General features: G+C 49.2%; 58 protein-coding genes, 7 tRNA genes and 1 pseudogene (1 of these 66 cut by a window edge). 27 read left to right on the forward strand and 39 right to left on the reverse strand.

Annotation, left to right across the window (positions count from 1 at the left end; genetic code table 11):
- The 10 genes from ACTHUM_RS02355 to ACTHUM_RS02400 form a co-directional block, all read right to left on the reverse strand.
- A partial coding sequence (locus tag ACTHUM_RS02355) for a thioredoxin family protein (RefSeq protein WP_440402792.1) occupies positions 1-113 on the reverse strand: 113 nt, incomplete at its 3' end.
- 126 nt (positions 114-239) lie between these two features.
- Entirely contained in the window at positions 240-1805 is a 1566-nt protein-coding gene (locus ACTHUM_RS02360; protein ID WP_049335567.1) for an ABC transporter ATP-binding protein, read from the reverse strand.
- Between the two features lie 85 nt (positions 1806-1890).
- Positions 1891-3444, reverse strand: a complete 1554-nt coding sequence (locus ACTHUM_RS02365) for a fatty acid--CoA ligase (protein WP_070588366.1) — start codon at positions 3442-3444, stop codon at positions 1891-1893.
- 154 nt (positions 3445-3598) lie between these two features.
- Positions 3599-3697, reverse strand: a complete 99-nt coding sequence (locus ACTHUM_RS02370; protein ID WP_083300566.1) for a hypothetical protein — start codon at positions 3695-3697, stop codon at positions 3599-3601.
- Positions 3698-3749: 52 nt separating this feature from the next.
- Positions 3750-4535 (reverse strand): TatD family hydrolase, encoded by a 786-nt coding sequence (locus ACTHUM_RS02375; protein ID WP_440361130.1) that lies wholly within the window; start codon positions 4533-4535, stop codon positions 3750-3752.
- Between the two features lie 4 nt (positions 4536-4539).
- Positions 4540-4893: a PilZ domain-containing protein gene (locus ACTHUM_RS02380; RefSeq protein WP_003682949.1), complete on the reverse strand. Its 354-nt coding sequence runs from the start codon at positions 4891-4893 to the stop codon at positions 4540-4542.
- Between the two features lie 10 nt (positions 4894-4903).
- The gene (locus ACTHUM_RS02385; RefSeq protein WP_070588368.1) at positions 4904-5884 is read right to left on the reverse strand and encodes a DNA polymerase III subunit delta'; all 981 of its coding nucleotides are present in this window, start codon (positions 5882-5884) and stop codon (positions 4904-4906) included.
- A 322-nt stretch (positions 5885-6206) separates the two neighbouring features.
- Positions 6207-7523, reverse strand: a complete 1317-nt coding sequence (locus tag ACTHUM_RS02390) for an MFS transporter (RefSeq protein WP_070695371.1) — start codon at positions 7521-7523, stop codon at positions 6207-6209.
- Positions 7520-7708 carry a cbb3-type cytochrome oxidase assembly protein CcoS gene (ccoS, locus tag ACTHUM_RS02395; protein WP_003681462.1) on the reverse strand — a complete coding sequence of 63 codons (189 nt, stop codon included), beginning with the start codon at positions 7706-7708 and terminating at the stop codon, positions 7520-7522. Before ccoS ends, ACTHUM_RS02390 begins: the two co-directional genes overlap by 4 nt.
- Positions 7708-8013, reverse strand: a complete 306-nt coding sequence (locus ACTHUM_RS02400) for an HLGFF motif protein (RefSeq protein ID WP_049344144.1) — start codon at positions 8011-8013, stop codon at positions 7708-7710. The genes ccoS and ACTHUM_RS02400 overlap by 1 nt, the downstream gene beginning before the upstream one ends.
- A 235-nt stretch (positions 8014-8248) precedes the next feature.
- Between ACTHUM_RS02400 and ACTHUM_RS02405 the strand changes: the two genes are divergently transcribed.
- On the forward strand, positions 8249-9445 hold the full coding sequence (locus ACTHUM_RS02405; RefSeq protein ID WP_049344146.1) for an acetate kinase: 1197 nt from the start codon (positions 8249-8251) through the stop codon (positions 9443-9445).
- 152 nt (positions 9446-9597) lie between these two features.
- Here ACTHUM_RS02405 and ACTHUM_RS02410 read toward each other — a convergent pair whose 3' ends face one another.
- Entirely contained in the window at positions 9598-12360 is a 2763-nt protein-coding gene (locus tag ACTHUM_RS02410) for a TonB-dependent receptor domain-containing protein (protein WP_004520833.1), read from the reverse strand.
- A gap of 385 nt (positions 12361-12745) precedes the next feature.
- The gene (locus ACTHUM_RS02415) at positions 12746-13207 is read right to left on the reverse strand and encodes a c-type cytochrome (protein ID WP_004520832.1); all 462 of its coding nucleotides are present in this window, start codon (positions 13205-13207) and stop codon (positions 12746-12748) included.
- Positions 13208-13339: 132 nt separating this feature from the next.
- Here ACTHUM_RS02415 and ACTHUM_RS02420 point away from each other — a divergent pair, with 132 nt between their 5' ends.
- From ACTHUM_RS02420 to ACTHUM_RS02445, 6 genes are all read left to right on the forward strand, one after another.
- Positions 13340-14164 carry an SDR family oxidoreductase gene (locus ACTHUM_RS02420; RefSeq protein ID WP_049335582.1) on the forward strand — a complete coding sequence of 275 codons (825 nt, stop codon included), beginning with the start codon at positions 13340-13342 and terminating at the stop codon, positions 14162-14164.
- Positions 14165-14277: 113 nt separating this feature from the next.
- Positions 14278-14751 (forward strand): Fur family transcriptional regulator, encoded by a 474-nt coding sequence (locus ACTHUM_RS02425; protein ID WP_004520830.1) that lies wholly within the window; start codon positions 14278-14280, stop codon positions 14749-14751.
- On the forward strand, positions 14739-15668 hold the full coding sequence (locus ACTHUM_RS02430) for a CobW family GTP-binding protein (RefSeq protein WP_003682934.1): 930 nt from the start codon (positions 14739-14741) through the stop codon (positions 15666-15668). The genes ACTHUM_RS02425 and ACTHUM_RS02430 overlap by 13 nt, the downstream gene beginning before the upstream one ends.
- A 97-nt stretch (positions 15669-15765) precedes the next feature.
- Entirely contained in the window at positions 15766-16821 is a 1056-nt protein-coding gene (locus tag ACTHUM_RS02435) for an ABC transporter permease subunit (RefSeq protein WP_039862485.1), read from the forward strand.
- Between the two features lie 36 nt (positions 16822-16857).
- Complete coding sequence (locus ACTHUM_RS02440) at positions 16858-17898, forward strand: ABC transporter permease (RefSeq protein WP_004520828.1); 1041 nt, start codon at positions 16858-16860, stop codon at positions 17896-17898.
- A gap of 110 nt (positions 17899-18008) precedes the next feature.
- Positions 18009-18689 carry a sulfite exporter TauE/SafE family protein gene (locus ACTHUM_RS02445; RefSeq protein ID WP_003680951.1) on the forward strand — a complete coding sequence of 227 codons (681 nt, stop codon included), beginning with the start codon at positions 18009-18011 and terminating at the stop codon, positions 18687-18689.
- 86 nt (positions 18690-18775) lie between these two features.
- Here ACTHUM_RS02445 and ACTHUM_RS02450 read toward each other — a convergent pair whose 3' ends face one another.
- The 3 genes from ACTHUM_RS02450 to xseA all read right to left on the reverse strand — a co-directional run bounded on the left by ACTHUM_RS02450 (position 18776) and on the right by xseA (position 21839).
- Positions 18776-19585 carry a sulfite exporter TauE/SafE family protein gene (locus tag ACTHUM_RS02450; RefSeq protein ID WP_070695372.1) on the reverse strand — a complete coding sequence of 270 codons (810 nt, stop codon included), beginning with the start codon at positions 19583-19585 and terminating at the stop codon, positions 18776-18778.
- A 1-nt stretch (position 19586) separates the two neighbouring features.
- Positions 19587-20366, reverse strand: a complete 780-nt coding sequence (gene pssA, locus ACTHUM_RS02455) for a CDP-diacylglycerol--serine O-phosphatidyltransferase (protein ID WP_004520826.1) — start codon at positions 20364-20366, stop codon at positions 19587-19589.
- 123 nt (positions 20367-20489) lie between these two features.
- Entirely contained in the window at positions 20490-21839 is a 1350-nt protein-coding gene (xseA, locus tag ACTHUM_RS02460; RefSeq protein WP_049344148.1) for an exodeoxyribonuclease VII large subunit, read from the reverse strand.
- Between the two features lie 181 nt (positions 21840-22020).
- Here xseA and lpxK point away from each other — a divergent pair, with 181 nt between their 5' ends.
- The 12 genes from lpxK (at position 22021) to rfaD (ending at position 30340) form a co-directional block, all read left to right on the forward strand.
- Positions 22021-23031 (forward strand): tetraacyldisaccharide 4'-kinase, encoded by a 1011-nt coding sequence (lpxK, locus tag ACTHUM_RS02465; RefSeq protein WP_049335618.1) that lies wholly within the window; start codon positions 22021-22023, stop codon positions 23029-23031.
- Positions 23032-23095: 64 nt separating this feature from the next.
- On the forward strand, positions 23096-23761 hold the full coding sequence (locus tag ACTHUM_RS02470; protein WP_049344150.1) for a hypothetical protein: 666 nt from the start codon (positions 23096-23098) through the stop codon (positions 23759-23761).
- A 49-nt stretch (positions 23762-23810) separates the two neighbouring features.
- Positions 23811-24386: a DUF2059 domain-containing protein gene (locus ACTHUM_RS02475; RefSeq protein WP_049335588.1), complete on the forward strand. Its 576-nt coding sequence runs from the start codon at positions 23811-23813 to the stop codon at positions 24384-24386.
- A 94-nt stretch (positions 24387-24480) separates the two neighbouring features.
- Positions 24481-24663, forward strand: coding sequence for a Trm112 family protein (locus tag ACTHUM_RS02480; RefSeq protein ID WP_003679524.1), 183 nt, complete (start codon positions 24481-24483; stop codon positions 24661-24663).
- Positions 24660-25421 carry a 3-deoxy-manno-octulosonate cytidylyltransferase gene (gene kdsB, locus ACTHUM_RS02485; RefSeq protein WP_004520817.1) on the forward strand — a complete coding sequence of 254 codons (762 nt, stop codon included), beginning with the start codon at positions 24660-24662 and terminating at the stop codon, positions 25419-25421. The genes ACTHUM_RS02480 and kdsB overlap by 4 nt, the downstream gene beginning before the upstream one ends.
- An 11-nt stretch (positions 25422-25432) precedes the next feature.
- Positions 25433-25951, forward strand: coding sequence for a hypothetical protein (locus tag ACTHUM_RS02490; RefSeq protein ID WP_004520816.1), 519 nt, complete (start codon positions 25433-25435; stop codon positions 25949-25951).
- Between the two features lie 72 nt (positions 25952-26023).
- Positions 26024-26671: an adenylate kinase gene (adk, locus tag ACTHUM_RS02495; protein WP_003746105.1), complete on the forward strand. Its 648-nt coding sequence runs from the start codon at positions 26024-26026 to the stop codon at positions 26669-26671.
- Between the two features lie 108 nt (positions 26672-26779).
- Entirely contained in the window at positions 26780-27511 is a 732-nt protein-coding gene (pyrF, locus tag ACTHUM_RS02500) for an orotidine-5'-phosphate decarboxylase (protein WP_049335590.1), read from the forward strand.
- A gap of 13 nt (positions 27512-27524) precedes the next feature.
- Positions 27525-27743: an NADH dehydrogenase gene (locus tag ACTHUM_RS02505; protein WP_004520812.1), complete on the forward strand. Its 219-nt coding sequence runs from the start codon at positions 27525-27527 to the stop codon at positions 27741-27743.
- On the forward strand, positions 27728-28192 hold the full coding sequence (locus tag ACTHUM_RS02510) for a hypothetical protein (protein WP_004520811.1): 465 nt from the start codon (positions 27728-27730) through the stop codon (positions 28190-28192). The genes ACTHUM_RS02505 and ACTHUM_RS02510 overlap by 16 nt, the downstream gene beginning before the upstream one ends.
- Before the next feature lie 41 nt (positions 28193-28233).
- On the forward strand, positions 28234-29196 hold the full coding sequence (rfaE1, locus tag ACTHUM_RS02515; RefSeq protein ID WP_004520810.1) for a D-glycero-beta-D-manno-heptose-7-phosphate kinase: 963 nt from the start codon (positions 28234-28236) through the stop codon (positions 29194-29196).
- Between the two features lie 139 nt (positions 29197-29335).
- Positions 29336-30340, forward strand: a complete 1005-nt coding sequence (rfaD, locus tag ACTHUM_RS02520) for an ADP-glyceromanno-heptose 6-epimerase (RefSeq protein ID WP_039862484.1) — start codon at positions 29336-29338, stop codon at positions 30338-30340.
- A gap of 226 nt (positions 30341-30566) precedes the next feature.
- On the opposite strand, the pseudogene ACTHUM_RS02525 reads toward rfaD, so the two are convergent.
- From ACTHUM_RS02525 to ccoG, 11 genes and pseudogenes are all read right to left on the reverse strand, one after another.
- Positions 30567-30862: pseudogene (locus ACTHUM_RS02525) on the reverse strand (transposase); the annotation flags it as partial.
- 146 nt (positions 30863-31008) lie between these two features.
- Positions 31009-31098: transfer RNA gene (locus ACTHUM_RS02530), tRNA-Leu, on the reverse strand.
- Between the two features lie 21 nt (positions 31099-31119).
- Positions 31120-31197, reverse strand: a tRNA-Cys gene (locus ACTHUM_RS02535).
- A 10-nt stretch (positions 31198-31207) separates the two neighbouring features.
- Positions 31208-31281: transfer RNA gene (locus ACTHUM_RS02540), tRNA-Cys, on the reverse strand.
- Between the two features lie 31 nt (positions 31282-31312).
- Positions 31313-31388, reverse strand: a tRNA-Gly gene (locus tag ACTHUM_RS02545).
- Positions 31389-31409: 21 nt separating this feature from the next.
- A tRNA-Gly gene (locus ACTHUM_RS02550) sits at positions 31410-31485 on the reverse strand.
- 24 nt (positions 31486-31509) lie between these two features.
- Positions 31510-31585, reverse strand: a tRNA-Gly gene (locus ACTHUM_RS02555).
- Positions 31586-31619: 34 nt separating this feature from the next.
- Positions 31620-31695 (reverse strand) — tRNA-Gly (locus tag ACTHUM_RS02560).
- Between the two features lie 95 nt (positions 31696-31790).
- Positions 31791-32351, reverse strand: coding sequence for a CDP-diacylglycerol--glycerol-3-phosphate 3-phosphatidyltransferase (pgsA, locus tag ACTHUM_RS02565; RefSeq protein ID WP_003679552.1), 561 nt, complete (start codon positions 32349-32351; stop codon positions 31791-31793).
- A gap of 676 nt (positions 32352-33027) precedes the next feature.
- Complete coding sequence (locus tag ACTHUM_RS02570; RefSeq protein ID WP_039862483.1) at positions 33028-33594, reverse strand: FixH family protein; 567 nt, start codon at positions 33592-33594, stop codon at positions 33028-33030.
- Between the two features lie 3 nt (positions 33595-33597).
- The gene (ccoG, locus tag ACTHUM_RS02575) at positions 33598-35082 is read right to left on the reverse strand and encodes a cytochrome c oxidase accessory protein CcoG (RefSeq protein ID WP_004520803.1); all 1485 of its coding nucleotides are present in this window, start codon (positions 35080-35082) and stop codon (positions 33598-33600) included.
- 444 nt (positions 35083-35526) lie between these two features.
- Here ccoG and tkt point away from each other — a divergent pair, with 444 nt between their 5' ends.
- Positions 35527-37506 carry a transketolase gene (gene tkt, locus ACTHUM_RS02580; RefSeq protein WP_039862482.1) on the forward strand — a complete coding sequence of 660 codons (1980 nt, stop codon included), beginning with the start codon at positions 35527-35529 and terminating at the stop codon, positions 37504-37506.
- A 66-nt stretch (positions 37507-37572) separates the two neighbouring features.
- Here the strand turns inward: tkt and clpA are convergent, their stop codons facing one another.
- Together clpA and clpS are read right to left on the reverse strand one after the other, a co-directional pair.
- Positions 37573-39852, reverse strand: a complete 2280-nt coding sequence (gene clpA, locus ACTHUM_RS02585) for an ATP-dependent Clp protease ATP-binding subunit ClpA (RefSeq protein ID WP_004520800.1) — start codon at positions 39850-39852, stop codon at positions 37573-37575.
- Between the two features lie 3 nt (positions 39853-39855).
- Positions 39856-40167, reverse strand: a complete 312-nt coding sequence (gene clpS / locus ACTHUM_RS02590) for an ATP-dependent Clp protease adapter ClpS (protein WP_004520799.1) — start codon at positions 40165-40167, stop codon at positions 39856-39858.
- 257 nt (positions 40168-40424) lie between these two features.
- Here clpS and ACTHUM_RS02595 point away from each other — a divergent pair, with 257 nt between their 5' ends.
- From ACTHUM_RS02595 to ACTHUM_RS02610, 4 genes are all read left to right on the forward strand, one after another.
- Positions 40425-40628 carry a cold-shock protein gene (locus tag ACTHUM_RS02595; protein WP_003682902.1) on the forward strand — a complete coding sequence of 68 codons (204 nt, stop codon included), beginning with the start codon at positions 40425-40427 and terminating at the stop codon, positions 40626-40628.
- Between the two features lie 75 nt (positions 40629-40703).
- Positions 40704-40919, forward strand: a complete 216-nt coding sequence (locus tag ACTHUM_RS02600) for a hypothetical protein (protein ID WP_003679564.1) — start codon at positions 40704-40706, stop codon at positions 40917-40919.
- A gap of 84 nt (positions 40920-41003) precedes the next feature.
- Positions 41004-41450: an SsrA-binding protein SmpB gene (gene smpB / locus ACTHUM_RS02605; RefSeq protein WP_003679566.1), complete on the forward strand. Its 447-nt coding sequence runs from the start codon at positions 41004-41006 to the stop codon at positions 41448-41450.
- A 71-nt stretch (positions 41451-41521) separates the two neighbouring features.
- Complete coding sequence (locus ACTHUM_RS02610) at positions 41522-41962, forward strand: hypothetical protein (protein WP_004520797.1); 441 nt, start codon at positions 41522-41524, stop codon at positions 41960-41962.
- Between the two features lie 72 nt (positions 41963-42034).
- On the opposite strand, the gene ACTHUM_RS02615 is transcribed toward ACTHUM_RS02610, so the two are convergent.
- The 6 genes from ACTHUM_RS02615 to ACTHUM_RS02640 form a co-directional block, all read right to left on the reverse strand.
- A complete protein-coding gene (locus ACTHUM_RS02615; RefSeq protein WP_004520796.1) occupies positions 42035-42520 on the reverse strand; it encodes a DUF4189 domain-containing protein in 486 nt (161 codons plus the stop codon).
- Positions 42521-42690: 170 nt separating this feature from the next.
- Entirely contained in the window at positions 42691-43641 is a 951-nt protein-coding gene (gene trxB / locus ACTHUM_RS02620) for a thioredoxin-disulfide reductase (RefSeq protein ID WP_049329772.1), read from the reverse strand.
- A gap of 108 nt (positions 43642-43749) precedes the next feature.
- Positions 43750-45045, reverse strand: a complete 1296-nt coding sequence (locus ACTHUM_RS02625; protein ID WP_440361129.1) for an NAD(P)/FAD-dependent oxidoreductase — start codon at positions 45043-45045, stop codon at positions 43750-43752.
- Between the two features lie 149 nt (positions 45046-45194).
- Positions 45195-46082 carry an ABC transporter permease subunit gene (locus ACTHUM_RS02630; RefSeq protein ID WP_440361128.1) on the reverse strand — a complete coding sequence of 296 codons (888 nt, stop codon included), beginning with the start codon at positions 46080-46082 and terminating at the stop codon, positions 45195-45197.
- Positions 46082-47047, reverse strand: a complete 966-nt coding sequence (locus ACTHUM_RS02635; protein ID WP_003746146.1) for an ABC transporter permease subunit — start codon at positions 47045-47047, stop codon at positions 46082-46084. Before ACTHUM_RS02635 ends, ACTHUM_RS02630 begins: the two co-directional genes overlap by 1 nt.
- A gap of 15 nt (positions 47048-47062) precedes the next feature.
- Positions 47063-48187: an ABC transporter ATP-binding protein gene (locus ACTHUM_RS02640; RefSeq protein ID WP_003746147.1), complete on the reverse strand. Its 1125-nt coding sequence runs from the start codon at positions 48185-48187 to the stop codon at positions 47063-47065.
- 476 nt (positions 48188-48663) lie between these two features.
- On the opposite strand from ACTHUM_RS02640, the gene radC reads away from it, so the two are divergent.
- Entirely contained in the window at positions 48664-49338 is a 675-nt protein-coding gene (radC, locus tag ACTHUM_RS02645) for a RadC family protein (RefSeq protein ID WP_039862480.1), read from the forward strand.
- Positions 49339-49397: 59 nt separating this feature from the next.
- On the opposite strand, the gene ACTHUM_RS02650 is transcribed toward radC, so the two are convergent.
- The 4 genes from ACTHUM_RS02650 to ACTHUM_RS02665 form a co-directional block, all read right to left on the reverse strand.
- Positions 49398-49676: an NF038104 family lipoprotein gene (locus tag ACTHUM_RS02650; RefSeq protein ID WP_004520788.1), complete on the reverse strand. Its 279-nt coding sequence runs from the start codon at positions 49674-49676 to the stop codon at positions 49398-49400.
- On the reverse strand, positions 49664-49996 hold the full coding sequence (locus ACTHUM_RS02655) for a hypothetical protein (protein WP_004520787.1): 333 nt from the start codon (positions 49994-49996) through the stop codon (positions 49664-49666). Before ACTHUM_RS02655 ends, ACTHUM_RS02650 begins: the two co-directional genes overlap by 13 nt.
- 148 nt (positions 49997-50144) lie before the next feature.
- Positions 50145-50888, reverse strand: coding sequence for an aquaporin Z (aqpZ, locus tag ACTHUM_RS02660; RefSeq protein WP_004520785.1), 744 nt, complete (start codon positions 50886-50888; stop codon positions 50145-50147).
- A gap of 305 nt (positions 50889-51193) precedes the next feature.
- The gene (locus ACTHUM_RS02665; protein WP_004520784.1) at positions 51194-54247 is read right to left on the reverse strand and encodes a DNA translocase FtsK; all 3054 of its coding nucleotides are present in this window, start codon (positions 54245-54247) and stop codon (positions 51194-51196) included.
- Positions 54248-54411: 164 nt separating this feature from the next.
- Between ACTHUM_RS02665 and ACTHUM_RS02670 the strand changes: the two genes are divergently transcribed.
- Both ACTHUM_RS02670 and ACTHUM_RS02675 read left to right on the forward strand, forming a co-directional pair.
- Positions 54412-55089 carry an energy-coupling factor ABC transporter permease gene (locus tag ACTHUM_RS02670; RefSeq protein ID WP_049335881.1) on the forward strand — a complete coding sequence of 226 codons (678 nt, stop codon included), beginning with the start codon at positions 54412-54414 and terminating at the stop codon, positions 55087-55089.
- An 81-nt stretch (positions 55090-55170) separates the two neighbouring features.
- Positions 55171-55530: a CrcB family protein gene (locus tag ACTHUM_RS02675; RefSeq protein ID WP_003679592.1), complete on the forward strand. Its 360-nt coding sequence runs from the start codon at positions 55171-55173 to the stop codon at positions 55528-55530.
- A gap of 76 nt (positions 55531-55606) precedes the next feature.
- Here ACTHUM_RS02675 and ACTHUM_RS02680 read toward each other — a convergent pair whose 3' ends face one another.
- On the reverse strand, positions 55607-55786 hold the end of the coding sequence (locus tag ACTHUM_RS02680; protein WP_070695375.1) for a suppressor of fused domain protein. The gene runs 510 nt beyond the window's last position; the window shows 180 of its 690 coding nt (coding positions 511-690); its start codon lies beyond the right edge, outside the window — the gene reads right to left on this strand; its stop codon occupies positions 55607-55609.

Raw genomic sequence — 55786 nt, forward strand, 5'->3', positions numbered from 1 at the left:
TTGCAAGGGCCGCACCATGGTGCCCAGAAGTCCAGCAATACAGGTACGTCGGATTTCAAAACGTCTTGTTCGAAGCTGGCATCGCTGGCGTGGATAATCAATTCGCTGCTCATGTTTGTTTCCTTTTGAATGGGGATCGATAAATATGTTGTTCAGGATAGTGGCAGACTGGGAAAATTTCAAGTGCCGCCACTCGGTAATAGTTTTTTTGAAATGCGTCTATCGTAATCCTTAAAGATTCAGACGGCCTCTTGGACCATGTGGCCGGAGTGGGCAATCAAATGACGTGTGTAGTCGCTGGCCGGATTGGCAAATACGCTTTCGCATTCGCCTTCTTCAACGACTTGACCGTCTTTCAACACCATCACGCGGTGGGAAATGGCGCGGATGACGGCGAGGTCGTGGCTGATGATGATGAAGGCGAGGCCGTATTCTTTTTGCAGGCCGCTGAGTAATTCAAGGATTTGTTGTTGCCATTGGACATCGAGCGCACTGGTTGGTTCGTCCAATACGAGGATTTTCGGGCGGACAATGATGGCGCGGGCGATGGCGAGGCGTTGGCGTTGGCCGCCGGAAAATGCGTGCGGATAGCGTTCGAGTGCGTCTTCGGGCAGGCCGACTTGTTTGAGGACTTCTTCGACGCGGCGGCGCATTTCTTCGCGCGGCATTTCAGGTTCGTGCACGCGTAAGGCTTCGGAAACGGTATCGAAGACGTTCATGCGCGGATTGAATGCGCCGAACGGGTCTTGGAACACCATTTGGATTTCGCGTCTCAATTCGTGTTTCCATGGTTCGCCGTTGACAATCAGGCTGCCTTCGGAATCGATAAGGTGCATAACGGCTTTGGCCAGTGTGGTTTTGCCGCTGCCGCTTTCGCCGATGATGCCTAAGGTTTCGCCGGATTTGAGGTCGAAAGAAATGGGGTTGAGAATGGTTTTGTCGCGTTTTTTAAACCAACCGTCCGATTCTTTGACGGAAAAGGCGACGTGCTCGGCCTTAAGTACGGTGGCCGGGTTTTCAGGCAAGGGGGCCACTCGGCGCGTTGTGCCGGCGTTGAGCAGCATTTTGGTGTATTCGTGCTGCGGATTGGCGAAGACTTCGGCTGCTTTGCCGGTTTCAAGGATGCGGCCGTTACGCATAACGGCGACATCGTCGGCAAAACGGCGCACGAGGTTTAAGTCGTGCGTAATGTAGAGCATGGTCATGCCGTGTTCTTCCTGCAGGCGTGAGAGCAGGTCGAGGATTTGGGCTTGAACGGCAACGTCCAAAGCAGTGGTCGGTTCGTCGGCAATCAGGAGCTTGGGTTGGGCGGATACGGCCATGGCAATCATGGCGCGCTGGCGTTGGCCGCCGGAAAGTTGGAACGGATAAGCCTGGGCTTTTTGCTCGGGCTGGTGGATGCCGGTTTCGTCTAGGAGTTCGATGGCGCGCGCCCATGCCTGTTTTTTATCCAAACCCAAATGCAGGGTCAGGACTTCGGCGATTTGTTCGCCGACGCGCATCACGGGGTTGAGGGCGGTCATGGGTTCTTGAAACACCATGCCGATTTCGCAGCCGCGCAGCTTTTGCAGGGCGCGTTCGGACTGGGTCAGCAGGTCGGTTCCGCAATATTTCAGACGGCCTTCAAAGCTAACCATCGGGTTGAGGCGCATAATGCCTTGCGACAATACGGTTTTGCCGCTGCCGCTCTCACCAACCAATGCCAGCTTGCGGCCGGGTTGCAAGGTCAGGTTGATATTGTGCAGGACTTGCTTGCTCGGAAAGGAGCCGTTTAGGTTTTCGATTTCGAGTATAGGTGTCGTCATGGTTGTGGCCGTCTGAAAAGGTTTGTGGAATACAGGTTGTTTTCAGACGGCCTGCATGAATCAAGAGGCCGTCTGAAACAGCGGTTTAGTCTTGAAACTGTTCTTTGAGTTTGCGTTTTAACACTTTGCCGGTGGCATTGCGCGGCAGCTCGTCTTGGAAGATGATTTGTTTGGGGATTTTAAAGTTTGCCAACAGGCCGCGCAGGTGGCTGCGGACTTCGGCTTCTTCCAGCTTCATGCCTTCTTTGAGTTGGATAAAGGCAATGATTTCTTCATCGGCGTATTGGTCTTTCACGCCAATGACGGCGGCGGCTTCCACGGCTTCGAGTTTGTAGATGGCTTCTTCGATTTCGCGCGGATAGACGTTTTGGCCTTTGGAGATAATTAGGTCTTTTTTGCGGTCGACGATGAAGATGAAGCCGTCTTCGTCTATGGTGACAAAGTCGCCGGTTTTCAGCCAACCGTTGACGATGGTTTCATCTGTGGCGTCAGGCATATTGAGGTAGCCTTGCATGACCGAGCCGCCTTTGATGATCAGTTCGCCCACTTCGCCGCGCGGCACTTCGACCAATTCGTCATCGACGGCTTTCACGGTCAGGCCGGGCAGGGCGACGCCGACGCTGGCGGTTTTTTGGCGTTCGGGCGTATTGACGGCCACGACGGGCGAGCATTCGCTCAAGCCGTAGCCTTCCAGCAATTTGGCACGCGGGAATTTGGCTTTGAAGTCGTCAATGGTTTGTCCGGCCAAAGGCGCGCCGCCGCTGATAAACAGGCGGACGCGGTTGAACCATCTGAAATACCAAGGAATTTTGGCCTTGCTCATGGCGGTGTAAATAGCCGGTACGCCGAGGAAAATGGTAGCGCGTTTGAGCAAAACCTGTTTCAACACGTTGGAGAACGGGAAGACGGATTTGACCAAAATAATCGAGCAGGCTTGATATATCGGCAGCAAAACCATGGCAGTCAGCGTAAAGCTGTGGAACATCGGCAAGAAGACGACGAAGCGGTCTTTGCTTGAAATTTGGAAAATTTGTTCGATGCCCGAAAGGTTGGAAAACAGGTTGCTGTAACTGATTAATGCGCCTTTGGGATGGCCGGTTGTACCGGAGGTGTAGATAATGTGCGCCAAATCGTTGACAGACGGCTGACGGCTCAGATTCGGCTTGCCGGGGAATGTGCGTGCGGCATCGAAATAGCTGTCTTCGCCACTGGCGGCTTGGGTTTCGCCAATCCAGATGATTTTACGGACTTTGGTTTTGGCTTTGATGTTTTTGAGTTCTTTGGCCAACGGCGCGGAGGCGAACATAAAGTGTGCGTCGCAGTCATTGAGGATGTAGGAAAATTCTTCGCTTTTCAAAAAGACGTTGAGTGGGACGGCTACTGCGCCGATGGAAGTAATGGCGAAATAGGCGGCAATAAATTCGGGAGAGTTGGAAACGACAAGGGCGACCTTGTCGCCATATTGTACGCCTTCGTGTTGCAGATAGGCGGCGACGGTTTCTACTTCGTGTTTGAGGGAGGAATAGCTGATTTTTTCTTTGTCGTTGAAAATGACCGTGCCTTTACCGTTTTTTTGGCAGGCGGCTGTCAACATGGCGTAAAAATTAGAGTGGGTGTGCATTTCGGAGTTCGTGTCCATATTGTGTCGATGGGTGTACGGTTTCGATGAACCGTTTATTTCGAAGGATAGGTTTTACATCCTATCGGTAAAATAAGCAAGAGGCCGTCTGAAAATACTTTCAGACGGCCTTGAGCTTTGCTGGGCTTAGGAAAGCAATATTTTGAATTTAAATTCATTTATTGTGTTGATGGAAATATTCCCATTCTTTAAAGGTCCGGCCGTTCGGAAGATAGCGCAAGCCGATTTTGTTGTCGTTTCTGTCTTGAGCCATTTTGAGTTTGCCGCTGCGTTTGAGGCAGAACCGGTGGTAGAAAGCCTTAGAACTAGCCGTTGTTCAGACGGCTGTCAGGTACTTTCTTAAACAGGCGGTAGAAATTGTCGCTGGTGTTTTGTGCCAATGTTTCCAAGCTCTCGCCGCGCAGATTGGCTACGAATTCGGCTGTATAGCGGACGTAGGACGGCTCGTTTTGTTTGCCGCGTTTGGGAACCGGCGCGAGGAAGGGTGCATCGGTTTCTACCAAGATTCTATCGGCTGGGACGTATTTGGCGGCTTCCTGAATCAGCGGTGCGTTTTTAAACGTCACAATGCCGGAGAAGGAGATGTATAACCCTAAATCCAAAGTGGCTTTGGCAAAGGCGATGTCTTCAGAGAAGCAATGAATCACGCCGGAATTAGTGTGGCATTCTTTCAAAATCCGCAACGTGTCTTCGGCTGCATCGCGCGTGTGGACGATAACGGGCAGGCCGCTTTCGTTGGCTGCTTGGATATGGTCGGCAAAGCGTTGATGTTGCCATGACAAATCGCCTTTGCACCAGTAATAGTCCAAACCGGTTTCGCCGATACCGACGATTTTCGGATGTTTGGCGGCCTCTACCATTTCGGCAATGGTAAATTCTTCTGCTTCTTGGCTGTCGGGATGTATGCCGATGGTGCAGTAGATGTGGTCATTTGCCTGAGCAATGTCGAAGACTTCGGCAAAACTTTGTTTGCTGACGCTGATGGCAAGCGCCTGTTTGACGCTTTGCGCTTCCATATTGGCAAAGACTTCGGGCAGGCGGTCTTTTAAGCCGTCAAAGTTGAGATGGCAATGTGAATCGATTAAATACATGGTATTACAGGGTAAAAGTAGTGCGGTCGCTGCGCAGGCGCGGGCCAAGCTCGGCTTCGATCAGGTTTTTTGCCTGCAGGCAGCTTTCGTGTTCGGAGAATGCAAGGCCTACGCCTTTGGGGCGATGGGCCGAGGTGCGCGCCGGATTGATCCAAACGACTTTAGTTGGCAGGAAGCGTTTGGGATAGTCGGCGATTTCGACGGCCAAGAGGATGTCTTCGCCTAGTGAGAATACGTCATCGGTCGGTACGAACAGGCCGCCGTGTTCTAAAAACGGCATATAGCAGTTGTACAACAGATTGGGGTCTTTGAGTTGCAAGGCCAACATCTTCGCCGGAATGTCTTTTTTATTCATCATTGATTACCTGTTAGGGTTTGTTTTGCCAAAAATCTAAATATTCGATAAGCAGATACTCAAGCTGCATTTTAACACTCAAGGTATGGTATCCGTAAGGGTTGAGCGCGTTCAGACGGCCCAATAGGGCAAACAGTTTGCGTGAATCGGTTTTAGAGGCCGTCTGAAGCAGGGCTTGGGCATGGTGCGGATAATAAAGCGGCGCCATGCTTTGTTGTGCCAAGCCGACATCCATCAGCCACTTTTGCAACCAGTCGATGAAAACGGCCAGCGGTTGTTTTTGTTTGTCGAACGCGGCGGCGTAGTCGAGTATGGCTAACAGGCGCGGTGCGGCCAGCAGAGTCAGCAACTCTTCGCGTAATGCGTCCAATTCGGGAGTCGGCGTGAATAAAGGTGCGCCGCTGTGAAATGCCAACAAGGCTTCAGCATTTCCCACACCCTGTTGGCGCAGGTATGCCGCAGCCTGCTCATGGGTAGGCGAGGGCAGCACCATCTGGCGGCAACGGCTTTTGATGGTAGGCAGGAGTTTGTCGCGCGCATGGGTAACGAGCAGGAAAACGACGTGTTGCGGCGGCTCTTCCAGAGCTTTCAACAAACCGTTTGCCGCCTGTGTGTTCATGCTTTCAGCCGGATGCACCAATACCACGCGCAGTCCGCCGCGGACAGCGGTCAGGTAAATGTTTTCCACAATATCGCGCACGGCATCGATTTTGATTTGCAGGAGTTTGCGTCCTGTTGCCTCGCCTTCGGGCATTTCCGGCGTGAGTTCGTAAAAGTCGGGATGGGTGTTTTGGCTGAACAAATGGCACGAAGCACACTCGCCGCAGGGTTCATGGCCGGACTTGGGCGATTCGCACAGCAATGCCTGCGCGACAAAGCGGGCAAACTCGGTTTTGCCGGTATTTTCTTTGCCGGTAAACAGCCAAGCGTTGGGTCGGTTTTGCCAATGGGCGGCGAGCTGTTGCCATTGGGTTTCATGCCATGGGTAAATCATATCGTTTGGGAACTATAAGGTAGGTGGTTATTATACTCTCAGGCCGTCTGAAAAAGGTTTCAGACGGCCTTTAATAAACTGCTTAAAAATTAATCAAGTATCTTTTTGCTTTGAAATATCAATTATTAAGCTTACTTATTCACAGCCTTTGCACACGCTTGTTTGGGGAAAATGTGCATTTTGTTTGGTAGTAAAGTTGTACTTAAAATTTAGTCAGTCCTGTTTTTTAATGTTAAATCAGACAGTAATCTGATTTATGCACAAGCTGTCCACGCGATTGAATAGTGAAAATGTGCATGGTGGGGAGACATTTCAGACGGCCTTATTTGCTGCTTTTCAACAAAGCGGTCAAATCCCCGATAAATTTCGATTCCCGTTTGATGAGGTAAACAATCAACGGAATATTACCTACGGCAACAATCAAATACAGCAGCGTGATGCTGTTGAACAACATCAGCAAAACCGCGCTCAAAATGGCAGCCGACACCATAAACACGCCGTTGATGATGTTGTTGGCGGCAACAGCATGGGCGCGGAAGGTTTCGCTGCTGGCAGTTTGCAGCCAAGTGTAGAGCGGTACGGAGAAGAAGCCGCCGAAAAAGCCGATGGCCGACATCACGAGCATAATCGGATACGTTTGGGCTTGCGATAAAAACCAAATAATGCCGTTTAATTCGGTAAAACGTTGGCCTTGGGTCAGCCACACCAGCAATAATCCACAGACCGTCAGTCCCAGAGTGCCGATGGTAACCAAGCCCAAAATCAGGCGTTCGTGGCTGAGTTTGGCGCATAACACCGAGCCGATGGCGATACCGATGGAGAACAGCGCCAACATCAGGTTGAACACATTATCGTTGCCGCCCAAATGGATTTGCGTGAACGTTGGCAGTTGGGTGGTATAAACCGAGCCGATAAACCAAAACCATGAAATACCAATGATGGAAGTGAATACGGGACGATTGGCCGCCGCTTCACGAATCAGTGAATTCGTGCCTTTAATGATGTTCCATTCGATTTTTGTGTCCGACATTTTAGCGGGTACAGACGGCATAAACAGGCTGGTCATCGAGCCGCCGATAGCGACCAATAACACCAAACCACCAACAATATACGGCGGAACACCTGCGACTGCGGTGCCCAAAATTTGGCCGAGCAAAATGGAGATAAACGTACCCGATTCAATCAGGCTGTTGCCCATAATCAGCTCTTTGTCGTTGAGGTAATCGGGCAAAATGGCATATTTCAGAGGGCCGAACAAAGTCGATTGCGTACCCATGCAAAACAGGCAGATTAAAAGCAAAGGCGCGGATTGAATATAGAAGCCATATGCTGCCACTGCCATAATGATGATTTCCAACAGCTTGATCCAGCGCGCTAAAACGGCTTTATCGAATTTGTTGCTCAGCTGTCCTGACAGTGCGGAAAACAGGAAGTAGGGCAGAATAAACAGCATTGCGCCCAAATTCAGCATTTGGCTGGGCGGCAGAAAGTCGTTTTTACCCAAACCGTAAAAACTGATCATCACGAATAATGCGGTTTTGAACATATTATCGTTCAACGCGCCCAAAAACTGCGTCCCAAAGAGCGGCGCAAAACGGCGGGTCGTGTGGAAATTCAGATTGTCTTTTTTAAGGCTCATTGTTTGGATTCTTTGTCTTCGTCTTTTTCGATCAGTTTTTCAGTGGAGTCGTCATCCATCAAAATGCGGTGCGCAGGTCCTTCAAGGTCGTCAAACTGTCCGTTTTTACCCGACCACCAGAAAAACCAGCCGATGATGAAGGCCAAAATAATGCTGATGGGGACAAGGATAAACATACTTTCCATTACATCGCTCCGGTCAAATCGGTCAGGATAAAGGTTTTACCGCTAATGGTCAGGTATTCGTTGCGCAACGAACCGATATTTTTATCGTCAAAAAACAGTTCGATACGGTCTTTAACCACGCGCCAGTATTGCGGGATATCGGTTTGCTCAAAAGGCGACAATACCGCCGCTTCGGCTGCGTCTTCACTTTGCAGCTTGATTACAAAGCGTCCGCTTTGCGGCGGATTTTGCGATTCATCGTCTGCCAGCATAATGAAAAATCCGGCGTGTTCGCCGTCTTGAGTGTGGATACTGAAATAATGCATATCGGTAAATTTTCAAAACCGTCGTCATTTTTTCAGACGGCCTAAAATAAAATTCCGTCCATTTTACATCAAATATTAAGTCAAGCAGCCGATTACATTTTTTGTTAGAATACGACGTTTACTTTGTTAATCTGTTCAGACCGCTACCCACTACGTCCCACAAGGGGTGCAACATAGCCGGAGCCGCAGTAAGGTCCCGACAAAAATGCCGTCTGAAACCTCAAGGAGCATAAAAATGTCACAAAAATTAATCTTGGTTTTGAACTGCGGTAGCTCTTCCCTCAAAGGTGCCGTATTGGATAACGACAGCGGCGAAGTATTGCTGAGCTGCCTGGCAGAAAAGCTCAATCTGCCTGATGCCTACATTACCTTTAAATTCAACGGTGAAAAACACAAAGTTGACCTGTCTGCCAAGCCCGACCACACCGGCGCAGTTGAAGCCCTGATGGAAGAACTCAAAGCCCACGGCCTCGACAGCCGCATCGGCGCCATCGGTCACCGCGTCGTCAGCGGCGGCGAACTGTACAGCGAATCCATCCTCGTTGACGACGAAGTTATCGCTGGCATCGAAAAATGTATCCCGCTCGCTCCCCTGCACAACCCGGCCCACCTTTTGGGTCTGCGTGCCGCACAAAGCATTTTCAAAGGTTTGCCTAACGTTGTCGTATTCGACACCGCCTTCCACCAAACCATGCCGGAACATGCCTACACCTACGCTGTTCCACATGAATTGTATGAAAAATACGGCTTGCGTCGCTACGGCGCGCACGGTACCAGCTACCGCTACGTTTCTGATGAAACCGCCCGTTTCCTCGGTAAAGACAAAAAAGACCTGCGCATGGTGATTGCCCACTTGGGTAACGGCGCATCTATTACCGCCGTCGCCAACGGCGAATCACGCGATACCAGCATGGGTCTGACTCCGCTAGAAGGTTTGGTCATGGGTACCCGCAGCGGCGATATCGACCCTTCAGTTTTCAGCTTCTTGGCTGAAAATGCCAACATGACCATCGCCCAAATCACCGACATGCTGAACAAAAAATCAGGTCTGCTCGGTATTTCAGGTTTGTCCAATGACTGCCGTACCATCGAAGAAGAAGCTGCAAAAGGTCATCCAGGCGCCAAACTGGCTTTGGAAATGTTCATCTACCGCTTGGCTAAATACATCGGCAGCATGACAGTCGCGGCAGGCGGTTTGGACGCATTGGTCTTCACCGGCGGTATCGGTGAAAACTCCGACATCATCCGCGAACGCGTATTGGGCTACTTGGGCTTCCTCGGTCTGTACATCGACCAAGAAGCCAACCTAAAAGCCCGTTTCGGTAATGCTGGTGTGATTACCACTGCCGACAGCAAAGCTGTTGCCGTTGTGATTCCTACCAACGAAGAATTGATGATTGCACACGATACTGCCCGTCTGAGCGGCCTGTAATCTCCGTCATTATTGAAAACCTGCCCGCAAGGGCAGGTTTTTTTGTTGTGTATAGATGAAGAAAATTTTGAGGATATATCGAAAAAAGCCGGAAAACATTGCGTTTACCGGCTTTTTAATCAGTGCAATATGAAGAATGCTGATGGATAGGTTTAGAACTTATAACTGATGGTAAACAGCAAAGTCCTGCCGCGCGCATAGTTATTCAAGACGGAGCGTGTCGTGCCGCCATATTTGCCATTGCATAAACCGTTGGCATCGCATTCGACTTCCTCATCATCTAAACCACCTTTTCTTTCAAATACGCTGAAATAGCGCTGGGTTGCGGCATCGTTTGCGGAATCCAGAGGATCGATATAGCGCTTATTGAACGCATTTTGAATGTCGAAACGAAGGATAAGGTTTTTCTTCGGTTCATAATTGGCATAGAAATCAAAAATCAGCGGCTGTCTGTTGATGCTTTCTGTTTTTTTGATCACCCTTCTGCCCATTTGGTGTGAAGAGTAGGTATTGGCACCGGTTGTCCCGTCAACAAATTCCTCCTCAGTCGTCGCCCGTGTACTTTTGCCGTAATAGCGCATAATGCCGCCGATAGTCAATTTATTGCCCAACCATCGGGACCCTAATTCAAACCGACCGTAATCTCGGGGTAAGCGGGAAATTTTGCTTAAGCCGTAGCCTTGTTTGATTTGGTCTTCTTTAGAAGAGTTGCGGGGCGATTCGCTGGCATCGCTATAATTGGTCGGCTGGTTGGTTTTTTGATATGCGTAAGACAGGGTTGTAAAAAAGCGGCCGAAATCATAGTTCATTTCCACTTCCAAACCATTTTTATGGACAGGTTTGGCGTAGTTTCGATGCTGGATAGAGTATTGCAGGCCGGTACTGGTTACCCAGCTGGGTGCTTTATCCAAATCCCACCATTTGCCATAAACATTGTGGATATAGTTGTTTATCCTGCTGCGATAGGCGACCAGTTTGAAACCCAATACATCGTCCGGCTTGAAAATCCCTTTTTTGAAGGTATTGAAGCCTATTTGGTAAGTATTGGCCTGTTCCGGCTTGAGGGCGGTATTGACGCCTGAGTCGCCGATTTGTGAAAAATACATTTCTTGAATATTCGGCATTCTATGCGTACGCGAATAGCTGATAAACGGCATAAAGTAGTCGTTGACATTGATGTTTAATGCCACCGAATGGTTTACCGCATGCTTTTTACCGGATTTGGTATAAACCGGTTCGTAAAGGTCGCAGCTTGGCGTGCAATGCTGTTTATAAATTTCAGAATCTTCTCCAAATGCTTTTTTAAAGTCTTCTTGGGTATTGAAGTAGTCGGTATATTCGCCCTTGTAGCGGTAGTTGACCATATTGGCGCTGTAATTCAATTGATAAATGCCTTTTTTCAAGGAAGTATCAAAATAGAACGTATTGAATTTTTGCTGGCCTGAAGGTTGCAATATGGTTGATTTTTGAGGAAATATTCCTTTGTCTCCTTTGAAACGGCCTAAAAAGCTGTACAGGCCGGCATCTTGATCCGGGCCGTCGTAAAACAGGCTCAGCTCTTCCGGAAAGCGGTTTTTACTGTATTGGTTTTTAAAGAAATTGAAACCGACGGTAGCTTTTAAATCTGTTTTTTGGGGAAGTTTGAAAGAAAAGCTGTTGTTGATATCCAAAAGATTGGCTGTGTTTTTGGTTTCCAAATAATCAAGCAGCCCCCATCCTGAAAAACGTGAGTTTTTCGGATATTTTTGTTTTCCCAAATTATGGGCGGCCAACACGTTTAAATCGACATAATCGCCAATGTTTAAGTTGTAATTGGCTTGGTAGTTGCGGTTTTCTACTTTGCGGCTGCCGATACGGTTGTTCATGGTACGAAGCTGAAGGTCCAGCTTGTTGTTGTCGTTTTCGTATTCCACTTTGACCAAATGGCTGTTTGAGCGTTGTTGCAGGCTGGTAGGATCGATTGGGGTCAGATCCCATTGCGGTGCCAAATTCTCTTTCCAGCTTCTTTCCAAGTCATCGACATAATCTCTTTGCAAAACCTCAGGATCGTTATATTTTTTGGAGAAAGGGTAGTCCCAATAGCTTTTACCGACCGCATTGCGCTTGGAAAAGTCACGGACCCAGAGATTTTGTTCGTGGTCGAATTTCAATAAATTGCTCTCAAAATATTCTTGTTTTTTACGATCCAGATATTCCTCGCCAAAATTGCCGATACGCTGACCGCCACCGCCTACTTTATAGTTTTGCTCGACATTACGGTGGCTGTAACCATATAACGCACCAAGGCGCGCTCCGCTGTCAAACCATTTTTGTACCGCTCCGGTTGCCATAAAGTTGCTTTTGGTGCTGTTTGTGCCGGTCAATCCTTTGGTCAAGAGGCCGAAGGTATTGTTTCCGTGTACTACATCGTCTACCCGTAAAGTACGGAAATTGGCTGTACCGGATAAGGTATTGATGCCGTTGGCACCCGAGAAACTGCCTTTGGTTACATCCACGCCGGCAATAAAATTGGGATCCAGTGCCGTACCGAATTGTGAGGAGCTGCCGCTGCGTCCGGCATCGGCAGAAGTGGAATAGAAGGTTTGGGTTACGCCGTCAACCATCGTATTGACACGTCCCAAACCGCTATCGCCACGGATATTGACCGCCAATACGCCTGATCCTTTGTCTTGTTGGGTGAAAACGCCGGGCATGCTCCGCACGATGGTATCGATGTTTTCGCTGGATTGATAAACGCGTTCACGCGAACTTTTGGCTTGGCCTTCGGTAAAAACTTTTTTCTCTTTGGCAATGTGTTTACCTTTGACTTGAATTTCATCAAGCTCTTGAGTTGAAACCTCGTCTTCTGCGTGTGCGATACTGGTTATAGCCAGTAAAGATAATGTTAGTAGATTTAATTTGAAATTCGGATTCATGATAGTTACCTCAGAAACGAAGTAGATACTTTATAACATATTATTAAACTTTACAAATATTTAGATAATGGTTTTTATTTATTAAAAAATAAAGCAGATTCTTGTTTCAGGAGATAATCCAAGCGCATATGATTAATCTGGCTGAAAAGATAAAGCAGGTCTGAATTTGAATTTGATTGGTTGAGAAGAAGGGAGATTTAATTGAATTTAAACAGCCGGAAGAAGAAAATTTGATTGCGATATGTGAACTGGGCCGTTAGTTTCAAATGAAACCGGTAAAAAACATGAAATGCAAAATATAAAGTTAATATAGAAAGATTTGAAGTCAGTTGAAGAAAAGGCCGTCTGAAAATGATATTTCAGACGGCCTTTATTGTTTTAAGCCTTATTCCGGACCGCGGAATGTGTCGTGGCAGGATTTGCAGGTTGCACCGGTTTCGCCGTAAGCGGCTTTGATTTCTTCCAATTTGCCGGTTTGTGCGGCGGCGTTGAGTTTCTCAACTGCAGCGGCAAATTTTTCTTCTTCGGCTTTGAAGGTTGCCGTGTCTGTCCAGATGGCAGGCAGGGCGCGGCCGTTGCCTTGAGGGTCGGATTCAAACAGGGTGAACGGTTTTTTGCTGTTTTCGGCGAAGGTTGCGGCGGCTTGTTTGAATTTTTCTACGTCGTAAGGCTCTTCGTCTTTGACCATTTTGCCCATGCGGGTAAACTCAGGCATCATGGATTTGAACGCGGCCGTACGGTCTTCGGAAATAGGGCCTTTAGGCTGGGAAGGCGCGCTGCTGCCGCCGCAGGCGGAAAGGGTAAGCGCCACTGCTGCCAAAGCAACAGGGAGAAAACGGGTTTTCATATGGAGTGTGTCCTATTGTAATGATATGATTATCGTTAAATTTAAAATCAGCCGGCCAAACTCTCAGGCCGTCTGATAAGGCGTTATCATACCTTAAACCCAAGTCTGAAACGAGTACAGAAAGGAAACGATATGGCAATTTTGATTACCGGGGCATCGGCAGGATTCGGCGCGGCAATGTGCCGTACTTTTGTTGCGGCAGGCTATCATGTCATTGGCGCGGCACGGCGCGAAGACAAATTGCAGCAGTTGGCAGAGGAATTGGGCGAGCAGTTTTACCCTTTGGAAATGGATGTTTCTCGTACGGAGTCAATTCAAAACGCTTTAAACAGCCTGCCTGAGCATTTAGCTGAAATCGATTGCCTGATCAACAACGCCGGTTTGGCTTTAGGTCTGGATTCCGCTGATAAAGCCGATTTTGGCGATTGGGAAACCATGATTCAAACCAATATCATCGGCCTGATTTTTCTAACCCGCCAGATTTTGCCGCAAATGGTAGCGCGCAAACAGGGCTACATCATCAATTTAGGTTCGATTGCCGGCAGTTATGCTTATTCCGGCAGTAATGTCTATGGTGCAACTAAGGCTTTTGTGCGCCAATTCAGTATGAATCTGCGCGCCGAATTGGCAGATAAAAATATCCGCATTACCAATATCGAACCGGGTTTGTGCGGCGATACCGAGTTTTCCAATGTCCGTTTCAAAGGCGACGATCAGCGTGCGGCCGAGGTTTATGAGAATGTCGAGTTTATCCAGCCGCAAGATATTGCTGATACCGCTTTATGGCTCTATCAGCGTCCGGCGCGGATGAACGTCAATTCCATCGAAATCATGCCGGTTGCCCAGACCTTTGCAGGCATGAAAGTTTACCGCGATGAGCCTGCTCCGGTGAAGGAAGAAACGTTTGAAAAACAAAGTATGTCTTTGTTTGGAAAAATTAAATCTTGGTTTAAGTAATCGGCATCAGGCCGTCTGAACGTTTCAGACGGCCTCTTTGTTATCTGAAATTGAACAAACACGTTATAATGTAATTTTTTATTAACAAGGCCGTCTGAAAGGCTGTTTCAGTTATGAACGTAATCAAACAAAAAATCTTAGAACAAGCGCAGCGCGATGGTGTGCAGGTAACCGCTTTGCGCGAGCAAGTGCTTGATATTGTTTTGAAACAAAGCGGCGTGATTAAAGCCTACAACGTTCTGTCGCAGATGCAGCAGCAAAGCGAGGGCGTGGTTGCGCCGCCGACGGCCTACCGCGCCCTTGATTTTTGGGCGGAGCAGGGCGTTTTGCACAAAGTGGCGGCGGTCAACGGCTATATTCTGTGCAGCCACGCGCAGCACGAGTGCAATGACCATTGCCATGACCACGAAGAAGCCGAAGCGCACCACAGCGCGTTTATTTTGGTTTGTACCGAATGCGGTACGGCAGATGAGCAGACCTTGAGCCAAGAATGGGCGGCCTTGCGTGCAGGCGTGGCTGAAACCGGTTTCTCATTAAAAGAAGAACATGTTGTTTTAACAGGAATTTGTAAAAAATGTCAGAAGTAAAAAAGACCAAAGTCCACCTGATTTCAGGCTTTCTCGGAACAGGTAAAACCACCGCACTCAAAAGTCTGATGGCGCAAAAAGACCCGAATGAAAAATGGGTCATCATCGTCAACGAATTCGGCGAAATCGGCATTGACGGCGCCGTCTTGAGCGACAACGGCATTCCCGTGGCCGAAATCGCCGGCGGCTGTTTGTGTTGTACTGCCGGTGCGCAAATGGGGACGACCGTACAAAAAATGCTGCGCGATGCCCAACCCGACCGCTTGATGATTGAAGCCAGCGGTCTGGCACACGCCGCCAGCGTTATCGACGAACTGAAAGCCAAACCGCTCGACAGCATGCTGGAAATCGGCGCCGTCTTTACCGTCGTCGATCCGCGCCAATTCATTAATCCCGATTACGCGCAACAAGCCTTGTATAAAGACCAAATCGGCATTTGCGACGTATTGGTCGCCAGCAAAACCGACTTGTGTACGCCGGAGCAACTGGCCGAATTTCATGATAAAGCGGCCAAGCTGTTCCCGCCTAAAGCCAAAGTGGTTGAAGTACAAAATGCGCAACTTGACATCCAATGGCTTGATATTCCCGTTGTCGAAAAATCGCGCTACCGCCTCAAAGCCCTGCCGGACAACACCATGGGCTTCCAGTCGCAAGGCTTTACTTTCCCTGCCGGACGTGATTTCGATGGCGAAAAACTGACTGATTTCTTCAACGACCTGCCTAAATTTACAGACGGTCTCGTGCGTGCCAAAGGCGTGTTCCAAGTGCTCGGTACATGGGTATGGCTGAACTGGGTGGACGGTCAATGGGGCGCAAACCAAGTTTCATGGCGCCGTGATTCCCGCTTTGAGCTGATTGCCAAATCGTTTGACGCGGATTTGATTGAGAAGAAATTGCAGGAGGCGTTGGAGAAGTAAATCATCGGCCAAACGCTTATTAATCCGTTACTATATGCCGTCTGAAGTCAGCGGTTTCAGACGGCCTTCAAATCAAAAAATAGAGGAACACTTAACCATGTGGCGTTATATCTTTCATCGTTTGCTCCTTTTGATTCCCACGTTGTTGGGGATTTTGGCGATTACCTTCGCTGTGATTCAGTTTGTTCCCGGCGGTCCGGTGGAGCAGATGGTTCAGCAGCTGACGCAGGGCGCGGTTGGCGGCGAGACGGCGGGACACAGTATGCCTGGAACTTTGGCCAAAAACGGCAACCGCATCAGTGCGGAAGATTTGGCCGCGCTGAATGCTTTGTACGGTTTCGACAAGCCACCTGTGACGCGTTTTGTGGATATGGTATGGAAATTTGCCCGTTTCGATTTGGGCGAGAGCTTTTTCCACCACCAAACCGTATTTGAGTTGGTAAAAGAGAAAATGCCGGTATCGATGAGTTTGGGTTTGTGGACGTTCTTCCTGACTTATTTGATATGTATTCCGTTGGGTATTGCCAAGGCGGTCAGGGATGGCAGCCGATTCGATACGATTACGGGGATGATCATTTTGGTCGGCTATACCGTACCGCCGTTTGTCTTGGGCTTGGTGTTGCTGGTGTTATTTGGCGGCGGCAGCTTTTTTGCCTGGTTCCCGCAGGGTGGCTTGGTTGGTGATGATTTTGATACGCTCTCTTGGGCAGGTAAAGTCAAAGATTATTTATGGCATATGGCCTTGCCGATTACCGCTTCGGTGGCAGGCAACTTGGCGGTGATGACCGTATTGACGAAAAACGTGTTCCTTGAAGAAATCCGCCGTCAATATGTTTATACCGCGCGAGCCAAGGGCTTGCCTGAGAAACAGATTTTGTGGAAGCATATTTTCCGCAACGCCATGATTCCTCTGATTACCGGTTTCCCGGCTGCATTTATCGGCGCATTCTTTACCGGAAGCCTGTTGATTGAAACGCTGTTCTCGCTGGATGGTTTGGGTTTGCTGTCTTACGAGGCAGTGATGAAACGTGATTATCCTGTCGTAATGGGTACGCTGTATGTATTCACGCTGATGGGGTTGTTGGCTAAACTGGTGTCGGATATTTCTTATTCATGGGTCGATCCGCGTATTCACTTTGGCGGACAGAAATAAGGCCGTCTGAAAATATCTTCAATCCATTATTAAAGAATGTTTCGAACCATGAAAAAGAAAAAATCTACTTCAAACCCTACTTGGCAAGCCTTTAAGCAGCATAAGCGCGGTTGGTTGGCTTTGCGGATTTTGGCCGTTTTGTTTGTCGTCACTTTGCTTGCTCCTTTGTGGAGCAACGATAAACCTTTGTGGATACGCTATCAGGGCGAGTATTTCTTCCCCTTGGTAAACGAATACAACGAAACCACATTTGGCGGCGATTTCGATACGCCTGCGGATTATCTGGATCCGCTTATCCGCCACAACATTACTTCAGACGGCAATTTTGCCCTTTATCTGCCCAATCCTTACGATGCCGATACTTTAAACGATTTTGATACGGCACCCGATCCGGCCAAACCGTCCGAACGGCATATCTTGGGAACGGACGACCGCGGCCGTGACCTGTTGGCGCGCTTGGTTTACGGTTTCCGCGATTCGCTGTTGTTTGCCTTGGTGTTGACTGTGGTGACTACCGTAATCGGCGTGGTTGCAGGCGCGGTACAGGGTTATTTCGGCGGTAAAACCGACCTTCTGATGCAGCGTTTTATCGAGGTTTGGGGCGGTATGCCGGAGCTGTACCTCTTGATTATCCTGTCTTCGTTTTTTAATCCGGGGCTGTTGATTTTGCTGGTGTTGCTGTCGCTTTTCGGCTGGATGGGCTTGTCCGACTATGTCCGTGCCGAGTTTTTGAAAAACCGTCAGACCGATTATGTTTTGGCGGCGCGCGCAATGGGCGTGGGCAACCGTGAAATCATGTGGCGCCATATCCTGCCCAACAGCTTGACGCCGGTATTGGCCTTCCTGCCTTTCCGTATTTCCGGTGCGGTACTTGCCCTGACCAGTTTGGACTTCTTGGGCTTGGGCGTACCTGCCTCACAGGCAAGTTTGGGCGAGTTGCTGGCGCAAGGTAAAGACAACTTGGACGCGTGGTGGATTGGCCTGTCTGCCGTTGCTACGCTGACGGTAATGCTGCTTTTGCTGGTCATGATCGGCGAAGGTTTGCGTCAGGCATTTGACGTACGCGCACGCAGTTAATTGCTTTTCTAAAGCGTGAAGAGGGTGGGCGGAAAAGCTTATCCTGCATTCTCAGGGCCGTCTGAAAAGTTTCAGACGGCCTCATCCATTCGTTTGAATCATTAAAAACCATGAATCAAGAAATCACATTTCTTACTCTTTTTCTGCTCGGCTTTTTTGGCGGAACGCATTGCGTCGGTATGTGCGGCGGATTGAGCAGCGCATTTGCTTTGCAGCTGCCGCCACATTTAAACCGAATCGGGCTGATTGTATTGTTGAACTTGGGGCGCATCAGCAGCTATGTCGTCATCGGCCTTCTGGTCGGCTTGGTCGGGCAGGTCGGCATTTCCTTGGACGATACGCGCGCGGTTCAAAACGGTTTGTATATTGCCGCCAATGTTTTGCTGCTTTTGCTCGGTCTGTATCTTGCCGGTATTTCGACTGCCGCAACCAAAATCGAAGGCATCGGTAAACCGATATGGAAACGCCTGAATCCTTTGCTGAACAAATTGCTGCCGATTAAATCAGTGCCTGCCTGTTTCGGCGTCGGCGTGCTTTGGGGCTGGCTGCCTTGCGGTTTGGTGTACAGCGCGTCTTTGTATGCTTTGGGCAGCGGCAATGCCTTGCACGGCGGGCTGTATATGCTGGCGTTTGCATTGGGGACCTTGCCGAACCTGCTCGCGATGGGCATATTTGCAGCGCAGTTGAAAACCTTTCTGCAAAAACGCATGGTTCGTTTGTGCGCCGGATTGTTGGTGGCAGGATGGGCGATATGGCGCTTGGCTGTATTTGCGATGGGGCAAATCGGGTAAGGTAAAAAGGTTTTATTTAGTTTGTTGTTTTGCAATTAAAAAGGCCGTCTGAAAGAATTTCAGACGGCCTTTTTCACAAGAAAGATTTAATGTATCAAATTCCAAGCCATCTTGGCGGCAATCAGCAGCAACATGATGCCGAAGGCGATTTTGAGTTTTCGGGCGGGCAGCTTGTGCGCCGTTTTTACGCCGAGTGGAGCGAAGAGGATGGTGGCAGCGCTCAATATGGCTACAGCCGGAAGATAGATAAAGCCTGCCGCGCCTTCAGGCAGGTGGGCAACATGTAAACCGTTGGCAAAATAGCCGATGGTGCCGGCAATCGCAATCGGCCATGCCAGACCTGAAGATGTGCCGATGGCGCGGTGTGCCGGAAAGTTGCAATATAGTAGAAATGGAACGGATAGCGAACCGCCGCCGATACCGACCCAACTTGAAGCCGCCCCAAAAAGCGTACCCACGGCTGTCAGGCCGTGGAGGGCAGGCAGGGTGCGTGAAGGTTTGGGTTTGGAATCGCGTAGGGTTTTGACTGCGATAAAGGCAAGAAATGCAATAAAGAAAACTTGCAAAGCCAGCGTCGGCATATATTTTGCCGTTACCGCGCCGAGGAGTACGCCAAGTATCATGCCCGGCGTCATTCGGCGGACGGTCGCCCAATCAATGGCGTGCTTTTTATGTTGGGCGTACATACTGGAGAAGGTAGTAAACACCATGACGGCAAAGGAAGTGCCGATGGCAAGATGCTGGGCATAGGGGTGGCTGCCTATGCCTTGCAGCTGCAACGCCCATAAGACAACGGGAACAATCAACGTGCCACCGCCTACGCCGAATAGTCCGGCAATAAAGCCCGCTGCGCTGCCGACGGCGAGCAGGGCAAGGATGATGTCCCAAGACCACATTTCAGACGGCCTTGTCGTGTTTGTGTGCTTTATGGCGTTTTTTAAACCAACGGATGACTGCCATCACATAACCGGACAGGCTGTAACCGAGGAAAAATAGGAAGAGGACGAGAGAAGGCTCCCAGTTGATGAGCAGCAATACCAACACGGCCAACACCATGCCCATAAACGGTACTTGGCGGCGGATGTTGATTTCTTTGAAGCTCCAAAACGGAATCTGCACAATCATGGAAATGCCGGCAAACAGGGTAATGCCCAATGCCCACCAATGCACGCCGGGGAAGCGTTCGATGCTGTGGTTGACCCAAATCAGGCCGACAATCAACGCAGCGGCGGTCGGGCTTGGAACGCCGATAAACCAGCGTTTGTCGACTTTGCCGATAAGCGTGTTGAACAGTGCCAAACGCAGAGCGGCGCAGGCGCAGTAGATAAAGGCGACGGAATAGCCGATTTTGCCAAACTGCCAAAGTTGCCATTTGTAGGCAATCAGGGCAGGCGCGACGCCGAAACTGACCATATCGGCGAGGCTGTCGAGCTGTTCACCGAATGCGCTCTGGCTGTTGGTCAAACGTGCAACGCGTCCGTCCATGCCGTCGAGCAGCATGGAAAGGAAAACTGCAATCGCCGCCGTTTCATAACGTCCGTGCATGGACTGTGTAATGGCGAAGAAGGCGCAAAACAGTGCGGCGATGGTAAAGGAATTGGGCAGCAGGTAAATGCTGTTTTTGCGGATGGAATTGCGTGGTGGAATCGGATTTTCTGTATTTTGTGAGTTGTCCATAATGTTTCCGTATATGCTGCGGGTGCAGATGAGGCATTATACCGCATTGGCAGGTTAAGGATTTTTAAAAGGCAGACATAGTTTCACTTCAATCGCATAAAGTTTCAGACGGCCTTTATTTTGTCAGTCAAACAACTCGCCCTGAGCCTGCTCTTTGGTCACGCGTACGTCGGTTTCGCCGTCGGCAAAAGTGATGTGCAGTTTCTGCCCTTGTTTCAATGTATCGGCATTGCGGATGACTTGTCCGCGTGTGTTTTTGACGACGGAGAAACCTCGCTCCAGAATATGCTGCGGCGATACGGCTTCGAGCAATGCGGCTTGGGCGATCAGGCTTTGACAGCGTTGGACAAGCAGCTGGCGGAAGGAATGCGACAAGGCCGTCTGAAAGCGGTCGATGTTGTGTTTGTAAATGGAAACATCAGGACGGCAATGTTTCAGGGTTTGGGTTTGGCGTTCAAAACGGGCGGTATGGGCACGGAGGTTTTGCGTCATCGAGTAAGACAGCGTTTGCGCCAGCTTGCTGATTGAAGCGCGCTGATCGTCAAGTTTTTGGCGCGGGTGACGGATTTGCCGCGCCAACCAGTCGAGTTTTTGGCTGGCATCGAAATAACGTTGCTCCAAAACGGTTTTCAGACGGCCTTGCGCTTGGGCTAGACGATGTAACGATTCTTGGCGGTTGGGGCTGACCAGTTCTGCCGCGCCGGTCGGCGTGGGTGCGCGTACGTCGGCGACGAAATCGGCGAGTGTGAAATCGGTTTCGTGGCCTACGCCGCTGACAACGGGAATTGCGCAGGCTTCGATGGCGCGCACAACCGGTTCTTCATTAAACGCCCACAAGTCTTCAATGCTGCCGCCGCCGCGACAGACAATCAGCACGTCACATTCGGCGCGTTGCGAAGCGGTTTTAATCGCTTGAGCAATTTGCAACTCGCTGCCTGTGCCTTGTACGGGCGTCGGATAAACGATAACGGGGATTTCGGGTGCGCGGCGGTTTAAGGTGGTCACGACATCGCGCAAAGCTGCCGCCGCCAGGCTGGTGACGATGCCGATACATTGCGGACGGGCGGGCAGAGGTTTCTTGCGTTCCGCTGAAAACGCGCCTTCCGCCTGCAACTGCGCCTTCAATCGCTCATAGGCTTCGTAAAGCTGCCCCAAGCCTTTGAGCCGCACCTCGTTCACCGTAATCTGAAATTCACCCCGCGCTTCATAAATACTGATTCTTCCTGATACCTCGATATGGTCGCCTTCTTTCAAAGGCTTCGCCAAGCGCATGGCCGCACCCTTAAACATCGCGCAACGCACCTGAGCGCGGCTGTCTTTGAGCGAGAAATAATAATGTCCGCTGGCAGCACGGGTCAGGTTGGATACTTCGCCGGCAATCCACAAGCCTGCGAGATGGTCTTCCAACAAGGCTTTGGCGAGGGCGTTGAGTTCGGATACGGAAATGGAGGAGGGCGCGAAGAGTTCGGACATTGCGAAACAGGAAAAATTTGGGAAAGTTGAATTATAAGGGTTTTAGAGCGATTCGTTGTATTCGTTTTTATGAAACTTGCGCCCTTTGTTTTAATATTATCAAAGGCGCATGTTCAGACGGCCTTGCCTGGGCGGGCTTGTGTTATATTATCGTTTGATTTTCGCTTCAAAAGCCGTGCGTATGCCCAAACTCCACCAAATTATCGAACGCCATTGGCAATCCCCCAATCCGTTTTTGTCTTTGCTGTTAAAACCATTGTCCAAGCTGTTTGCCAAAATTGCGGCGAAACGGCGCGATGATTTTGTTTCAGGCCGTCTGAAAAGCGAAAAATTGCCTGTGCCTGTGGTGGTAGTCGGCAATATCCATGCAGGCGGAACAGGGAAAACGCCGATAGTCGCTGCGCTGGTGTCGGGTTTGCAGGAAAAGGGCGTTAAGGTCGGTATCATCAGCCGAGGTTATGGGCGCAAGAGTAAGGCGGTTCATGTATTGAATACAGCCAGCAGTGCGGCAGATGCAGGCGACGAGCCTTTATTGCTGTTTCGCCAAACCGGTGCGCCGACGGCGGTAGGCAGCAGCCGTGCAGAAGCAGGCAGGGCATTGCTTGCAGCGCATCCGGAGCTTGAATTGATTGTGACCGACGACGGCTTGCAACATTATGCCTTGCAGCGCGATATGGAAATTGCCGTATTCCCGGCGGCGGATACGGGGCGGACGGATTTGGATTTACTGCCCAACGGCAGCTTGCGCGAACCTTTGTCGCGATTGGCTTCCGTTGATGCGGTCGTCGTCAGTGGCGGAAAGGCAGATGCGGCATTTAAGCCGTCTGAAAATATGTTTGTCAGCCATATTGAAACAGGGCGGATTTACCGGTTGAACAGGCCGTTTGAGAAATTGGATTTGGAAGGCTTGGGAAATCAAACCGTCGCTGCCGTCGCCGGTATCGCCAAGCCGGAACGTTTTTTCAATACGTTGCAAAGCATGAATATCGCTTTGAAACAAACCGTTGCCTTGCCTGATCATGCAGATATTACGGCCGCGGATTTACCGGACGCAGATGTGGTGATTATCACGGAAAAGGATGCAGTCAAATTTTCAGACGGCCACGGTTTGAATCATGTGTGGGTCTTGCCTGTTTATGCGATAATTGAGCCGGACTTGGCGGCGTTTGTATCCGCGAATGTTTCAATCTAAATGCTTATAGATGTTTCACAGATGTTTTAAAGATGATCTTCAAACTACGCAATAGGAGTAAATCATGAAGTTAAAATATTTGTTGGTCGCTTGCGCAGCTTTATTTGTATCCACTCAAAGCTTAGCTGCTAAACCAAGTGATGAATCTGCAATGAAATGGTTGGAAATTCAAGGGATAAGCAGTAATTATAGCGAGAAAGTACAACGTTCTTTAGAGATGGTGAATAAAGAGGACAATGAACGCTTGTTAACGATGACGCCCAAAGCTCAAAAAGCGCAGATGAAGGCGGTCATCAGCCGTTATATGAAAAACATGCAAGACGATTTGAGCCGCCCTGAGTTGAAAAAACAATGGTTGGATGAAGAAAAGCGTGCCGTACAGAAAGTATTCACACAAGAAGAAGTGGATGTAACCAACCGTTTTTTCTCTTCGGCTCAGGGAAAAAATATTTTGAAAAAGATAAGAAGTTTCCAACAGCATGGTGGAAATCTTGAGGATATGTTGAGCCAATCGGATATAGAAAAGATGACTGAAGCATTTGGGCATGGTGCCGGTAAGTCTGCGCTCGAGAAAATTAAGCATTTCGATAAGCTGAGTGATGAGATTATCCACAAAACCATGAGTCAAAACTACCTCAATGCAAGCGATAAATATACGCCTGCTTTTGAGGAGCAAACACATGGTATTTTATGCGAAGGCAACAAACATTTGCCGAAGTGTGCCAAATAATTTTCCGACTATCTGAAAATATTTATTTTTTGTTGAAAGGTAGAAAAAGATGAAGCTGAAAACCTTATTATTACCCTTCGCTGCGCTGGCATTGTGTGCCAATGCGTTTGCCGCGCCGCCCAGTGATGCGTCGCTGGAGCGTTTGTTTGAGGTGCAGAAGATGGATGCTCTGTTAGACCAGTCTCTCCAAAGCGTTGGAGGTATTGTGCTTTCTGATCCGAATGTACAGAATCTTTGGAAAGATGCGCCGGAAGACAAACGTCCTCAGTTGGAAGCAGTCTTGAAAAAATATACAACTCAATTGATTGCTGAAATCAATACACCGCAAGTGCGTGCCCAGTTGCATAAAGCGGCTTTGGAAGGCATAAAGACGGTTTATACTCAGGAAGAAGTCAACGCATTGATTGACTTTTACGGCACTGCAGTGGGTCAATCAATACTCGCTAAAACTCCACGCTATCTTGAAGCAACAATGACCCCAATATTGAGTATCATCACCGAAAAATACGAAAAATCCAGTCAAAACGCAAACTTAGCCCGTGAAATCCGTCAGATCATGTGCAATGGCAAAAATCCTGACCAAGCTTGTACACAGCAAACGAAGAAAACGGCACGGAAAAAATAATGCCGCTTGAGGCCGTCTGAAAACGAGTGCAGCAAGTTTCGCCAAAACGAGCAAAGTGATTTTCGCTAAAACCACCAAACCAGAAAGTAACCCCATGGAAAAAAAATTCTTAGACATCCTTGTTTGTCCTGTTACCAAAGGCAAACTCGAATACCATCAAGACAAACAGGAATTGTGGAGCCGTCAGGCAAAGCTGGCTTATCCGATTCGTGACGGCATCCCTTATATGCTGGAAAACGAAGCACGAGCGTTGAGCGAAGAGGAACTGAAAGCATGACCGAATTTGTCGTATTGATTCCGGCGCGGTTGGATTCTTCACGTCTGCCGGGCAAGGCTTTGGCCGATATTCACGGTAAACCGATGGTTGTACGTGTTGCCGAACAAGCAGCGAAAAGCAAGGCCGCGCATGTTGTCGTTGCCACCGACCATCCTGATATTCAGACGGCCTGTCAGGCGCACGGTGTCGAAGTGGTCATGACTTCTAATCAACACGAAAGCGGTACAACGCGTCTTGCCGAAGCGGCCAATACGCTGAAACTGCCGCAGCATCTGATTGTTGTGAACGTACAAGGCGACGAGCCTTTAATCGATCCCGAACTCATCAACCGTACGGCTGAAGTTTTGGTTGAAAACAATGTGCAAATGGCGACCGCCGCCCACGAATTGCACGATTTTGACGAGTTTATGAATCCTAACGTTGTCAAAGCCGTCCTCGACAAAAACCGCAACGCCATCTATTTCAGCCGCGCCCCGATTCCTTATCCACGCGATGTGATGCGCTCTGAAAAACGTGAATTGCCTTCAGAAACAGCTGTCTTGCGCCACATCGGCATTTATGCCTATCGTGCAGGTTTCCTGCAACGCTATTCCGAAATGGAAGTTTCTCCTTTGGAAACCATTGAATCTCTGGAACAATTGCGCGTCCTGTGGCACGGTTATCCGATTGCTGTTGAAATTGCCCAAGAAGCGCCAGCCGCCGGCGTGGATACACAGGAAGATTTGGACAGGGTAAGGGCTGTGTTCGAGGCCGTCTGAAAGGAAAAAACATGAATGATTTACGCCATTTGAGCCGTGACGAACAAAAACTGCTTGCCGATGTCGCTTTGCTGGTCAAAGACGACGATCAAGAGTTCAACTACGAAATGTTGAAAGTGGCCGCGCCCGACGAGGCCAGCGGCGAATTTTGGTTTCGCATGGCAGAAATGCTCAGCACCCTGCCGCCCAACCAATCCTTAGATTTGCGCATGACCGGCGGACGGTTGGCGGTCGCCGTATCGATTTTATCGGTGTTGTTGCAGGAAAGCCCCGATATTCCCCAGCTTTGGGCACAAAAAGTGATTGCGCTCAACTATCTGGCACACGGCCATCGGACACGCGCCCTCGGTTTAGCGCAACAGCCGGATAAAGCGGCAGAAGCCAACGAGGAAGAATATTTGGCAAAAGCCTTGTCCCAAAACCTACTTTCCACGTTGAAAGACGCATTGGAACGCTTCCCCGAAGACAGCTGGTTTATCGAAATGCGCGATGATGCGTGGCAGCACTTTGGCTCAGAGCAGGCCGTCTGAAGTTTTGAACGATAAACGCAAGGCGTGTAGAATTAAACAAACATCAAATCCATAAACCAAGAAGGACTCATCATGAAAGTATTATTGTTGGGCGCACCAGGCGCCGGCAAAGGCACACAGGCTCAATTCATCACTGCTGCATTCGGCATTCCTCAAATCTCTACCGGCGATATGCTCCGTGCTGCCATCAAAGCAGGCACTCCGCTGGGTTTGGAAGCAAAAAAAATCATTGATGAAGGCGGTTTGGTACGCGACGACATCATTATCGGCATGGTCAAAGAGCGTATTGCCCAAGACGACTGCAAAAACGGTTTCCTGTTTGACGGTTTCCCACGCACATTGGCACAAGCCGAAGCGATGGTTGAAGCTGGTGTGGATTTGGACGCGGTTGTTGAAATCGACGTACCCGACAGCGTGATTGTCGACCGCATGAGCGGCCGCCGCGTGCATTTGGCTTCCGGCCGTACTTACCACGTTACCTACAATCCGCCTAAAGTTGAAGGCAAAGACGACGTAACCGGCGAAGATTTGATTCAACGCGACGACGACAAAGAAGAAACCGTGAAAAAACGCCTTGCCGTTTACCACGAGCAAACCGAAGTTCTGGTTGATTTCTACAGCAAACTGGAAGGCGAACACGCGCCTAAATACATCAAAGTCGACGGCACCCAAGCAGTAGAAGCCGTGAAAGCCGAAGTATTGAAAGGTTTGGGCAAATAAGTTTTGCTGAAGTAAAATCATGAGGCCGTCTGAAAAAATATTTTCAGACGGCCTTTTGTGTACAAAAGCTGTTAAAATCGAAGCTATAACCGTTTCCGCAGGCATCTTATGAATCCCTTGATCTCCGACTTCCAAACTCAGCAACAACGTACTCCCGTTATCGTCGCCCTTGATTTTGCCAACGAAAAAGATACGCTCGGATTTGTCCGCAATCTTGACCCGGCATTGTGTCAAATCAAAATCGGCAAAGAGCTGTTTACCGCAACCGGCCGTAATTTGGCAGAAAGCTTAATCAATCAAGGTTTCAAACTTTTCCTCGATTTGAAATACCACGATATTCCCCACACAGTTGCTCAGGCCTGTAAAGTTGCTGCCGATATGGGCGTTTGGATGGTCGATATGCACGCCTCCGGTGGCCGCCGCATGATGGAAGCTGCAGCAGAAGCCGTTGCCGGATATCAAACCAAGCCGCTCCTAATCGGCGTAACCGTGTTGACTAGCATGGAACAAAGCGACTTGTCCGAAATCGGTTTGAACATCGCCCCTGAAGAACAAGTCATCCGCTTGGCGAAACTGGCGCAAAGTTCAGGCTTGGACGGCGTGGTATGTTCCGCTCAAGAAGCCGCACCATTGCGTCGTGAATTGGGACAGGATTTTGTCTTGGTCACACCAGGTATCCGCTTGGACGTTGCAGGCAATAATGACGACCAACGCCGTATTATGACACCGGCCGAAGCATTGGCTGCCGGTTCAACCTATTTGGTAATGGGCCGTCCGGTAACCAAAGCTGCCGATCCGGTAGCCGTATTGCGTGAAGTCAATCGAGTAGCCAACGCTTAAGGCCGTCTGAAGTATGAAGACGATTGTGATTGGTGCGACAGGCGCAACAGGAAAATCCTTGTTGCCTTTACTTGCAACCAGTTCAGAGGTTGAGTCTATCGACTGCTTCGGTCGCAGACATCCTGATTTTACCCACCAAAAGCTAAATAGCCATCAGATTGATTTTTCTCAGCCTGATGATTGGCGCGATGAAGTACAGGATGATTGTTTGCCTGCTTGGGAACAACCCTGAAAGCAGCAGGAAGTAAAGAAGCGCAATGGGCAATTGATTATGAGGCAAATCTTGAATTTGCCAAAGCCGCACGAGAAAACGGCGTCAATACTTTGGTTTTGATTTCCGCTTCCGGTGCAAATTCTGCTTCGCGCCTGTTTTATCAACGGATGAAGGGCGAATTGGAGCAAGCAATTATCGCTTTGAATTTTCCTCACCTTATTATTTTCCGCCCGCCATTGCTGATTCGTCCGAACAGCGACCGCTTGGGCGAAAAAATAGCAGAACGGATTTTTCGCGTACTCAACCGCATCGGCATGCTGAAAAACCAACGTCCACTTGCTGTCGAAAAATTGGCGCAAGCCATGCTGAAAGCAGCGTTGTTGTCATCTCATGAACAGGCGTCGTACTCGAAAAACCATATGCAGGTATATGAGCCTCAAGATATTTTTAGGCTGTTAGATCAATAAACCGATAACAAGCCTTACACAGAGATTTTAATGGAGCCAGTATGGTAACCAAGTTCCAACAAGAAACCCTCAAATCCCGTTTTGCACAAGCCAAAGTCCTTGTTGTCGGCGATGTGATGCTCGACCGTTATTGGTTTGGCGATGTGTCCCGCATTTCTCCTGAAGCCCCTGTGCCGGTGGCGAAAATCGCCCGTATCGACCAGCGGGCGGGCGGGGCGGCAAACGTTGCGCGCAATATCGCTTCATTGGGCGGCAAAGTAGGGCTGTTGTCCGTGACTGGCGATGATGAAGCTGCAGATGCGTTGGACGCATTGATGATGCAAGACGGCGTTGCTTCCTATCTGATGCGCGACAAGCAAATTGCGACTACTGTCAAATTGCGCGTTGTTGCCCGTAATCAGCAGCTTATCCGACTTGATTTTGAAGAATCGCCTCATCGTGAAGTGTTGGAACAAATCAAGCATCAATATTGCGAAGTGTTGCCTGAATACGATGCCATTATTTTTTCAGATTACGGCAAGGGCGGCCTGTCGCATATTTCCGATATGATCGATTGGGCGAAACAGGCCGGTAAACCTGTTTTAATCGACCCCAAAGGCGATGATTACGAAAAATATGCCGGCGCTACGCTGATTACGCCTAACCGTGCAGAGTTGAAAGAAGTGGTGGGTAGCTGGAAAAACGAAAATGATTTGACTGAAAAAGCCCAAAACCTGCGCCGTCATCTTGATTTGACCGCGATTTTGCTGACCCGAAGTGAAGAGGGTATGACCCTGTTCAATGAGGGCGAGCCGATTTATCAGCCTACACGGGCCCAAGAAGTCTATGATGTATCGGGTGCAGGCGATACCGTTATTGCCGGAGTGGGCTTGGGTTTGGCCGCTGGTTATACCATGCCCGAAGCGATGCACCTTGCCAATACTGCGGCAGGTGTTGTCGTGGCAAAACTTGGTACAGCGGTTTGCTCGTTTGCCGAATTGACTAAGGCATTGGAAGAGCAATAATTGCGGTTTCAGACGGCCTTAAAATCTAAAGGCCGTCTGAAAATAGAGTTGGAAAATAATCCAGACAGACAAGTTTTTATTTTTAGACAGCATGATTTCTTCAAGGCCGTCTGAAAAATCAAAATAAAGGAAATTCATTATGACCATTATCGTAACAGGCGCGGCCGGCTTTATTGGCAGCAACATCGTCAAAGCACTTAACCAGCGCGGTATTACCGACATTGTTGCCGTCGACAATTTGAGCAAAGGCGAAAAATTTAAAAACCTTGCCGAGTGTGAAATTGCCCATTATCTCGATAAACACGAATTTATCCGTCAAGTGCGCGGCCATCTTCTGCCTTACGACGATATCGAAGCCGTTTTCCACCAAGGCGCATGTTCTGATACCATGAATCATGACGGCCTTTACATGATGGACAACAACTACCAGTACACACTTGATCTCTTGGACTGGTGTCAGGATGAACGCATTCCGTTCCTTTATGCTTCCAGCGCCGCAGTGTACGGCAAGGGCGAAATCTTCCGCGAAGAGCGCGAACTGGAAAAACCGCTCAATGTATATGGCTACTCTAAATTCTTGTTTGACCAAGTATTGCGCCGCCGCATGAAAGAAGGCCTGACCGCCCAAGTCGTTGGCTTCCGCTACTTCAACGTATATGGACAGCAGGAGCAACACAAAGGCCGTATGGCATCCGTCGCCTTCCATCATTTCCACCAATACCGCGAGCATGGTTATGTTAATCTGTTTGGCGCCAATGACGGCTACGGTAATGGTGAGCAAACACGCGATTTTGTCAGCGTAGAAGATGTTGCCAAAGTTAACCTTTACTTCTTCGATCATCCTGAGCTTTCAGGTATCTTTAACCTCGGTACAGGTCGTAGCCAACAGTTTAACGAACTTGCCGCCGCAACCGTCAACGCTTGTCGTGCGGCCGAAGGCAAGCCTGAAATGAGTTTGAAAGAGTTGGTTGAAGAAGAACTTATCCGTTATATTCCATTCCCAGATGCACTCAAAGGCAAATATCAGAGCTTTACTCAAGCGGATATTACCAAGCTGCGCGAAGCTGGGTATAAAGAAGAATTCTTGGATGTAAAACAAGGCGTCAGCCGTTACGTTAAATGGATGCTGGAGAAATTGGTTTAAGTCCTTCTGATTTGAATGATAAGGTCGTCTGAAAAAGGATTTTCAGATGGCCTTATCATTTTGGGAAATTTTAAAATGAGACCTTTGCAAAATTCCTTTTCCTTCCAGCAGCCGAAATCCAAACATAGATTTTCGACTGTTTTCGTTCCAAGTACCCACTGATTCTACTCAAACCCCCCTCTTTACTCTCCCCAGATACCTGATAATCAGGCATCCGGGCCGCCTTTTAGGTAACAACAGGCGCACTTAGCCTGTTAGCTGCTTTCAACAGGTTTAAACACATTGCCTTCAGATGGCTTTATGCACTCACTTTAATCAGACCGAAATAGGCTACCCGAGTGTAGCGGGACTTACGGTGCAGCGTACCGAAGCTTTGTTCGACCACATAACGGGTCTTCGATAGATGTCGGTTACGTTTGGTTTACGCTTCCATCAGCGGACGGTTGCGGTGGGCTTTGCGCATAATGCCGTCCAGCAAACGATGATTACCAGATGCTACCGGTCTTCCTCGTTGTCATAGCCTGAGACCTTTGCACGAGCTTGTCACATTTGACGCAAATGGCGCAAGTTAGATACAAATCAGGCACAAACAAAAAAGACAGCCTTACAAATAAGCTGTCAATTAGAAATTTAGAATATTAGGTTTTTCAATAAATTCAGATATTTATTGGTGCCCGGAGCCGGAATCGAACCGGCACGGCCGGTTTAGGGCCGACGGATTTTAAGTCCGTTGTGTCTACCTATTTCACCACCCGGGCGTAGACAGTAAATTGAGAAATTGGAGGCGGGGGCGCGGATTTGAACCGGCCTGTATAAGGGTTGCACCCCTTATAGCATAAACACTCTGCCACCCCGCCATGAAAGGGATGGAGGCGAGAGTCGGAATCGAACCGGCGTAGACGGATTTGCAATCCGCTGCATAACCACTTTGCTATCTCGCCAAAACTACGTTTGAGTGTTGTAGTATGAAACTGGAGCGGGAAACGAGTCTCGAACTCGCGACCTCAACCTTGGCAAGGTTGCGCTCTACCAACTGAGCTATTCCCGCGTATTCGGATGCATGATTTAATGGAGCGGGAAACGAGTCTCGAACTCGCGACCTCAACCTTGGCAAGGTTGCGCTCTACCAACTGAGCTATTCCCGCATTTGAGTGCATCTGAAATTAAACTGGAGCGGGAAACGAGTCTCGAACTCGCGACCTCAACCTTGGCAAGGTTGCGCTCTACCAACTGAGCTATTCCCGCATATTGAAAAAGAACAATCAACAAGTAATCAGAATGGAGCGGGAAACGAGTCTCGAACTCGCGACCTCAACCTTGGCAAGGTTGCGCTCTACCAACTGAGCTATTCCCGCTCTGATAGTTTGTTGCTTCGTATATCGAAGAAGACGCAATTATTATGGATTTAATCGCGTGCGTCAAGTATTTTGTTTTTATTTTTTTTAAAAATTTATTTGAATTCTTTCCATGCCATTTTCAGGTAGTAGCACATGGACCAGATGGTCAATACAGATGCTATAAACATCAATATGTTACCAATGAGATAGAAAGGATCGTTATATTTGTCTGTGCCGATAAGCAAAAGGAAGATGGCGATCATTTGGGCGGTGGTTTTGAATTTGCCGATAGTGGCCACTGCAACGCTGCCGCGTTTGCCCATTTGTGCCATCCATTCGCGCAAGGCGGAAATGGTGATTTCCCGGCCGATAATAATCATGGCGAAGATGGCGTATGTTCTGCCAAGGCTGACGAGCAGGAGCAGGGCAACGGCAACCATGAGCTTGTCGGCAACGGGGTCGAGGAATGCACCGAAGTCGGAGGTTTGTTTCCAGCGGCGTGCTAAAAAGCCGTCGAACCAGTCTGTAATAGCTGCAAGTGCAAAGATGATAGCGGCTGTCCAGTTGACGGTTTGTGGTTGAATCCATGTGTTCGGTAAATAGAATAGGATGGTGAACACGGGGATTAATAGGACGCGCATCCAGGTAAGTAAAATAGGTATGTTCCAAGGCATGGTTTGGGATCTTTTGGATGATGTGTCGGGTTGTTCATTATAGCTTATTTGTTCACTCTGCTTTTTGAAGTGTTGTTTTTTTGCCGACAAGTATCTTGGGCATAGATTTTTGTCGTGTGGGTTGTGAAGAAAATCTGCTAAGGCCGTCTGAAAAATAGGCTGTTGCGGGGTGTAAATGTTTTTGGGTAGAAAAGTAGCTGCGAAATAGTGAGCAATAAGGTCTGCCTGCTGTTCGATATTTAATTGGTTGATGTGGGGTAAGGGGATAGGGTAGGCGTAAGCTTTGCGTTTTCTGTATCCGCCTTTGAGCATGATGAATAGGCCGGAAAGCCAAACTTTGTGACCGCGCTGGTGTTGCCAGACATGTGTCAGCTCATGAATCAGCCAGATTTTGTAGGCGATGCCGGCTTGAGTGAAATCATCAGGGCAGTGTTTACGAGGAAAGTATATGTTTCCATTGGGCGCAATGGCGGTATTGGCGTTGGGTATAAGTGGAATGCCGCGATATATTTTGATGTGGTGGAAGTCTATGCTGTCCGCAAAAACTTGTTTTGCCATACGGACTTCATTTTCGGTCAGTCTGCGCCAATCGGAAAAAATCATATTTGGAAGGGAATATAAGAGGGTATGAAGATTTCAGGCCGTCTGAAAGGTTTCAGACGGCCTGGGTCGGGATTTATTGTTCTGTTGAAGCGGCTTGTTTGCCGTTGTCGAACAATTTGTCCATAGGCGTCAGATTGACTGCATTGCCTTGGCTGACTATCCATTTGTTTTCAACACGCCATACGCCTGAGGCATCTTCAACGCGTAAGTACCAATGATTGGTTGGGCGTAAAGGTTTAAAGACGGCTTCGTATTCCATGCGGCCGTTTTGTGGTTCGGCTGTTACGGCGCGCAGCTTGACGGTTTGGTCATCGGCTTTGCGCGTCGGGTGCATCAACAATAGGTTTAATGGCTGTTTGGTATCGAATTGTCCGCTGACGAATACTTTGGCGGCATTCATATCCGGACTGATTAAGACCTGCACTTGAATTTGCCGTTTAACGGCTTCTTCATCACGGTGAAGTTGGATTTCGATGTGTTTGCCGTCTTTGTAGTAATCGTCAGACACCAAGTCTGTCGTGTGTTCTTTTGCGACGAAGAACATGGAAACGCTGGCGATAACGACGAAGATGGGGCCTGCCATCAGCACCCAGGGCCAAATATGTTTGTACCAAGGTTTGATTTTGGGTTGTGGGGACACCGTTTATTCTCCGATAAAGGTTGCTTTTTCTTCTAAAGTAGTCGGTTTGGAGTCGGCAGAGCCGGTCTCGCGATAGATAAAGGTAAATTCAATCGGATGGCTGCCTTTGTCGGCGTATTCGGGAATGGTAGATACCTGTACTGGGATGGTAACGGTTTCCCGCGGCGCAATTTTAATACCGTTTTCAGGCAGGCCGGTCAGCGCGATTTCGTCAAAGCCTTTGACGGTTGCGGTCATCAGTTGTTCGTTTTCACTATTGTTGATAATACGCAGGTTATAGGCATTTTCCAACCAGCCTTGGCTGTTTTCGCGAACCATGACACCACGGTCTTTCAGGATATCGACTTCGACCATTTTTCGGGTGGAAATGCCGACCAGGAAGGCGATGATGACCACCAGGAGTACTGCGCCATAACCAGCTACGCGCGGACGTTTCAAGCGTTTTTTGATGTCGCTTTCAGGGTATTCGTGTTCCAACGCGCCTTCGGTTGTATAACGGATCAAGCCGCGCTCGTAGCCCATTTTGTCCATGATTTCGTCGCAGGCATCGATACACGCCGCGCAGCCGATACATTGGTATTGCAAACCGTCGCGGATGTCGATACCGACGGGGCAGACTTGCACGCACATGGTGCAGTTGATGCAGTCGCCCAAGCCGCTGTCTTCTTTGTTGGCGGTTTTCTTGCGTGCGCCGCGCGGTTCGCCGCGTTCGGTATCGTAAGAAATAATCAGCGTGTCTTTGTCAAACATTGCACTTTGGAAACGTGCATACGGACACATATGCAGACACACTTTTTCGCGCATGATGTGGGCGAAGAAGAAAGTCATGAATCCGTAAAATGCTGCGGCAAACATTGCGCCGCCGCCTGCTGCTCCGGTGAATAAATCGGGAACAAATTGGCGGATCGGGATAAACCAGCCTGCAAAAGTGATACCTGTCCATGCGCAGACAAGGAAAATCAGCAGGTATTTGGTGGCCTTAATGCGAATTTTAGTAAAGTTCCAAGGCGATTTTTCCAGTTTTAGGCGTTTGTTTCTATCGCCTTCGACCAAGTTGTCAATCCACAGCATAATTTCGGTGTAAACCGTTTGCGGGCATGAATAGCCGCACCACAAACGACCGGCAATGGTTGTCCACCAAAACAATCCGAATGCGCAAATCATCAGCAGTAAGGCAAGGTAAATCAAATCGCCCATACCCAGCGACAGTCCGAAAATGAAGAAATGACGGTCAGGGATATTGAATAAAACCGCCTGACGGCCGCTCCAGTTGAACCATGGAATAACGTAAAATACAAACTGGGTCGCCAATACTGCGGCGATACGCAGTTTGGCAAAGCGTCCTTCCGCCTTTTTAGGATGGATGCGTTCGCCTTCAGGATGGATTTGAATCACGCTGGATTTAGGTTTGGAAGGTTTGGGCGGAGTGGCTTTTGCTGTTTTTTCTGTTGAGGGTGTGGTATTTTCAGCTTGGTTTTCTGGTGACATTTCAGTGTTCCTTGATGAAGTGCACACAAGCCTGTTGTCATGGTAGTAGTTTGATGTGGATATTTTCAGACGGCCTTTCGCGTGCATACAAATCATAACATTTGACTCTATTCAAAGCAAAAGAGGGACTTCGTATTAACGATGGATTCCTTGCGGCCGTTTGATGTAGGGCCGTCTGAAAAGGGCAGTATTCAAAGGTTTATGGTTCGGCATGTGTGCAAACTTATAGTGATTTGCTATTTACACGATAAAAATATATAAAGCACTGTTTCAAAACGAAATAACAGTTAATATCATCTGTCCCGTCCGTTTCGGGTAACCGAGTGGAAACAGGCCGTCTGACAAAGCGAATATCAAAAGCTATCCTTGAAAGCACGGCTGATTCAGGCGATAATCGGTACACCTTTTTTCATATTTCCAATCTTGTCCAAGGAAGGTCAAACCATGTCTCAACTGGCAAACGCAATCCGTTTCCTCTCAGTCGATGCCGTACAAAAAGCCAACTCAGGCCACCCGGGTGCGCCTATGGGTATGGCGGAAATGGCAGAAGTGTTGTGGACGAAGTTCCTCAATCATAATCCGGCCAACCCGAAATTCTACAACCGCGACCGTTTTGTCCTCTCCAATGGTCATGCTTCCATGATTCTTTACAGCCTGTTGCACCTGACCGGCTACAACGTTTCTATTGATGATCTGAAAAATTTCCGCCAACTGCACAGTAAAACCCCCGGCCATCCTGAATATGGCTACACCGACGGCGTGGAAACCACGACCGGTCCATTGGGACAAGGTATTGCCAACGCAGTGGGCATGGCTTTAGCCGAAAAAATCTTGGCTGCCGAATTTAATAAAGACGGTTTGAACATCGTTGACCACCACACCTACGTCTTCATGGGCGACGGTTGTATGATGGAAGGCGTATCGCACGAAGCCTGCTCGCTTGCCGGCACTTTAGGTTTGGGCAAACTGATTGTTTTATATGATGACAACAATATTTCCATTGACGGTAAAGTGGACGGTTGGTTTACCGAAAACATCCCGCAACGTTTTGAAAGCTACGGCTGGCAGGTGATTCCAAATGTAAACGGTCATGATACCGATGCCATTCAGACGGCCATTGAAGCCGCCCGCGCCGAAACCGGCAAACCTTCCCTGATTTGCTGCAAAACCTTAATCGGTAAAGGCAGTGCTAACAAAGAAGGCAGCCACAAAACCCACGGTGCGCCTTTGGGTGCGGACGAGATCGAAGCCACGCGCAAACATTTGGGTTGGGCTTATCCTGCGTTTGAAATCCCTCAAGAGATCTATGCTGCATGGGATGCAAAAGAAAAAGGCGCGAAACTTGAGGCCGAATGGAACGAACTCTTCGCTCAATATCAAGCCAAATATCCTGCCGAAGCCGCAGAATTTGTGCGTCGCATGGATAAAAAACTGCCTGAAAACTTCGATGCTTACGTTCAAGCCGCATTGAAAGAAGTGTGCGCCAAAGCAGAAACCATCGCCACCCGTAAAGCCAGCCAAAACAGCATCGAAATCTTGGCAAAAGAGCTGCCTGAATTGGTGGGCGGTTCTGCAGACTTGACCCCGTCCAACCTGACTGACTGGTCAAACAGCGTTTCCGTTACCCGCGAACACGGCGGCAACTATATTCACTACGGCGTTCGCGAGTTCGGCATGGGCGCAATCATGAACGGCCTTACCCTGCATGGCGGTGTTAAACCATTCGGCGCGACTTTCCTGATGTTCAGCGAATACGAGCGTAATGCTTTGCGTATGGCGTCGCTGATGAAAATCAACCCTGTATTTGTGTTCACTCACGATTCCATTGGTTTGGGCGAAGATGGTCCTACCCACCAACCTATCGAGCAAACTGCCACTCTGCGCCTAATTCCAAATATGGATGTATGGCGTCCATGCGATACCGTTGAATCTTTGGTGGCGTGGGCTGAAGCCGTTAAAGCTGCCGATCATCCGTCCAGCTTGATTTTCAGCCGTCAAAACCTGAAATTCCAAGCGCGTGATGAACAACAGCTGAACGACATCAAACGCGGTGGCTACGTCATCAGTGAAGCTCAAGGCAATGCACAAGCTGTTGTAATTGCTACCGGTTCTGAAGTTGAATTGGCTCTGGAAGCGCAAAAAGTATTGGCAGAACAAGGTATTGCCGTACGCGTTGTTTCCATGCCTTCTACCAATGTATTCGACCGTCAAGATGCCGCCTATAAAGCCGCTGTTCTGCCGGAAGGTTTGCCACGCGTAGCCATAGAAGCCGGACATGCCGACGGTTGGTATAAATACGTCGGTTTGAACGGCGCCGTGGTCGGTATCAACCGCTTCGGCGAGTCTGCACCTGCTGATTTGCTGTTCAAAGAATTCGGCTTTACCGTAGACAATGTGGTTGCCACTGTTAAATCTGTTTTGTAAATCAGATTTTTGATTGGGATAAAAAGGCCGTCTGAAATTTCAGACGGCCTTTTATTTTTCAGTCGGTTAAACAGTTTCTGTTTCAGGTTTGACCTTGCTTTTCTTAAACTTCAACACGGCTTTTTCTTTTGCTGCATCCCAGTCTATCAGCACAAAGCCACCTTCGGTGAGTTTGCCGAACAGAAGTTCGTCGGCGAGCGGTTTGCGGATTTTTTCCTGGATCAGGCGGTTCATCGGGCGTGCGCCCATTTGCGGGTCGAAACCTTTTTCCGCCAGATATTTGCGCAATGCCGGTGTGAATTCGGCTTCGACTTTTTTGTCGAGGAGCTGGTGTTCGAGCTGGAGCAGGAATTTGTCCACGACTTTGACGATAATGGGTTCGGACAAGGGCGCAAATGGGATAATCGCGTCCAAGCGGTTGCGGAACTCGGGCGTGAAGAGTTTGTTGATTGCCTGCATTTCGTCGCCGCGCTCGCGTTTGGCGGTAAAGCCGAGGTTGGGTCGGCTGAGGCTTTCCGCGCCTGCGTTGGTGGTCATAATCAGGATGACGTTGCGGAAGTCGGCACTCTTGCCGTTGTTGTCGGTCAGTTTGCCTGCGTCCATGACTTGCAGGAGGACGTTGAAAATGTCGGGGTGGGCTTTTTCGATTTCGTCCAAGAGCAACACGCAATGCGGCTGCTTGTTGACGGCTTCGGTCAAAAGGCCGCCTTGTTCAAAGCCGACGTAGCCTGGTGGTGCGCCGATGAGGCGCGATACGGCGTGGCGTTCCATGTATTCGGACATATCAAAGCGTTGCAGCGGTACGCCCATCGAGTAGGCAAGCTGTTTGGCGACTTCGGTTTTGCCGACGCCGGTTGGGCCGGAGAAGAGGAAACTGCCTATCGGTTTGTCGGGCAGGGCGAGGCCAGAGCGCGACATTTTGACGGCGGCAACCAGCGCGTCAATGGCGTTTTCCTGACCGTAAACCATGTTTTTCAAATCACGGCCGAGGAATTGCAACACTTGTTTGTCGTCGTGCGACACGGTTTTTTCGGGAATCCGCGCAACTTTGGCGATGACGGTTTCGATTTGCGCTTTGCCGATGACTTTTTTCTGTTTGGATTTGGGCAAAATCCGTTGCGCCGCGCCTGCTTCATCCATTACGTCGATGGCTTTGTCGGGCAGGAAACGTTCGTTGATGTAGCGGGCGGAAAGTTCGGCTGCGGCTTCAAGTGCGCCTTGCGTATAGCGGACTTGGTGGAAATCTTCAAACATCGGTTTCAAGCCGCGCAGGATTTGTACGGTTTCGGAAATGGTAGGCTCGACCACGTCAATTTTTTGGAAACGGCGGCTTAAGGCGTGGTCTTTGTCGAAAATGGTACGGTATTCGTCATAAGTGGTCGCACCGATGCAGCGCAGCGAGCCTTTTGCCAGCGCAGGTTTGAGCAGGTTAGACGCATCCATTGTGCCACCGCTGGTGCTGCCCGCGCCGATGATGGTGTGGATTTCGTCGATGAATAAAATGGCGTGCGGGATTTTTTCGAGCTGTTTCAAGACGGATTTGACCCGTGCTTCAAAGTCGCCGCGGTATTTCGTGCCCGCCAAAAGCGAACCCATATCCAGTGCGTATACTTCGGCTTCTTTCAGCACGTCGGGAATATCGCCGTTGACGATTTGGTGTGCTAAGCCTTCCGCCAGCGCGGTTTTGCCCACACCAGCCTCGCCGACCAAAAGCGGATTGTTTTTGCGGCGGCGGCACAGGATTTGTACCAGCCTTTCCATTTCGTGTTTGCGACCAATCAAAGGGTCGATACGGCCGGCTTTGACTTCGGCGTTGAGGTTGACGGTGTAGTCGGAAAGAGAGCCGGTTTTCTGTTCCGCTTCTTCGCCCTCGCGTCCCAGGCCGTCTGAATCATTGCAGTCTTCGTCATCAGGCGAGCCATGGGCAATGCAACGCAAGACTTCAAAGCGTGTAATGGATTGCAATTTGAGGAAATAAACGGCATGGCTTTCAGATTCGCTCATCATGGCAACCAAAATATCCAAAGGCTCTACTGCGGCTTTGCCGGCAGACTGGGTATGCACCATTGCCCGTTGGATGACGCGTTGGAAGCCCAATGTCGGCTGGGTTTCGACCGTATCCAGAAGATGATCGGGAATTTGCGGTGTATTTTCTGCAACGCTGGCCGCAAGCTGCTCGGACAGGACTTTCAAATCCGCACCACACAGTTTCAAGACGTTCGGCACAGCCGCATCTTCTTCTATCAACACCAAAAGCAGGTGTTCCAAGCTGATAAACTCATAACGGGCGTTGCGTGCTTCACGGTAGAGCAGTTGCAGGATGTGTTCCAATTCGGGTGAAAGCATGATTTAAACCTCTTCGACTATACATTTGAGCGGATGCCCTTCAGCTTTGGCACGTTCCATGACCTGATGTTGCTTGGTCTGCGCAATATCGCGCGTGTAGGTGCCGCACAGGCCTTTGCCTTCGTGGTGCACCAGCAACATGACGGCCACTGCCTGTTCCTGTGTAAGCATAAAGACTTCGGTCAGGATTTCGACGACAAATTCCATGGTGGTGTAATCGTCGTTCAATAAAAATACGCCGTAACGTTTCGGCGGCTGTGTGTTGATATCGCTGAGCAGGGTATCGGATTGGTGGTCGGTATTCGGATGGTTCATAAGCTTAGGTTTCAGTTTTCAGACGGCCTGTTTTAGAGTGTAAACAGTTTTCTGTTGTATTTCGGCAATTTTTTTCTATTTTCCCACTTTTTTGAAAACATAGCTTGACGTTTTGTCTTAACAAATGTAAAAAGACGGTTAAGCAGAAGTTGGCACTCGACCGCGTATGTGATACGTGGGAGAAACGCTGAACGTTTTAGTTTGCTGTATGCCTTGTTTTGCTGATTTTGTTAATTTTTAAGTATAGGAAGTTTCTAATGGCAACCGGTATCGTAAAATGGTTTAACGACGCTAAAGGTTTTGGTTTCATCACTCCTGATGAAGGTGGCGAAGATTTGTTCGCTCACTTCTCAGCGATCAACATGGATGGTTTCAAAACCCTGAAAGAAGGTCAACGCGTATCTTTCGACGTAACCACCGGCCCTAAAGGCAAACAAGCTGCTAACATTCAAGCTGCTTAATCAAATGCGCGGCGTAAGCCGTAAAATCATGGCGGGGTTTCCCGCCATTTTTTATGGGCGTTCGAGTTAAAAATTATGAATCAAAATTCATCTTATCAAAATGCTTTAAACCAGTTAGACGAGCTTATCCGTCATTTTCGTAGCGAAGGCGAGGTCAGCTGCGCCGTTGCCGAGCGTGAAGACCAAATCTTGATCCGCCTTGCCGATTTGAAACTGGATTTGCGCCCTGAAGATGAAAAAGCGATTGCTGATATCGACCGTTTTTACCGCCGCCATGTTTTAAGCGAATAAACGTTTCAAAACCGTTTGCCGTTTTATTTTTTAAGCATGCCTGATAAAATAGGCCGTCTGAAAAGTTTGTAAAGAATCAGCACAATGAGTATTGCCAATAATAAAAAAGCCTTTCACGATTTCTTTATCGAAGACCAAATCGAAGCCGGTATAGTATTGGAGGGATGGGAAGTCAAAGCCATCCGCGCTGCACGCGTGCAATTAAAAGAAAGCTATATCTACTGGAAAAAAGACGCATTCTATTTGGTGGGCTGCCACATTACCGCATTGCCCACTGCCTCGACACACGTCAAACCCGACCCTGTCCGTCCGCGTAAGTTGTTGTTGAAACAATCGGAAATCAACAAGTTAATCGGTAAAACCGAACGTGCCGGTTATACGATTGTGCCCTTAAACCTGCATTACACACGTGGTAGAATCAAAGTGGAAATCGGTTTGGCCAAGGGTAAGAAACAGCATGACAAACGCCAAAGCCTGAAAGAAGCGGATTGGAAGCGTGAGAAACAACGTTTGATGAAAAACGTACGTTGATTTTTTCAGACGGCCTTTTTGTAAAGGCCGTCTGAATATTTATTGTTTGAAAATTTTAAAAAGGAAAACAGATGAAAACCATGATTTTAGCAGCGGCTTCAGCCGTATTGTTGCTGGGCGCGTGTTCTACTACGGAACAAAGAGTATTGAAACCTGAAGAGCTGACCAGCATCAAACATGTCTGCATCATTCAGAATGCAAAAGTGCGTCCGCATGATTTGGACAAGGCTTTGTCCAAAGCTTTGGCAAAACGCGGCATTGGCAGCACGATTGTAACCGCAGACAACCGTGGCAAACTGTATGATTCTTCTTGCCCGTATAATCTGCGTTACAAAACCAAAGGCAATGACGAAATCTTGCGTAAAGGCGTATTTGTGTTGCGAAGCACGAAGTATGCGGTTTCTACTGTCAGCTACTCTTTAAATGATGAAAACCACTTCCGAACCAACCCTGATTTGGTGAAACAGGCTGAAGGCGTTGTGGCCAAATTGTTGGAAAAAAACAGCAAATAAAAGCCAGAATAAAAAACCGGCTTGCCGTGATATGGAGAATATCGGGCAAGCCGGTTTTATTTTCAGACGGCCTTAAATGGATTTGATTTTTTCCCAAAGGGTTTTGACTGTACCTTGATAGTAGGTTTCGGAAGTGCAATAGACTGTTTCTAAAGCACATTGTCCTTGTGAGCCGTATTTTTTGATACATTGGTTCAAGGCAATTTGATGCACAGTTTTGAAACGTGGGGAGGTAATGGCTACCACGTTTTGAGCAGTCAATTTGCCCATGGCTTTAGGATAGGCAACAGCGATACAGGTGTTGTGCAGAGGGACAACCGTTTTGCAGCCTGTTGCTTGGCCTGCACCGATGCCGGCTAAGGCATCTTGGCCTTTGCAGAATGTTTCGAGTTCGGCTGTCGCATCCAGTTGGGTGGCATTTTCTTTGGTGGTTTTGATTTGCAGCGCTTCATCGCTGTTGGCTGGGTTTTGCCACATGGCCAGGTAGCCGTAAGTATCGGCAGCCAGGGCGGCAGGAGTCAGTGCGCAAAGGATAAGTGTCATTAGTGTTTTTTTCATGTTCGTTCCCTGTTTGTTGGGTATTTGTCGTTATTATAAAGCAAAAGTACTTATTTGATATAAATTTGCTTTTAAAATGAATATTTAGTGTGGCAGATAGATTATAGGCCGTCTGAAATTTCAGACGGCCTTTTGATTATGTTTTAAAGAATAGGGCGTAGCTTAGAGGTTTATACACCGTGGCGGTCGAGCCAACGTTCGGCATCAAGCGCGGCTTGGCAGCCGGAAGCGGCGCTGGTGATGGCTTGACGGTAGGTATGGTCTTTGACGTCGCCTGCTGCCCATACGCCTTCGATATTGGTGGCGCCGACATTGTCGCCGGTACCGCCTTTGGTTTTCAAATAGCCGGTTTCGTCCATATCAAGTTGGCCTTTGAAGATGTCGGTGTTGGGTTTGTGGCCGATGGCGATGAAGACGCCTTTTACAGCGATTTCTTCAGTACTGCCGTCATTGTGTTTCAGGCGTGCACCGGTAACGCCGCTTTCGTCGCCCAAGATTTCATCAACCGAGCTGTTGAGCTTGAGGATGATTTTACCTTCTTCAACCCGTTGCATCAGTTTGTCCACCATGATTTTTTCGGCGCGGAAGCTGTCGCGGCGGTGAATCAGGGTAACGGTGTTGGCGATATTGGCAAGGTAGAGGGCTTCTTCTACAGCGGTATTGCCACCGCCGACTACGGCAACATCTTGTTTTTTATAGAAGAAGCCGTCGCAAGTTGCGCAGGCGGAAACGCCTTTGCCGGCAAAGGTTTCTTCGCTTGGCAAACCTAAATATTTGGCGGATGCGCCGGTGGCAACGATGAGTGCATCGCAGGTGTATTCGCCCATATCGCCTTTGAGGGTAAACGGACGGTTTTGCAAATCAACGGTGTGGATTTGGTCAAAAATCATTTCAGTGCCGAAGCGTTCGGCATGAGCTTGGAAACGGGCCATCAGTTCCGGACCTTGTACGCCTTCTGCGTCGGCAGGCCAGTTGTCCACTTCGGTGGTGGTCATCAGTTGTCCGCCTTGCTCAACGCCGGTAATGATCACAGGGTTGAGGTTGGCACGGGCGGCATAGACGGCGGCAGTATAGCCGGCAGGGCCGGAGCCGAGGATGATGAGTTTGTGATGGTTGCTCATGATGGTTTCCTTGCTGATAAATGTTTGAATTTTGTCGTGTCTACGCTTTCAGACGGCCTAAATTCTACTTGAATCTGCCGCCGTCTGAAATATGTTTGTCGTTTGGGTTTAGTGGCTGTCTTTCCACTGGTAGTATTTGGAACCGAGGTAGGAGCCGAGTTTGCGCAGGAACGGCTGGGTGATGATATTGCTGTGGCGCAGCTGCTCGAAAGGTTTCAGACGGCCGTCATCACCCATGATGGCTTCGGCAATCGCCAAACCGGCAATGCCGGTAATTGCCATGCCGTGTCCGGAATAGCCTTGAGCATAGAAAACGGTAGGGGCGAGGCGGCCGAAATGTGGAGCGAGGTTGCGCGTGATGTCGCATTCGCCGCCCCAGGAATGCTCGATTCTGACATCGGCAAGTTGCGGGAAAACTTTCAGCATGTCTTGGCGGACGAGTTCGGTCATGCGGTCTGGATCGTCGATAAATTCGTTGTCTTTGCCGCCGAAGAGCAGGCGGCCGTCGGCGCTGAGACGGTAGTAGTCGAGGACGTGGCGGTTGTCGCAGATGGCCATATTGTTGCGGATCAGGTCTTTGGCACGCTCGCCCAGAGGCTCGGTGGCGATGATAAAGGTGCTGACGGCAATGGCTTTTTGTTCCAATACTTTGAATTTCGGGTGCAAACCGGCATAAGTATTGACGGCATAAACGAGGTTTTTGCACTCAACGCTGCCATTAGGCGTGTGTACCAGCCAACCGTTATCGCATGGCTCGATACGCGTCATCGGGGATTGCTCAAAAAGTTGTGCGCCTGCATCGGCTGCCGCTTTGGCAATGCCTAGGGTGTAATTGAGCGGGTGCAAGTGGCCGGATAAAGGATCAAATTGCGCGCCTTGATACATATCGCTGGCAAGTTGTTGCTTCAGCGTGGCTTTATCCCAAAGCTGGTAATGGCTTGCGCCATAATGTTTTTGGGCGTGTTCGTGCCATTGTTGCAATTCTTCCCAATGCTGAGGACGGACGGCGACGGTCGCGTAGCCGCGTTGCCAATCGCATTGGATATTGTGTTTTTGAATGCGCGAGTCAACCAGTTCAACGGCTTGCAGGGATTGCTGCCAGAACCATTGGGCCTGTTCTAAGCCGACTTGTTTTTCGATCTCTTCCATGCCGCAGGCAAAATCGCTGATGACTTGTCCGCCGCTGCGGCCTGATGCGCCGAAACCGATACGTGCGGCTTCGAGCACGATGACTTCATGGCCGTTTTCGGTAAGCGGTAGGGCGGTGCATAAACCGGTCAAGCCGCCACCGATAACGCAGGTTTCAGTTTTCAGACGGCCTTCGAGCGTCGGATAAGACGGATGGGGATTGGCTGTGCTGACATAGTAGGAAGGAAGGTATTCTTTGAAGCTGGGATTGATCATGATTTGGGCTTTAGGTTGGTTTTAACTTCATTGAAAACAGGTTTTCAGACGGCCTGGAATATGGGCTTAAGTTTAGGCCGTCTGAAAGGATAAAATGCGGTTAATAAAACAGGCTGTTCCGACGCTTTATCGGACAGCCTGTCTGCATATTAGGCGGCTTTCTCGGCTGCCAGTTTTTCTTGGCGGTAGGCTTCGGCAGCCTCACGTTCCCGTTTGGTTGCCTGACGCATCATCCAGTAGTTGACGACAATCACCAGCGTACCGATGATACCGATCAGGATGGTTGCCAAAACGTTCATCTGAGGGTCAAGGCCGAGTTTGATTTTGGAGAAAATCACTTGCGGCAATGTCGATGAACCCGGGCCTGACAGGAAGGAGGTAATCACCAAATCGTCCAAAGACAGGGTAATGCCCAAGAGGAAGCCAGAAGCAATCGCAGGGGCAATCAACGGCAGGGTAATCACGAAGAAAATTTTCAGCGGACGGGCGCCCAAGTCCATAGCGGCTTCTTCCAAGGATTGATCCAATTCCACCAAGCGCGAGCGGATGACGACGGTAATGTACGCCATGCAAAGCGTGGTGTGGCCGAGGAAGATGGTGAAGAAACCGCGATCGAAGTAGAGCGATTGCAGCAATTCACTGCCTTGCAGGAACATTTGCACCTGAATAATCAGCAACAGCATGGACAAACCGGTAATCACATCAGGCATCACCATAGGCGCGGAAATCATACCGGCAAACAGGGTGCTGCCACGGAAGCGTTTAATCCGCGCCATGGCGTAGCCTGCCAATGTGCCGAGTGCCACGGCGGCAAGCGAGGAAATGATAGCGATACGCAATGATAGCCAGGCCGCTTCCAAGATTGTGTCGTTTTCCATTAATGCGCCGTACCATTTGATTGAGAAACCGCCCCAAACGGTAACCAGCTTGGATTCATTGAAAGAATAGATGACCAAAACCACCAGCGGAATATAGAGGAATGCCAGCGAGAGCAGGAGCATCAGTTTCAAGAACCAGGATAATTTGGTTTTTTGCATTATTTGCCTCCTTCTTCCAATTCGCGGTTTTCATAGTGTTGGAACAGGGCAATCGGTACAACCAACAGGGCAACCATGACGACGGCGACGGCAGAAGCCAGCGGCCAGTTGTTTTGGTCGAAGAATGCCTGCCACAATACTTTACCGATCATCAGGTTTTCAGAACCACCCACCAATTCAGGAATCACAAATTCACCGACGGCCGGAACGAAGACCAGCATAGAGCCTGCGATGATGCCGGTTTTGGATAAAGGCAGGGTAATGGTAAAGAAGGATTTGATCGGACCTGCGCCCAAGTCAGAAGCGGCTTCGAGCAGACGGTTGTCCAGTTTTACCAGTTGTGTGTACAGCGGCAAAATCATAAACGGCAGATAGGCGTAAACCATCACCAAATTCAGCGAAAAAGCATTGTAGAACAAGTCTAAAGGCTCGCTGATGATTCCGTATTTGATTAAGAAATTGTTGATGATGCCGTTGTGACCCAATAAGCCCATCCATGCGTAAACACGCAGCAGGAAAGAGGTCCAGAAAGGCAGCATGATTGCCAACAGCAGGCCGTTGCGCGCAGCCGGATTCGCGCGTGAAATGGCATAAGCGGTGGGATAACCGATCAACAGGCAGATGATGGTCGTCGTCAGCGCAGTCTTAATCGAAGACCAGTAGGTCATCAGATAGATATTGCTGTTTTCACTGTCGCCAAACGGATTGAGCGTATTCCAAAAGTTTTGGAAAATGTCGGCGTAGTTCTGATAGCTGATGGCAATGTTCAGACGGCCTAAGTCTTCATCAATCGTTGTCAGCGGCGTAAATGGCGGAATGGCAATTTCTTGTTCGGCAAAGCTGATTTTCAATACGATGGCGAACGGAATCAGAAACAGAATCAAAAGCCAAATATACGGCACGGCAATCACTGCACGCTGGCCGGGGCGGCGGAACAGTTTGTTTTTCAGTTTTTTAAGGTTCATTGCATTTCCCTCAAATTAACTGAACAGAGGTGTTGGTTGGTTTTCAGGCCAGCTGATGTAGACAGTCTCGTCCCAAGTCGGCGGTGTAATGTTGCGCACATACCAATAAGGTGCGGGAACTTGGCTTTTGACGACACGGCCGTTGGCAAGTTTGATGTGGTAAATCGCGAAGCTGCCCAAGTAGGCAATTTCTTTGACTGTACCTTGGGCCCAGTTGTGCGCGCCCAAGTGTTCCGGTTTTTCTTTATGCAAATCAATATCTTCAGGACGGATGCTGATCCAGATTTCATGGTCGTTTGGAACGCCCAAGCCGTGGTCGATGCGGACGTGGTTTTCCAAGCCGTCACATTTGACGATGGAGAAATCGGCGCGGTCGTCAATAACGACGCCGTCAAAAATATTGGTTTCGCCGATAAATTCAGCGGTAAAGCGGCTGTTAGGATAGTCGTACACGTCGCTAGGCGTGCCGACTTGGCGCAATTGGCCGTCGGACATAATGGCGATACGGGTCGCCATCGTCATCGCTTCTTCTTGGTCGTGGGTAACCATGATGCAGGTTACGCCGACTTGTTCCAGCGTGTTGACCAATTCCAGTTGGGTTTGTTGGCGCAGTTTTTTATCGAGTGCGCCCAAAGGTTCGTCAAGCAGCAGGATTTTAGGACGTTTCGCCAGGCTGCGTGCCAAAGCGATACGTTGTTGTTGGCCGCCGGAAAGTTGGTGCGGCTTGCGTTTGGCGTATTTGGTCATTTGCACCAGGCGCAGCATTTCTTCCACGCGGGCATCGATTTCGCCTTTAGGCATTTTGTCTTGTTTCAGACCGAAAGCGATATTTTGCTCAACGCTCATGTGCGGGAACAGGGCATAGCTTTGGAACATCATGTTGATTGGGCGCTCGTACGGAGCAAGCTTGGTAATGTCTTGGCCGTCGAGAATGATTTTGCCCTGATTTGGGCTTTCCATGCCTGCCAACATGCGCAGCAGCGTAGATTTGCCACTGCCTGAGCTGCCCAAAAGGGCAAAGATTTCATGTTGGTAAATGTCCAAGTCGATGTTATCGACAGCGTAATTGTCACCAAACTTTTTCACCAAGCCTTGGATTTGCAGATAAGGTTTGGCTGAAGACGCAGTGGTTGCGGTCATAATGGCAATACTCCAAAAAGAAAGACGAGTACCGGCAAAACGGATTTTCGAATGGGTGATAAAAAGCTGTTTGATTGCTGGCGGGAGCCGGACGGAGGCCGTCTGAAACTCTTGTAAAGCGCACGGGCAGCGTGGATAGAAAGCAGTTTAAGCCTAAGCTTTTGCTCTCGGCAAACTCGATATTATATTAGCCTAAGCCTCATAGGGGCAATATGAAATTGCTTGTATCGGCTGATTTGAAACAAATATGAAAGGAAAGGCAGGCAGGGGAACAGGATAGCGAAAATGGGTAACGTTGTTTTTCTGCACAAAGTGGCTTAATTGTTATTTATATGTCTTAAATAATTATTCAAAATAGAATAAAATACGCAAATTGCATTTATTTGCTAAAACCATAATGGATCACGTTTTATATCGGGAGAGGCGGGTTTGCTCAAAATTGAAACTAAATCCGCTATATAAATAAAAGGGAAAACATGAGTATCAAAGAATGGCCTGAAGGGGAACGGCCGCGCGAGAAGCTCTTGGCGCATGGTGCGGCGGCGTTGAGTGATGCGGAGTTGCTGGCGATTTTGTTGCGTGTCGGAACGCGCGGTATGAGCGCGGTCGATTTGGCTCGTTATTTGTTGAGCGAGTTTGGCAGTTTGGGGAAGCTGATGAGTGCGGATGCCAAAACACTCGCTGCTTATAAGGGCATGGGCTTGGCGAGCTATACTCAATTTGCAGTGGTCAAAGAAATCGGGCGGCGGATTTTGGGTGAGGATTTGCAGGAGCAGATGGTTCTGTCAAACCCGAAATCGGTTGCGGATTATCTGCGCCTGCATCTTGGGCATGAAAAAATCGAGGTCAGCGTTGCTTTGCTTCTCAACCGTCAAAATCAATTGATTGCGGTACGGGAATTGTCGCGTGGTACGGTGGCGGAAAACACGGTTTATATCCGTGAAATCGTCAAATTGGCATTGGATGAATACGCCGACAGTTTGATTTTGGCACACAATCATCCGGGTGGTTCGGGAAGGCCGTCTGAATCTGATGTGCAGTTTACAGAGCGTTTGAAACAGGCTTTAAGTTTGGTCGATATTACGCTGTTGGACCATTTTATCGTGACGGCAAAAGAAACCTGCTCTTTGCGCGAACAGGGCTATATGTAAGGATGAATGTTCAGACGGCCTCAGTAGGATTGGTTACCTTACTGAGGCCGTCTAAAGGATTATTGCGCTACTTCGTCGGATGAATCTTCCTTATAGACGATTTCTTCCGATTTTGGCTTTTCTTTGCTCTTTTCCTTCTCTTTTTCTTTATCCTTGTCTTTTTTACTGTCGGGAATGGCGGCATCAATCACTGCCCCCGTTCCTTTGACGACCAATTTTCCGGCAGTCAGGACGGTTGTGGCAGCCAAATCGACAGCCGCGCCTATAACGCAGCCGTTAAGCGTCAGACAAAGGGCAAGTGCCGGAAGCAGGCGTTTTGTGCATCTCAATGACTGCATCCGCAGTGTCCTTCATGATGATGGCCGCATCCGAGTGCTTCTTGCCAAGCATCATCATCGCCGTCAAATTCTTCAACTTCGTCAAATTCGCCGTTTTCTACCATGCTTACCAGCTCTTCCAGGCTTTCTGCGCCTTCTACCCAAAAGCAGGGAATATCGGGTGGTGTGTCGGGGGCAAGCAGGGCGGCTTGCTGGTCGTGCCAGGCAATCCAATAGCCGTTTTGCGTTTGTACGAATACGGCATCGGGATGAATGGTTTCGTTTTCGGTATTGACAAGCATTCTGGCAGCGATATCGGTTTGAAAAGGTAAGGTTTGCATGATGGTTTGAGAATGTGGGAAAAGAAAATATTGTAACACGGCAAAAACAAACGCACCGTCTGAGGCAGGCGGTGCGTTTGTGTCTCGGCAACTTGGGTGCGGTCAGTTTAGAAGTGTCAGCCGCACCGGGAATGTCATTCCGTCAAGATTATTTGTCGTTGTTAGCCAAAACGAAGCGGTAAATAGCCGCGCCAACTGCTGCGCCGGCAATAGGAGCCAACCAGAACAACCACAGTTGTTCAACAGCCCAGCCACCTTGGAACAAGGCAACGCCGGTAGAACGTGCAGGGTTAACGGAAGTATTGGTCACAGGAATGCTGATCAAGTGAATCAGGGTCAGACCCAGGCCGATGGCGATAGGGGCAAAGCCGGCCGGAGCCAATTTGTCGGTAGAACCCATGATGATAATCAGGAAGAATGCGGTCAGTACGAATTCGATCAGCAAAGCAGCCATCATGTCGTAACCGTTAGGAGAGTGCTCGCCGAAACCGTTGCTGGCAAAGCCGGAAGCAACAGCATCAAAACCGGTTTTACCGGAAGCAATCAGATACAGAACGCCCGCGGCGGCAATCGCACCGATAACTTGGGATACGATGTAAGGCAACAGGTCTTTACCGTTGAAACGGCCGCCGATGAAAAGGCCGACGGAAACGGCAGGATTGAAGTGGCCGCCGGAAATGTGGCCGACGGCGTAAGCCATGGTCAGTACGGTCAAGCCGAATGCCAAGGCGACACCGGCAAAACCAATGCCAAGTTCAGGGTAGGCTGCTGCCAAAACTGCGCTGCCGCAGCCGCCGAATACCAGCCAGAAAGTGCCGAAAAATTCTGCAAAATATTTTTTCATTTGTTTTTCCTCGTAAAGGGTGGGGGTGTTGCCGAAGGCATGAATCATAATAATATTGCTTCTAATCGAAAAACGGATTTACCTGTTTTTTCCGGTCTTGACAAAAGGCAGTCTGAAAATGGCGACAAATGGATAGGGACATATATTTGGCAGGTCGAATTTTGATTATTGGGACTGGATTTATTTGATAGCGAAGCAAATGCCGTTAATGCAAAAGCATTTGTTTTTGTAAGAAATGCCGTTTACAGATTACTTATTTGCTTGTTTATTTAATTGGAATCTCTGAACCCATTATCTGATTAAAAAAGGCCGTCTGAAAACTTTTCAGACGGCCTTTTATTGATGGAGATAAGTTAATCTAAATGCTCACTGCTTTGCGCCAAGATGGTGCGGTTGCCATTGTTTTCCGCCGGGGAAACAATACCGTCGGCTTCCATTTGATCAATCAGGCGGGCAGCGCGGTTGTAGCCGATGCGCAGTTGGCGTTGGATATTGGAAATGCTGGCCTTACGCGATTTCAAGACAACGGAAACGGCTTCGTCATACATGGGGTCGAGGTCGCTGTCGTTGCTGCGGCTGGTGCTGGTAAAGTCCTCGGTCGAACCGCTGCTTAAAATATCGTCGATATAGTCAGGCGTGCTGAATTGTTTCAAGTATTCCACTACGCGGTGTACTTCGTTGTCTGATGCGAATGCGCCGTGTACACGTTGCGGATAGCCGGTACCGGGTGGCAGGAACAGCATATCGCCTTGACCGAGCAAGTTTTCCGCACCCATTTGGTCAAGAATCGTGCGGCTGTCGATTTTGCTGGACACTTGGAAGGCAATGCGTGTCGGAATATTGGCTTTAATAAGTCCGGTAATGACATCCACGCTTGGGCGTTGGGTGGCAAGAATCAAATGGATGCCGGCTGCGCGTGCTTTTTGGGCAAGACGGGCAATCAGCTCTTCGATTTTCTTGCCTGCAGTCATCATCAGATCGGCAAACTCATCTACCACGACCACGATAAACGGCAGTTTCTCCAATGGTTCAGGATTTTCAGGCGTGAGGCTGAACGGGCTGCCGATTTTTTCGCCACGAGCGGCGGCTTCGGCAATTTTTTGGTTGAAGCCGGCAAGGTTGCGCACGCCCATAAAGCTCATCAGGCGGTAGCGTTTTTCCATTTCGTTGACGCACCAGTTCAGCGCGTTTGCGGCCAGCTTCATATCGGTTACGACAGGGGCGAGCAGGTGAGGAATGCCTTCGTAAATGCTTAATTCCAGCATTTTCGGGTCAATCATAATCATGCGCACGTCTTCAGGCGTTGCTTTGAAGAGCATGGACAGAATCATGGCATTCACACCCACGGATTTACCCGAACCGGTCGTACCGGCAACCAGCAGATGCGGCGCTTTGGCCAAGTCGGTGACGACAGGCTGGCCGGTGATGTCTTGGCCGAGTGCGAGGGTCAGTTTGGATTTGGACTCGGTAAATGCAGGCGAATTGAAGATTTCGCTCAGGCGGATCATTTGGCGTTTCGGATTAGGCAATTCCAAGCCCATGCAGGTTTTGCCTGGGATAGTTTCCACCACGCGGATGGAAGCCACGCCAAGCGAGCGCGCCAAGTCTTTTTCAAGGTTCAAAACGGCACTGCCGCGTACACCGACATCAGGCTCAATCTCATAACGCGTAATGACCGGGCCGGAATAGGAGTCCATCACTTTGACTTTAACTTTGAACTCGGCCAGTTTTTCTTCGATGGTAATGCTGTTTTCCAGCAACTGTTCTTCAGTTTGCGAGGCGCTTGGGTCAAACTGCGGCGGCAGGAGCAGGGCAGTGGTCGGCAGGTGTGCCTCGGTCAGGGTTGCCGAAGTTGGAATAGCTATGCTTGGTGTATCTTCTTGAACGCTTGGTTCTACGCTTCGAACAGGCGTTTCAATGACTGTCTGTGTATATTCAGACGGCCTTGCGATTGTTTCAACAGGTTCAACAGGTTCAATCGTTTCAACCGCTTGAATCGCTTCTGTTTCCGCTTGTACAGGCGCTTCCGGCTCACCATCGAATTCTGTTTCTTCTTCCGCAGATTCGCTGATTAAATAATCGCGGATACTGCGTTCAGGCTGATTGCTAACATGCGCATTGACTTGCGAATCAAAAATCGGCACTTGGATTTTATGTTCGAAAGCAGGCGGCTCGGGGATATCAATCGGTGCAATCGAGGTTTGGAAAACGGGCGGCTCGGGAATATCGGTTTTCGCCATCGGGACAACCGGTACGGCAGGCGGCTCGACTACGGTTGCGTTTGGCGCGGCAGGTCGGGAGATATAAGGGGATTTTTTAACAGGCGCAGCCGGTTTTGGACGGGACGGCGTTGCCGATACGGCAGGTTGTGGTGCAACAGCTTCCGTGGCAGCTTGTTTGCGCGCCCATCTTTCGGCGGCCGCTTCGGTATGGCGAACTTGACGGCGCAGGCTGGCAGGACGGCTGATTTGTCCCAAATTGGCCAGAATTTCGTCATTTTCGATGGTGCGCGGAGAGTAGTCGCGCAATGGGGCGACGGCCGCAGCTAGTTTGTGGCGGGCGGCGGTGCGGCGGGCAAGGTTGTCGTGAATATCTTCCGCTTGGATTTCAGAAGGGAATGCCTGCATGGAAGTATAGGGGAGGATGGCTTCTTTTTCGGCAGTTCTTAAGGCCGTCTGAACGGTTTCGATATGCGGCGCATTGGCTTCTGCCACGCGGACATTATTGGCACGCGCCAAGGCACGCTCGCGTGTGCGGCGCAAGATAGGGTCGTTGTAGTCGATGATTTCCATGCCGGTCATCGGCAGGGATGAAGCGCGCAATAATGGAGTTTCAACTTCGTCTTTGTAAATCGGCGCATTTTTTTCTGCCAAATGCTCGTTCCATTCTTCAACCGCTGCTTCGTGCAGGGAACGGGTGGCTTCTTCTAATGTGATTTCTTCAAAATTGCTGTTTTGCACCAAAGACGGGCTGTATTCGGGAGTTTCCATTTGTGCAAACGGCGTGATTTTAGGAATACGTTCCGGTTTGGCAGATTTACGGGTTTTAGGCGCAACTTTGATTTCTTCTTCGGTAGCTGCGATGTGTTCCGGCTCTTCGGCAAACGGCTCTGCTGCATGCTCTTCGTTTGTTTCGGCGCGTTGCGTTTTATTGTGTTCGAGCGCAGAAAGCAGGCGGATACGGGCGATTTTATGGTTGTCGGCAGTGTGCTTGTTCATACTGAACAAACGTTTCAGGCTGTCCAGTTGGTCGGAAAAACCGACCGGGCTGTCTTCTTCGTTTATTTCTTGTTCGTCGCCACTGAGTCGGGCCAATTCTTGGCGCCACTTTTGCTCTTGTTTCTGGCGCCACCAGAACAAGCCGGCTATGACAGCAAGCAGAATTAAAGCCAATATTGTCCAAAGCATGCGTCCATCCCCTTAATTAAACGGCAAAGTCCGTTATTCTAACGCTTTTTTCGGGTAAACAAAACCAGCCGAAACAAGCTTTAACGGCAAAGGCAGACAGGATTGTCAAAGCTATGGCTTGAGACGCGTATAATAGGCCGTCTGAACATTTTGCGGATGAGATGATGATTTTTCAAAACGGATGGTTTCCCGTTGGTGTCGTGATGGCGGCATGGCCTGTGTTGCTGGTGATTTTTGCTTTGTGTGCAAAGCAGGCATGGGTGTCGGTATCGCAGCATCGTTCCGCTTTTTTGGTGGCTGCCGTGATGTTGCCGCTGGCTTGGAGTTTGAATGCCTCCCCGGAAAGCGGACAACTAGCCGGCATGAGCTATCATTTGCTTGCCTTAAACTTGACAGCTTTAATGCTGGGCACTTCTGCCGCTTTCTGCCTTGGCGTATTGCTGTTTTTTCCGTATTTGTGGCTTTGGGGCGATTGGCATATGTTCCCCATCAATGCCTTGTCCGTATTGCTTCCGCCTTTATTGGTGAACTTGGGTTTCCGCCATTGGGTGTCGCGTTTGCCTGCCAATATATTTATCTTTATTTTTCTGAATGGTTTTTGGGCTGCGGCGGTCGGAATGGTGTTTACCGGCGTAATTTTGGTCGGTTTGTTAGACTGGGCGGATGTATTTGATACGACGGTATTATGGAAAACCGCCTTTCCTGTTTTCTTCTTAATCGCTTGGGCAGAGGCATTTTTGAGCGGTATTTCAACAGCTATTTTCATCGCGCTCAAGCCGCAATGGATTTGTACTTTCGATGACGACAGGTATTTGAAATCCGCGCCTAAGATTTGGCAATAAGATATGAAGGCATCCTTGCTGGGTTTTCAGACGGCCTCATGACCGGATGGCCTGTTTTTTGAATTGAATGTTTAACTTGTTATGTTTGCGTATATTTTTCCTATTGTTTGCGGTGCCGCTGTTGGGGCTGTATTGCGTTGGTTGTTTGGCTTAGTGCTGGTGTCTTCTGCGCCTTTTTCTATCGGTACATTGGCGGCAAACTGGCTGGGAGCGCTGCTAATCGGCGTATTGGCAGAACTCTTAACCGATCCGCAATGGCGTTTGCTTTGGATTACCGGCTTTCTCGGCAGCTTGACCACATTTTCAGGTTTTTCAGTGGAGATGGTGGGTTTGATGCAGGCGCAACGTTGGGGCATGGCTTTGATGGCGACCTGTCTGCATGTTTTCGGTTCGTTTGGTTTGACGGCGCTGGGGATTAAATTGGCTCAGATTTGGAAGTAAGTTGCTATTTTTTATTTGAAATATAAACTAAAGGCCGTCTGAAAATTTGTTTTCAGGCGGCCTTTGGCTTTATCAATTAGGGTTGTACATAGCTTTTTGTACGCGCTAAATCGGTAATCAACAGCGGATTGTCTTTGCGCATCATATCGATCAGCTCTTGGCAACGTTTGGTTGTTGGATCTTGCCAGAGCCAGTCAAGCTCGGGCTGGGTAAGGCCGACCATCTGCAGAAATTGAACTTCACCGTTTGGCGTTTT

The organism is Neisseria sp. P0021.S006 (assembly GCF_051956895.1).

Bases quoted from the DNA above. Each gene is read 5' to 3' on its own strand.
- ACTHUM_RS02360 (WP_049335567.1), bottom strand. From the start codon at position 1,805: ATGACGACACCTATACTCGAAATCGAAAACCTAAACGGCTCCTTTCCG.
- ACTHUM_RS02365 (WP_070588366.1), bottom strand. From the start codon at position 3,444: ATGGACACGAACTCCGAAATGCACACCCACTCTAATTTTTACGCCATG.
- ACTHUM_RS02370 (WP_083300566.1), bottom strand. From the start codon at position 3,697: ATGGCTCAAGACAGAAACGACAACAAAATCGGCTTGCGCTATCTTCCG.
- ACTHUM_RS02375 (WP_440361130.1), bottom strand. From the start codon at position 4,535: ATGTATTTAATCGATTCACATTGCCATCTCAACTTTGACGGCTTAAAA.
- ACTHUM_RS02380 (WP_003682949.1), bottom strand. From the start codon at position 4,893: ATGATGAATAAAAAAGACATTCCGGCGAAGATGTTGGCCTTGCAACTC.
- ACTHUM_RS02385 (WP_070588368.1), bottom strand. From the start codon at position 5,884: ATGATTTACCCATGGCATGAAACCCAATGGCAACAGCTCGCCGCCCAT.
- ACTHUM_RS02390 (WP_070695371.1), bottom strand. From the start codon at position 7,523: ATGAGCCTTAAAAAAGACAATCTGAATTTCCACACGACCCGCCGTTTT.
- ccoS (WP_003681462.1), bottom strand. From the start codon at position 7,708: ATGGAAAGTATGTTTATCCTTGTCCCCATCAGCATTATTTTGGCCTTC.
- ACTHUM_RS02400 (WP_049344144.1), bottom strand. From the start codon at position 8,013: ATGCATTATTTCAGTATCCACACTCAAGACGGCGAACACGCCGGATTT.
- ACTHUM_RS02405 (WP_049344146.1), top strand. From the start codon at position 8,249: ATGTCACAAAAATTAATCTTGGTTTTGAACTGCGGTAGCTCTTCCCTC.
- ACTHUM_RS02410 (WP_004520833.1), bottom strand. From the start codon at position 12,360: ATGAATCCGAATTTCAAATTAAATCTACTAACATTATCTTTACTGGCT.
- ACTHUM_RS02415 (WP_004520832.1), bottom strand. From the start codon at position 13,207: ATGAAAACCCGTTTTCTCCCTGTTGCTTTGGCAGCAGTGGCGCTTACC.
- ACTHUM_RS02420 (WP_049335582.1), top strand. From the start codon at position 13,340: ATGGCAATTTTGATTACCGGGGCATCGGCAGGATTCGGCGCGGCAATG.
- ACTHUM_RS02425 (WP_004520830.1), top strand. From the start codon at position 14,278: ATGAACGTAATCAAACAAAAAATCTTAGAACAAGCGCAGCGCGATGGT.
- ACTHUM_RS02430 (WP_003682934.1), top strand. From the start codon at position 14,739: ATGTCAGAAGTAAAAAAGACCAAAGTCCACCTGATTTCAGGCTTTCTC.
- ACTHUM_RS02435 (WP_039862485.1), top strand. From the start codon at position 15,766: ATGTGGCGTTATATCTTTCATCGTTTGCTCCTTTTGATTCCCACGTTG.
- ACTHUM_RS02440 (WP_004520828.1), top strand. From the start codon at position 16,858: ATGTTTCGAACCATGAAAAAGAAAAAATCTACTTCAAACCCTACTTGG.
- ACTHUM_RS02445 (WP_003680951.1), top strand. From the start codon at position 18,009: ATGAATCAAGAAATCACATTTCTTACTCTTTTTCTGCTCGGCTTTTTT.
- ACTHUM_RS02450 (WP_070695372.1), bottom strand. From the start codon at position 19,585: ATGTGGTCTTGGGACATCATCCTTGCCCTGCTCGCCGTCGGCAGCGCA.
- pssA (WP_004520826.1), bottom strand. From the start codon at position 20,366: ATGGACAACTCACAAAATACAGAAAATCCGATTCCACCACGCAATTCC.
- xseA (WP_049344148.1), bottom strand. From the start codon at position 21,839: ATGTCCGAACTCTTCGCGCCCTCCTCCATTTCCGTATCCGAACTCAAC.
- lpxK (WP_049335618.1), top strand. From the start codon at position 22,021: ATGCCCAAACTCCACCAAATTATCGAACGCCATTGGCAATCCCCCAAT.
- ACTHUM_RS02470 (WP_049344150.1), top strand. From the start codon at position 23,096: ATGAAGTTAAAATATTTGTTGGTCGCTTGCGCAGCTTTATTTGTATCC.
- ACTHUM_RS02475 (WP_049335588.1), top strand. From the start codon at position 23,811: ATGAAGCTGAAAACCTTATTATTACCCTTCGCTGCGCTGGCATTGTGT.
- ACTHUM_RS02480 (WP_003679524.1), top strand. From the start codon at position 24,481: ATGGAAAAAAAATTCTTAGACATCCTTGTTTGTCCTGTTACCAAAGGC.
- kdsB (WP_004520817.1), top strand. From the start codon at position 24,660: ATGACCGAATTTGTCGTATTGATTCCGGCGCGGTTGGATTCTTCACGT.
- ACTHUM_RS02490 (WP_004520816.1), top strand. From the start codon at position 25,433: ATGAATGATTTACGCCATTTGAGCCGTGACGAACAAAAACTGCTTGCC.
- adk (WP_003746105.1), top strand. From the start codon at position 26,024: ATGAAAGTATTATTGTTGGGCGCACCAGGCGCCGGCAAAGGCACACAG.
- pyrF (WP_049335590.1), top strand. From the start codon at position 26,780: ATGAATCCCTTGATCTCCGACTTCCAAACTCAGCAACAACGTACTCCC.
- ACTHUM_RS02505 (WP_004520812.1), top strand. From the start codon at position 27,525: ATGAAGACGATTGTGATTGGTGCGACAGGCGCAACAGGAAAATCCTTG.
- rfaE1 (WP_004520810.1), top strand. From the start codon at position 28,234: ATGGTAACCAAGTTCCAACAAGAAACCCTCAAATCCCGTTTTGCACAA.
- rfaD (WP_039862484.1), top strand. From the start codon at position 29,336: ATGACCATTATCGTAACAGGCGCGGCCGGCTTTATTGGCAGCAACATC.
- pgsA (WP_003679552.1), bottom strand. From the start codon at position 32,351: ATGCCTTGGAACATACCTATTTTACTTACCTGGATGCGCGTCCTATTA.
- ccoG (WP_004520803.1), bottom strand. From the start codon at position 35,082: ATGTCACCAGAAAACCAAGCTGAAAATACCACACCCTCAACAGAAAAA.
- tkt (WP_039862482.1), top strand. From the start codon at position 35,527: ATGTCTCAACTGGCAAACGCAATCCGTTTCCTCTCAGTCGATGCCGTA.
- clpA (WP_004520800.1), bottom strand. From the start codon at position 39,852: ATGCTTTCACCCGAATTGGAACACATCCTGCAACTGCTCTACCGTGAA.
- clpS (WP_004520799.1), bottom strand. From the start codon at position 40,167: ATGAACCATCCGAATACCGACCACCAATCCGATACCCTGCTCAGCGAT.
- ACTHUM_RS02595 (WP_003682902.1), top strand. From the start codon at position 40,425: ATGGCAACCGGTATCGTAAAATGGTTTAACGACGCTAAAGGTTTTGGT.
- ACTHUM_RS02600 (WP_003679564.1), top strand. From the start codon at position 40,704: ATGAATCAAAATTCATCTTATCAAAATGCTTTAAACCAGTTAGACGAG.
- smpB (WP_003679566.1), top strand. From the start codon at position 41,004: ATGAGTATTGCCAATAATAAAAAAGCCTTTCACGATTTCTTTATCGAA.
- ACTHUM_RS02610 (WP_004520797.1), top strand. From the start codon at position 41,522: ATGAAAACCATGATTTTAGCAGCGGCTTCAGCCGTATTGTTGCTGGGC.
- ACTHUM_RS02615 (WP_004520796.1), bottom strand. From the start codon at position 42,520: ATGAAAAAAACACTAATGACACTTATCCTTTGCGCACTGACTCCTGCC.
- trxB (WP_049329772.1), bottom strand. From the start codon at position 43,641: ATGAGCAACCATCACAAACTCATCATCCTCGGCTCCGGCCCTGCCGGC.
- ACTHUM_RS02625 (WP_440361129.1), bottom strand. From the start codon at position 45,045: ATGATCAATCCCAGCTTCAAAGAATACCTTCCTTCCTACTATGTCAGC.
- ACTHUM_RS02630 (WP_440361128.1), bottom strand. From the start codon at position 46,082: ATGCAAAAAACCAAATTATCCTGGTTCTTGAAACTGATGCTCCTGCTC.
- ACTHUM_RS02635 (WP_003746146.1), bottom strand. From the start codon at position 47,047: ATGAACCTTAAAAAACTGAAAAACAAACTGTTCCGCCGCCCCGGCCAG.
- ACTHUM_RS02640 (WP_003746147.1), bottom strand. From the start codon at position 48,187: ATGACCGCAACCACTGCGTCTTCAGCCAAACCTTATCTGCAAATCCAA.
- radC (WP_039862480.1), top strand. From the start codon at position 48,664: ATGAGTATCAAAGAATGGCCTGAAGGGGAACGGCCGCGCGAGAAGCTC.
- ACTHUM_RS02650 (WP_004520788.1), bottom strand. From the start codon at position 49,676: ATGCAGTCATTGAGATGCACAAAACGCCTGCTTCCGGCACTTGCCCTT.
- ACTHUM_RS02655 (WP_004520787.1), bottom strand. From the start codon at position 49,996: ATGCAAACCTTACCTTTTCAAACCGATATCGCTGCCAGAATGCTTGTC.
- aqpZ (WP_004520785.1), bottom strand. From the start codon at position 50,888: ATGATTCATGCCTTCGGCAACACCCCCACCCTTTACGAGGAAAAACAA.
- ACTHUM_RS02665 (WP_004520784.1), bottom strand. From the start codon at position 54,247: ATGCTTTGGACAATATTGGCTTTAATTCTGCTTGCTGTCATAGCCGGC.
- ACTHUM_RS02670 (WP_049335881.1), top strand. From the start codon at position 54,412: ATGATTTTTCAAAACGGATGGTTTCCCGTTGGTGTCGTGATGGCGGCA.
- ACTHUM_RS02675 (WP_003679592.1), top strand. From the start codon at position 55,171: ATGTTTGCGTATATTTTTCCTATTGTTTGCGGTGCCGCTGTTGGGGCT.